This is a genomic window from Micromonospora sp. NPDC047187, from assembly GCF_040643355.1.
GTDB lineage: Bacteria > Actinomycetota > Actinomycetes > Mycobacteriales > Micromonosporaceae > Micromonospora > Micromonospora salmantinae.
This window is the reverse complement of record NZ_JBEYUF010000001.1, coordinates 604780-648065: the sequence shown is the minus strand read 5'-3', so window position 1 is coordinate 648065 and position 43286 is coordinate 604780. Positions and strand designations below refer to the sequence as shown.

Genomic DNA, 43286 nt, shown 5'->3' with positions numbered 1-43286 from the left:
CGCGGCTGCGCGTCGCCCTCACACCTCTTATCTTTAGCTGGTACCCCCTGCGCCGGGGGGGGCCCGGGGGCCGGGGGGGCCCCCCCCCCCCACCGCCACGATCAGCACACGGGCGTCGACACCTGGGCCGCGACCAGCGAGGAGTGGATGAAGCCGCCCGTCGGGGCACTCACCCTGAACCAGCGGTTGGACGCGTAGTTGGAACTCGGCGGGTAGACCCACTGGGTATCGGTCCAGCAGACCATCGTGACGGACGTGCCGTTGCCGTAGTACCCGTTGGACGAGCACCCGGTGTTGGCGCAGCTTCGGATGTTGGCACCTCCGGAGTTCGAACTGATGTATGGACCGGCGGCGGATGCCGGCACACTCGTCGCCGCCACGAGTGCCCCGGCCGCACCGACGATCGCGGTCATCCGCCCGAGACGGCGGCGGAAGGCAACCCTGGTTTCTGACATCGCGCACTCTCCTCTGCACTCTGGGCTGGTAGGAGGACCAGCCGACTGCCATGAGCGTCAACCGTCCGAACCTCTTTCCGGAACGTGTTTCCTGTTGCATCCGACAGGAGGAGACAGCGCACGTTCATCTCCGCTGAAGCCTGGCCGCCCGGATCGCGGATCCGAGCGTCGCGACCGTCGCTGACCAGGAGAAGCGGTGGAGCAGCCGCTCGCGCAGGCGGTGGATCTCGGCGAAGGCGGTGGGCAGGTCGTCCAATACTCGCTGCACCGCCTTTGACCACGTCCGAATATCGCGGTCACGGTCGTCGGTGATGTCAACGATCAAACTGTCAGCGGAGGCGCCCAGTTGTTCCCGCAGCAACTCCGCCAGCCCGCTCTGCGCGCTGACGAGGATCGGGGTGCCCACCGCGAGCGCCTCCCACGCCGCCAAACCGAAGCCTTCAGCCCGGGAAGGCATCAGGCACAGCGCTGCACGCCGAAGGTCCCGGCGCACCGCCACACCGTCCTCCGAAAACGGGCGTACGTCGACTCGGCCTCGGGCCAGGTTGGTAAGGCCGACGAGCGTGGCGCGCACCTGCTCGCACTGCTCGGCTGGGGCGCCGCGAACGTACAGCAGCGGAGCCAGGCGGTCGGGCCTGTGCGGCAGGCTGGCGACAGCGCCAGCCGCGATGTCGAGGCCCTTGAGTTCTATGTCTCCGGTACGACCGAGGACCATCACATTCGCGCGTACCGGAATCCGGCGTGCCCGGTCGAAGGGGTCCGAGTCGAGACCTGGGTCGAGGCGGTGCACAGGGCGACCCCCGTAGCCGTCGTCGAGGAGGTGTGTGGCGTACCGGGCCAGACGGGGCCCCACGCCGACGACGACGTCAGACTGTCCCGCAAGATCAACGGTGTATGCCTCGCGCGCCTCCACCCGGGCAGACGCCTCACCGCTACCCTTGTACGGTTCGATCTCAGCAGGGGCGGTGTGCACTATGTGGACCATCGCGGCGGCACCGAACTTACGGGCATAGAGCCAGCCGATATGCCCGGTCACGCGGTCATGCCCTACAACGACGTCGGGTTGCCGTGCGACGACCTCAGCAACTGGCAGGTGGAGATCCGGACCCGCAGGCGTGCGGTCGGCGACGAACAGCCGAACGCCATGTCGGGCGGCGTCCGCGCGCTCGGCATCCGTGGCCTGCGCGACAAGGCACAGCACAGCGTCGCCGCACCCGGCGAACGCGACGGCCAGGGCTCGGTTGAGCACGGAGATGCCACCTTTTGCAGGCGACCACTCGTCGCAAACGAACAAGATGGTCAGCGGTGTCTCGGTCATGGCGGCAGCCGACCAGCACAGAAGAATGAATTCAACACCGATCGAATGAAGATCGTTTGGAGTCACTGATGCCGGATGAGGCGGCGTGGCGGACCATGGCCACCGGGCTGGTGACCGTCCGAGACGTCATTCGCAAGGTCAACCGCGGTTGCACCCGATCGGTCGAGCGCGCGGCGCTGGCCAAGGTCGCCGACAGCGCCGCGTTCGTGGGGCTCGGCCCGTCCTCACCGAACCGCGCGAGTTGGATCGTCGGACGCATCCGAGGTTGCCTCCTCGACCTCGAACGCGCCGTCGCCGAGGCAGCCGCGGACCGGGCGATCCGCTGTTGGGCCCGATACATCGACGAGGGCCTGACCCCTGTTGAGCTGTACGGCGCGTATCCCCACCTCATCCTGAACGACGTACCCACAGAGAGGGCTACTGCCCAACGTCAACGCGTGCAGAGCCTCATGTGGGCTGGCGGCGCACGGGGGGACAAGGATTCCCTCCCGGGCGTCCTGAAACTCGCCGCCGAACTACGCACCGCGCTCTCTACGGATCTACCCGACGGACCCCGAATGGACGCCACGACCTTCGGATACGAGTGGAAGCGCCTCGCTACCGCGGCACCGGATGGCCGTGACCTACTCCAGGTGCTGGCCCGGCTGGCTCCGGGCAACCCGTTCCCGAACTCGCTGCTGCGCGAGGCGGGTGACTGTTTACCCGGCCGCGCCGAGGTCGCATGCGCTTCCCCAGCCGCGCTACGAGAGGCGTACACAGCGCTGCGGACCCGGGGCCTGCTGGACACAGATGGCGATCGCGTATCAGTGCCGGCGAATATCGCCGTCCACGTGAGAGAACAGGTGACGCCTCAGCAGGATGCCCACTGGACCGCTGCCGTGCTGCGTTTCCTCACCCATGCGCTGCGGCCCGACACCCACCACAGCGACTCATGGACGGAGTGGGAGTTCGGGTACCCCCATGTGCTGGCCGTATGCCGGGAGGCGGAGCGGCACCAGGTGCAGTTGAGTGACGTTGCCTACCTACTCGACCGTGCATCGGTGTATGTGCGCGAGGGTGTCGAGGACCCGGACGCGGCGACCGTGCTCGCGGAGCGCGCCGTCGCGATCGCCCTGGCCGTGCAGGATCGCGAGTTGACTGGCGACAGCTTGGGAAATCTGGCACTGGCACACCGGGCCGCCAACCGGATAGCAGATGCCGTCCGTACCTCGACGGAGTCGCTGGACCACGTCGCCGCGACGTACGGCACCGGCTGCGAGACGTACGCCGAGAGCCTTACAGTGCATGCCAACATCCTTGCCGTGGCAGGACGCGCTGCGGACGCCGGCCGGGCTCACGAGCAGGCGGTCGGAATCCTACGGACGTTGTACGGGACATGTTCGACGGACCACATTCGTGGGCTGCTGGTCGAGGCTCTCAACGACCACGCGGGACACCTGTTTACCAGCGGTGCGCCTACCGCTGCCGCTCGGGAGCTGCTAGATGAGGCGAACAAGCTGGTGCGACGCGGCGATTACGGCTGGACGCAGATCACGTTGAACCTCGCCCGGGCATGCCGCGCGGCCGGTGATCTGCGTGAGGCACGCGACTACCTCGAATCTCTGCGGGAATACTGCGTCAAGACCAGACTCAGTGGGTCGACCACCCACGTGTGCACAGTGGTGGACCTGGCCGAAATCTACAGCGATCTGGGCGACCCCCGCGCCGCCGCCACGTTGCGCGAGGCACACCGCCTTGACAACGCGCTGGCAAACGCCTTGGATCGGCCGCTGCGCCACGGCCGGAGCAGGTGAGACACGCCAGAGCGACCCGGCGTCCGACCACCAGGTGTCCCATGACCCACACGCCGAGCCCCTGACCAGCGCCGCCAGACCCGAGCAGCATCCCGGCGAAGTTCGTCGGGTGTCGACAGCGAGACGGCCCGGCGATCGTCGGCCCTCCGCGGAGGGTTGATCGCCGGGCCGTCCCGGTGGCGAGCCGTGCGCGGCGGCCCGCCGGTCAGCCGGTCAGAGGCCGGCGGCGTGCGCGGCGGCGGTGCCGCCGACCACAGGTAGGACGATGTTGCTGCTCTTCAGCGCGACCTGCAGGTTCGCGGCGGTGGTGTCGGCCTGGCTGGAGTACTGCGGGTAGCTGGCCACGATGATGACGCCGATCCGGTGGCCGGGCTTGAAGACGTAGTCCTCCGGCAGCAGCGGGAAGCTGAAGTTGTACGACTCCCCCTGCACGAGCGGCACGGCGACGCGGATCGACTGCCGGTTCTGAGCGTCCATGATGCCCTTGGTGACCAGCTCGTAGTCGGCGGTGGCCACCCGCTTCGTGGTCTGCTTGTAGCAGCCGTCGTCGGTGGGGCTGCTCTGGCCCCAGCAGTCCTCGGTGGTCAGGGTGATGATTCCCTCGCCGGAGGCCCGGTGCGCGACCCGCTCGTCGGTGCCGTAGTCGACCAGGATCGCCCCGAGGTTGGTGTCGGGCTGGTCGGCGGAGGCCCGCAGTTGCACTGTGGGTGTGCCGGAGATGTGCAGCGGCGCGGACAGTGGCGCGGAGAGGAAGGCCAGCCGGTTGGGCTGCACCGCGTCCGGGTTGAGGATCATCGTGTTCTGGCTCTGCGTGCGGCTGTCCTGGAACGCCCCGGTCACCGGTTTCGCGGTGGGCACCAGCCCGAGACCGCCCGCGCCCGTGGTGCCGGGCTGCAGGAACACCTCCGTGTCTGCCTTGCCGGGAATCGGCCAGTCGGCGTGGGTCTCCCACGCGTCGGCAGAACGCTCCAGGTCCACCCGCGGCTCGTCCATGATGCCGTTGGCGACGTTCTGCAGCCAGAAGTCGAACCACCGGTGCAGCGTCGACACCCACACCGCGCGGCGCGAGTCGAACGGGTCGACGTGGCCCTCCTGCGACAGCCACAGCTTGCGCGGCACGTTGTTCTCCGCCAGGGCGTACCAGAACTTGCTGAAGTGGTCCGGTCGCACGTTGTCGTCGTTGAGCCCGTGGTAGAGCAGGACGCTGGCGGTGACGTTGGGGACCTTCTTGACGTAGCTGCGCTCGTTCCAGAAGGACGTGTAGTCGCCGTGCTCGTCGCCGTCGGCGGCGCCTATCGCGTCGCGCACCGGCTTGCAGTACTCCCGGCGCTCCGGGTTGGTGACGGTGTTGGCCAGCGAGGACACGTAGCTGTTGCCCCGGGTGACCACGCCGTTGCTCCGCACGTAGTCGTAGTACTCGGTCGGTCCGCTGATGGGCACGACAGTGGTCAGGCCCTTCACGCCGGTCACCGCCGTGGCCATGGCCAGCGAGCCGTCGTACGACTTGCCGATCATCCCCGTCCTGCCGTTGTGCCAGTCCGCCTTGACGACCTCACCGGCGGCGTTGCGGGCGGTGGCCCGGCCGTTGAGCCAGTTGATGGCCTGCTTGGCGCTCAGGTTGTCCTGGTTGGCGTTTGTGGTCGGGCAGCCGGTGGAGTTGTTGGTGCCGACCATGTCCAGCAGGATGACCGCGTAGCCTCGCGGCACGAAGTAGTTGTCGTAGAACAGCGGCCACTTGTCGAGCAGCCCGTCGCCGTCGAGGTCCGCCTTGCACTCGGACTCGTTGCCCCGGCAGACCGTCGAGTAGTAGGGGCTGGCGTCCATCACCACGGGGGCCTTGAGCCCCTGCGCGGTGGCCGCCGGCCGCATCAGGTCGAACGCGATGATGTCGCGCAGACCGTCGTTGTCGCTGTCGAAGGTGGAGTCGATGAACAGGCGTTCCCGGATGGCGTCGGCGTAGCCGAACACCGGCTGGGTGACGCCGTCCTGGACGACGATCGACGGCGGGCCGTCCGCCGCCTGCGCCTGCGGCGCCGCGCCGAGGGCGGCGAGCACAGTCGCGGACAGTACGGCCACTCCTGTGCGCCAGCGCGTTCCCACTGTAGGCATGCAGTCTCCTTGATGTGTCCGAGGCTGCGTACGCTACGAGCCGGTGGCCGGTGCCACCACCTGCACGTGTAGGAACTTCGCCGGGTGTGCTTCGACGTGGGCCGCACCCGAGGTGCCCGCGCGACGGGACTACGGCTGGTCGGCCAGCACCAGCTCCCGCAGCCGCCGGTCGAGTGTCGGGGCGTCCAGCCCACCCGGCCAGCCGCGGAGCAGGGCGCCACCCTTGGCCACCAGCACGACGGTCGGCGGCTCCCGCACCGCGTACGAACGCCAGATCGTCTGCTGGTCGTCCAGGACGACCGGGTACTCCACCCGGTGGGCGCGGAGGTAGTCCTGGACCTCGTCGGCCTGGTCCGCGCCGGCCACGCCGACGAAGACCACCCGGTCCCGATAGCTGCGGGCCAGCTCGCTGAGGGCGGCCTGGCTGCTGGCGCAGGTGGTGCACCAGGAGCTGAAGAAGGTGAGCACCACGGGACGCTGCGCCCACAGTTCGGCGGCGACGAACGGTGTGCCGTCGGTCAGCGTGCCGGTGAACGCCGGGGCGGCCGGCGCGGTGCCGGGCGCCGGGCGCAACGCCAGGTCGGCGGGGACCGGCCCGGGCAGCGCCGCCGCCCCTCCGGCGGGCGCCGGCGCGGGCGCGGGCTCGGGCGTGCTGCATCCGCCCAGCAGCGCCGCCGCCAGCACCAGCGGCAGGAGTGCCCGCCTCATGACGGGACCACCGCCACCAGCGCCGGGCCCTCGCTGCTGTCCGGCGTCAGGTCGAGGGCAGGGCGGCCGTCCACCTCCAGCCGATAGGAGGTCCGCTGCGGCACGCGCACTCCAACGGCGAACTCGCAGTAGGTGGGCAGGCGCTCGACCCCCAGATCCTCGGCGAAGGCGGCCACCGCGGTTCCCGCCGGCAGCTGCCCGCTGGCCAGCGCCGCTCCGTCCGGGTCGAGCACGCGGAACGGCGCCCGGTTGTGGAAGTGCTGGTACGGACCGGTGCCGGCGCAGTCCACTCCCGCGGCCCGGATGTTGATGTCGCGAACCAGGACCCGGACGGTCGTCGGATCGACCGCCTCCTGGGCGGCGCCGACGGTGCCGCAGCCGGTGGCGCCGGCCAGCAGCAGGGGCAGCAGGGGCACGATGCTTCGCCGCACGTCATCCTCCTTCCGTCCGCCTGCCGGGTCCGTGGCGGCCTACCGCCGCGGACCCGGCAGGAACGGGGTCAACCTCGGACGCCGGTCAGGACTTCTCGACCCGGCACTGCTTGGTCACCGTCTTCGTCGGGTCGCTCTCCGAGGTCGCGGTGAGCTTCACGAAACCGGTGTTCGCTGCGGCGGCGGTGGCACCCACCGACACCTTGACCGTGGTGGCCTTGCCGAACTGCGCGGTGGCGAGCTGGTTGGGCAGCCAGGTCCGCCAGCCCTTGCCGGCCACCTCCGCCGACAGGCGGTAGACGTCCGACTTCAGGTACGCGCTGACGTCCTCCGGGTGCTGCTGCCCGCCGGCCGAGTAGGAACCGGTGTTGGTCAGCTCGAACGAGCAGGTCACCCCGCGGTTGGTCGGCTTGCCGCCGCCGCTCACCTCGCCCTTGCCCAGCAGCACGTCGTGGCTGCTCGGCCCGCCGGTGCCGTCGAGCGAACGCACCGCCACCGTGTAGGAGAGCGAGCCGGCCGAGTCCCGCTTGAGGTCGATGATGTAGAAGTGCAGCCGGTTGGCCTCGTCGACGTACTCGTACTGGCTGCCGGTGTCCGCGCCGGCGTGGAACAGCGCGTCGGAGAGCTGCCGGTAGTCACCCATGGTGATCTTCTGCGGGGTGCCGTCGGGCCGGTAGAAGTCGATCATGTCGATGTCCTGCGGGTTGGCGTCCACCACCCACTGAAACGGCGCGCTGTCGGCGTTCTTCGTCTTGCTGACCAGCACGCCACTGTCCGGCGTGAAGGAGTCCGCGCCCATCCGGTCGACGACCTCGACTGTGTAGTTGTTGAAGTTGCCACCGTCGCACAACGGGTCGGTGGTGACGCCGCACGCCGGCGACAGGTCCTTGTTCAGCGCGATGTTCACGCCGCTCAGACCCTTCGGGCCGGCGTCGACCGCCCGGGCCGTGACCTGCGCGACCACCAGGCCCGAGGAGGCCAGCGACTCCCGCGACAGCCGCAGCACGTGCTCCTCACCGAGCAGGCCGATCTTGAGCTTGTCCCGCACCGTGTGCAGCGAGCCCATCGAGCCGCCGTTGGTCGGCGGGATCTGCCAGCGGGTGTGCGGACCGCCCGGGCCGTTGAACGACCCGCGCGACATCATGCTCCAGATCCCGGTGTACGCCCTGCGCAGCGGCTCGCCGTACGGGTTGTTGTAGTTGTCGCCGATGCCCAGCAGATGGGTCAGCTCGTGGGCGTAGACGCCCATGCCGGAACTCTCACCCTGCGTCGAGGAACCGCCGCCGGCGTTCGGCCACAGTGTCGCCGCCGCCTTCCACGAGGTCCAGTCCACGTAGCGGGTCTTCGCCCAGTTCGGCAGGTTGGGGTCCGGCGGGCCCCAGGCGTCCGGCACGTCCTCCTTGTTCTGGAAGATCATCTGCCCGAACTCCTGCCAGGTCGACGACTCGTCCTGACCGGCGCTGAGGATGAACACCAACTCGTACTGGTTGGCGACCTCCTCGCCGACGGCCGCCCGCCAGGCACCCAGGCCGTCGGTACGGATGTTCTTGCCGCACACGTCCCCGCTCGGGCAGGCGCCCGGGTTGAAGCCGTTGTCCAGCCCGTACTGGTAGGACTTGGCTGGCATCTGGTACGGCCCGAACCCGGTGAGGTCGACGCCGTAGCGGCCGTTGGAATCCTGCATCCAGTACTCGTGCAGGGTGTGGCCCTTGTTGAGCGTGTTCGGGGTGTTCAGGAAGTCCTGGTAGAACTTCGGCACGTCCGCCCGGGGAATGTTTGTCGCGACGGACTGGGGGTTGCCGAAGACCGTCGAGCGGGCCCGCTGGGAGACCGCGAACGTCTCGTCGGGGTAGTCGAGCGCCACCAGGGCGATCTTGAAGTTGCGGACCGAGCCGGACACGCTCGGGTCGGCCCAGTTCTTGCCGGGCACGGCCTTGTAGTCGTTCCAGGTCATCGTGTCCGGGTTCTGCCAGGCCTGCGGATCGAGGACCTGGAACGGCGCGGTGCCGCCGGCCGGGTTGGCCGGGGCCGCGGCGGCCTGCGCCGCGCCGGTCGCCACGAGCGTGGTCACCACGGCCGCGGCCAGCACGGCCCGCCTCAGCCGGGTGCGATGGGGGGTAGCACGGTGCACGGAACCACCTCTCGTCGGAGGGAACGCGGCGCCGGCGTCCCAATGGGGGTGTGGCGGAACACCTGTCAGCAGGCCGCGCAGCGAATCTAGGAGTACGGGCCGGTGCCGGTCACTGTGCAGATGTCGGCAGGTGGGCCGGCGACTTCCGACACCTGAATGACCGGGGCCCACCCGCGGATCAGCCAGGACCAACCCCGGAAGCCGGATCGGCCGTTGCCGCGAGGGCCCGCAGGACGTCGCGGCGCACCCGGTCGGCGGCAGTCCCGGACAGCGGTCCGCGAGGTGGACGGCACCGCCCCCCGAACCGTCCGGCGCACTCCATGGCGAGCTTGACGGCCTGCACGGCTTCCGGCCGGGAGGCCCAGCCGAGGAGCGGATGCAGCTCGGCGTAGAGCGGCAGCGCCCGGCCCAGGTCGCGGGCGACGCACAGCTCGTACAGGCGCACGGCCTGGCGGGGCAGCGCGTTGGGCAGGGTGGCGACCCATCCGGTGGCGCCACACAGCACCAGTTCGAGCACCACGTCGTCGGCGCCGACCAGCACGTCGACGTGCGGGCAGAGGTCCCGCAGGCGGTGCAATCTGCGTACGTCGCCGGTGACCTCCTTGACCGCGACGATCCCGTCGATCTCGGCGACGGTCGCCAACAGGTCCGGGGTGAGGTCCAGCCGGGTGTCGTACGGGTCGTTGTGGGCGACCACCGGCAGGCCGACCGCCGCCACCTCCCGGTAGTGGGCGACCACGTCGGCGGTGCGGGCGGCGGGTCCGTCAGGTGGCAGCGCGAGCACGCCGTGGGCGCCAGCCCCGGCGGCCTGCTCGGCCCAACGGCGGGCCTGCCTGCTGCCGTAGCCACCGACGCCCGGCACCACCGCGCAGCCGGACGGCGCGGCCTGCACCGTCGCCCTCACCACGGCGGCCCGCTCGTCGTCGGAGAGGGCTCGGTTCTCCCCCATCGACACGCACGGCGCGACCCCGTCGCACCCCTCGGCGGCGAGCCAACGGACATGGTCCTGGAGCTTGTCGAAGTCGACCGACAGGTCGGCGCGAAACGGCGTGGTGATGGCGACCAGCACGCCCCGCCAGGGCCTACCAGCTCCCACTCGGCAATCCCCCGCCCGTCATCCCACCCGCACCGTGCACGCCGGCGCTGGTGCGGCCCGTACCGGAACCCTAAGAACGCCTGTCGCCCCCGGTCTTCGGACAGATGCCGGAACCGTCGCGACGCCGCCCGTCTTTTTGTCGTGACTTCGACAGTGGACCTTGCGCGATGACCCACCGGCACCGGAGGGTAAGGACTGGCGGTCGCGCGATCCCTGTCACGCAGCGCAACCATGGGAGTCATATGCACGGTGAGCTCCAGCGAATCGTCGACGCCGTCGCCGCCCGGGTGGGGCGACCCGCCCTCATCGAGGACCGCCGACAGCGGGTGGTCGCCTACAGCGAGCACGACGGCCCGATGGACGACGTCCGCCGGACGTCGATCCTGCGCCGGCAGACGACGCCGGAGGTGATCGCCTGGTTCCGGGACAAGGGCGTGCTCACGGCGCACGCGCCGGTCCGCACCCCAGCGTGCGCCGAGCTGGACCTGCTGGCCAGGGTCTGCGTGCCGATCCGGCACGACGACCTACTGCTCGGGTTCGTCTGGTTCATCGACGCGGACGGTTCGATGACCGACGCCGACATCGCCACCGCGACCGGCCCCTTCACCGACCTGTCACTGGCCCTCTACCGGGCGAACCTGCTCGGTGAGCTCGCCTCACAGCGGGAGACAGAGGCCACCCGCACCCTGCTGGTGGAGGGCCGACAGGCGCGCGAGCACGCGGCGCGGGCGCTGCTGGAGGAGGGCGTGGTGGTCGCCGACGGGTCGACGATCGCGCTCGTCGCCCAACTCGTGCCGGCCGCCGGGCGACAGCCCGACGAGGTGGCCCGGATCGCTCTGGAACAGGCCCTGGTCACCACCCGCCGGTGGATCGGGGTGCGGGAGACGCTGCACCTGGTCTGGCACGACCACGGCGTGCTGCTGGTCTGCGGCGACCGGGTCGCCGGCCGCCCCTCGCCGGAAGCCTCCGCCGGGCACCTCAACGAGGCGCTGGGCACCGCGACCCGGGGCCTGGCCTCGGTGGGCCGGACGGTGACCGGGATCGGCCAGCCTCGCGGCGGGCTGTCCAGCGCTGTGGAGTCCTACCAGGAGGCCGCGCAGGCAGCCCGGGTCGGCATGCAACTGCCCGCGCTCGGCGGGGTGGTCTCGTGGGCCGGCCTGGGCATCTACCGGGTGCTGTCTCAACTGGACAGCCAGCAGCTCGACGTCGCGGGTGTCCATCCCGGGCTGGAGCGGCTGCTCCGCGACGATGCCCACCAGGTGCTGCTGGAGACCCTGGAGGCCTACCTTGACCTGGCGGGCAACGCGCACGCCACCGCCGAGAAGCTCCGCCTGCACCGTACGACGCTCTACTACCGGCTGCAACGGGTGGAACAGCTCGCCGGGACCGATCTCAAGGACGGCAACGAACGGTTGTGCCTGCACCTGGCCATGAAGCTCGGTCGGCTCACCGGCCATTACCGCACACCGTGACGCTGCCGCCCGCCAGTGGTGCCACCGCGGACGGCAGCGGCTGGCCTGAGCGGGCAGTGGGGACGGTCCCGGGTGTTCCTCGTCAGACGAGGCGGGCCATCCAGCCGTACGGGTCGGCGGCCCGGCCGTACTGGATGTCGAGCAGGTGGCGGCGCAGCCGCATGGTCACCGAGTCCTCGGCGCCAGCCTTCGGGGCCGTCACCTCGCCGCCTTCCCAGACCAGGCGTCCGACGGGCGTGACCACCGCGCCGGTGCCACACGCGAAGACCTCGGTGATCGCGCCGGAGGCCACGCCCTCCTGCCATTCCCGGATCTCCACCGGGCGCTCCTCGACCTCCAGGCCCAGATCCTTGGCAAGGATGAGGATCGACCCCCGGGTGACGCCCTCGAGGATCGTGCCGAGTTCCGGGGTGATGATCCGGCCGTCGGCCGTGATGAAGTAGAGGTTCATGCCGCCGAGCTCCTCCACGTAGCGGCCCTCGGCGGCGTCCAGGAAACAGACCTGCTCACAGCCGTGCTCAGCGGCCTCGACCATCGGCGCCAGGCTGGAGGCGTAGTTGCCGCCGCACTTCGCCTCGCCCGTGCCGCCGCGCGCCGCCCGGGTGTATTCGGTGGAGAGCCAGATGGAGACCGGCTTGACGCCGCCGGAGAAGTACGCGCCGACTGGGCAGGCGATCACCATGTAGGTGATCTCCTTCGCCGGGCGAACCCCCAGGAACGGCTCGGAGGCGAACATGAACGGCCGCAGATAGACGCTGTATTCGTCCTCGTCCGGCACCCACACCTGATCGGCGCGGACCAGTCCCTCGACCGAGGCCATGAAATCCGGCACCGGCAGTTCGGGCAGTGCCAGCCGCCGGGCTGATCGGGCGAAGCGCTCGCCGTTTGCCTGCGGCCGGAACGACCAGATCGAGCCGTCACGGTGCCGGTACGCCTTCATCCCCTCAAAGATCTCTTGGGCGTAGTGCAGTACGGCTGCCGCCGGGTGCATGAGGATCGGACCGAAGGGGATGATCTCGGAGTCCTGCCAGCCGCCGTCCGGCCTCCACACCGCCCGTGCCATGTGGTCGGTGAAGTACGTGCCGAACCCCGGATTCGCCATGATCTCGGCTCGCCGCTGCGCGCTCGCCGGGCTCGGATTCTGGTGCAACGGGAACGACAGGCTCATCGCCGGGTCCTCTCAATGGCCGCATCCCTGGGCGCTCCGGTCACCGAGAACGAACACGCAGGGGACGATTGTCGGATGACGGGTGCAGAATACCGACCGTATTGTCGCCGACCGTAGACAGACTGCAGCGACTCGGAGGGACTGTGCGGCCGTGAGCCGACAGCCAGAGGGCCATTTACGTCATCGGGGAGACGCTCGGCGCCACCGGTGGGATGCCCACCCCCTGATCGCCGACGGTTCTGCCGACGGCCTCTGGCCTGGTTCGGGAGACGGCGTGACGGGTAGTCCGCCACGTGGCCGCTTCCCGATCCGAACACGGTGATCAGGCACCGCTCGTCGCGGTGGGTAGCCGCATCCGGAGCCTGGCCGCCGGCACCCGACGTCGGGGAAGTCGAGCGGGCCGGCTGCGGCGGCGTCAAATGGAGATCATCGGGCTGATCGCGGTGCAGGCCGGGCTCGCGGCGGCGCTCGCCTGGTGGCTGGCGCGCGACCTGTTGGGAAACCCGAACCCCGTCTTCGCACCGACAGCGGCGGTGGGCACCATCGCGGCGGCGATCGGCCAGCGGACAAGGCGCACCGTCGAACTGCTGGTCGGAGTGGGGCTCGGCATCGCCATCGGCGACGGACTGGTCCTGCTCATCGGCACCGGGGCATGGCAGACGGGCATCATCGTCACCCTCGCCATCGCCATCGCCCTCGGCCTCGTGGGCCGAGGCGGCACCGTGGTCAGTCAGGTGGGTGGTACGGCGGTGCTGATCGCGACGCTCTCCTCCAGCCAACGGAATCTGGAACTACCCCGGGTCGTCGACGCGGTCACCGGCAGCGTTGTGGGCCTGGTCGTGGTGGCGTTGCTGCTGCCCCTGAACCCCATGCGCGTCCTGCACCGCGCAGCCGCGCCGGTCTTCGACGCGCTCGCCGCGTACCTGCGCGACATCGAGACGGCGATGCGGACCAACGACCGGAACCGGGCGAGACACGCACTGAACGGACTCCGCGCCATGGGACCGGACGTGGAACGACTCCGCGAAGCCCTCAGCGGCGCCGACGAGGTGGTGACTGTCGCACCGGCCCGCTGGCACTGGCGGCGCCACGTCGAACACTACGACCGAGGTGTCAACTACCTGGTTCGGGTCATCGACGACAGCAGAGCCCTGGCCCGACGGTCAGCCACGATGATCCAGTATCAGGAAAAGCTGCCGGGCACCTTCCCGACGCTGTCGCTGCCCTGGCCGAGGCCATTCGCCAGTTGGACCGGGAGACGCGGGCCGACAAACCCCACGACCGGACTCGACGCCATGCCCTGCGGGCCGCGGACGAAGCCGGCCGGGCCATGGCCACCGGTTTGCAGAACTTCGGTGTCACCACCGCCACGCAGATCCGGGTGACCGCCAGCGACCTGCTCAGGGCAACCGGCTGCTCGGCGGACGAGGCGAACCGGCAGGTTCGACAGACAGCACGTCACGCGGAACAGGCGGCCTCCTCGGAAGGGTGACCATCGCCTTCCCATCGGTTGGGGTCGCAAACGGCCTCAGCCGGCACTTGCCAGGCGGTTTGTCGGGCGTTACGGACGCGGACAGGTCGAGCAGTGGGCTACCGTCCGGTGCCCCGGTCCACCGCGCCGGGGAGCGGGGTGCTGTCCGGGAACGCGTCGTCGAGCAGCGTCACCCTGTCCTGGGGTGTGCGCTCTCAACCAGCTTCGACCGGGAGGCGCGCTTCTGGGCGCTGTCGTCGCCATCAGCGCCCGCTCGGCGGGCTCCGACCGACGAAACCGTGCGAGCCCGACTCGCACCGACTTCCGAGGCGGTAGGGGGAAGCTTCGACCGTGTGATGGACGGCCGACCTGACGTCGAGGCGGTGTCGCGGGAGCCAGCATGGGCGGCATGGGGTTTCCGGGAAGTGGCGGACGGGATCTGCTGGAACGCCGCGAGGACGTGCGGCAGGCGAACTTCCTGGAGCTCTTCGTCGACCTGGTGCTGGTCTTCGCCCTCTCCGGAGTGGTGACCCGGGTGGCAAGGGACGCCACGGCAGTCGACCGCGTCGTGCAGTGGCGGTCGCTGGCGTACCTGCTGGTGCTCGCCCTGCCGTTGATCTGGTTGTGGATCACCACTGCGCACATCACCAGCTGGTTCGACCCCCGCCGACGCAAAATCCAATGGGTGGTGCTGGCCAGCGCCTTTGGCCTACTGGTCATGGCCTCGTCCCTGCCCTACGCGTTCACCGGCAAGGGCTGGTCGTTCGTCCTCCCGTACGTGGTCCTGCACTGCGTACGCCCGCTGATCCTGCTGCCCAGCCTGCACGGGCACGCCCTCCGCGATCTCTACGCGAGATCGGTGCCGTGGTGCGCGGCCGGCGCGGGCATCTGGGTGGCCGGCGCGCTGGTCAGTGGCAACGCCAGAGCCGCCCTCTGGGCAATCGCCGTCACCGTGGACATCGTGGCCGCTCAACTGCGGTGGCCGGTCTACGGCCGGGCCCGACCACCGGTCAGCGCCTGGGCCATGGACAGCGGTCACCACCTGCCCGAGCGCTACCAGCAACTGCTGATGATCGCCCTCGGGGAGACCGTCCTGGCCGTGGGTATCACCTTCACCGACCTACCTGCCACCACGTCCACCTGGGCGACGCTGGTGGTGGCGTACCTGTCGACAGTGTTGCTGTGGAGGATCTACTTCTACCGTTCCGGGCAGGTCCTCGCCGAAGCGGTCGCCGCCGCCCGGGACCGGCTGGCTGCCGGCCGCGCCACCGGCATCGCCCATGTCGTCATGGTCGTTGGCATCGTCACCACCGCCGTGGGCTACGAGATTGTCCTCGAACACCCCGCGGGCCGTCCGGAACCAGTCTGGCTCGCGATGATCCTCGGCGGTCCGGCCCTGTTCCTCTACGGCCGCATCCGCCTGGAACGGATCGTGTTCAACCGGCTGTCGATCCGCCGGGTCGTCGCCATTGCCGCACTGGCGACGGCTGCCGTACCGCTGCATCACGCCCCGCCGCTGACCGCCTCCATCGTGGCCGCGTTCGTGCTGCTCGGTGTCGCTGTCGCCGACGCCCACCGCGCGGCCCACCAGCCGCCCGAGAAGCCTTCCCCGGCGGACTGAGACATCCCTGAATTCGTCGCCGCTGTCCGACCATCACCCCTGCCGGTTCCAAGGCGTCGGTGTTACCCCTGTCGGCTGTCTCCGGCCGCCGGTGTCAGGAGTGTGGGCCGCGTGGCGCAGTCGTTCGGCGTTCCCGGAATGAACTGTGTGGTGGTGGACACGAAGCCGATGCTCCGCCGTCATCATCGACCGGAGCGACGTAGCGTTGAGGGCTGCCCGGGGCGGGTCCGTTGCCGCACGCCTGGTTGACGCTGATCCGCGAGCTGAAGATGGTGAACGCCCGGTGCCCGTAACAAGTGATCCCCAGGTGGTCGCGCTACCGCCGATAGCTGCCGCACCGGTGACCCCGGCGGTGTTCCGATCCTCCACGGCCCCGGCCCGCCGGACGCTGGTCGACATTCTCGACGACTCCGTTCGCGCGCATCCCGAGGCCCTTGCGCTCGACGACGGTGCTACGGCGCTGACGTACCGCGACCTGGCCGATGAGGTCGAGGCCGTACGGAGGTCGCTCTCCGGGCACGGAATCGGTGTCGGCGATCGGGTCGGCGTCCGGGTCTCCTCCGGTACGGCAGAGCTGTACCTGGCGATCCTCGGCGTTCTCGCGGCGGGCGCGGCCTACGTGCCGGTCGACGCGGACGATCCCGAGGAACGCGCCGAGCTCGTCTTCGCCGAGGCGGGAGTCGTGGCGGTCCTCGGTGACGGGCTGGCGGTGTCGCTGCGCCGTACCCCCGCGGGTCGGACCGGCCGGCCCGGCCCGGACCACGACGCCTGGATCATCTTCACCTCCGGTTCGACGGGCACCCCGAAGGGTGTGGCGGTCAGCCACGGCGCGGCGGCGGCTTTCGTGGACGCCGAGGCGCAGTTGTTCCTCGCCGACGAGGCCAGTGAGCCGATCGGCCCGCAGGATCGGGTCCTGGCCGGGCTGTCGGTCGCGTTCGACGCGTCCTGCGAGGAGATGTGGCTGGCGTGGCGGTACGGCGCGTGTCTGGTGCCGGCCGCGCGGTCACTCGTCCGCAGTGGCGTCGACCTTGGTCAGTGGTTGGCCGAGCAGCGCATCTCGGTGGTGTCGACGGTGCCGACGCTCGCTGCCCTGTGGCCGGTCGAGGCGCTGGAGGAGGTCCGGCTGCTGATCTTCGGTGGGGAGGCCTGCCCACCGGAGCTGGCGCAGCGCCTGGCCGTCGAGGGTCGCGAGGTCTGGAACACCTACGGACCGACCGAGGCGACTGTGGTTGCCTGCGCCGCGCGGATGACCGGCGAGGGCCCGGTACGCATCGGGCTGCCGCTGGCCGGCTGGGAGCTCGCCGTGGTCGACGGCTTCGGTGTTCCGGTCGAGATGGGTGAGACCGGTGAGCTGGTGATCGGGGGGGTGGGACTCGCCCGCTACCTGGACGTGGGCAAGGACGCCGAGAAGTTCGCGACGCTGCCCGCGCTCGGCTGGCAGCGGGCGTACCGCAGCGGGGACATCGTCCGGGCGGAGCCCGAAGGGCTCCTGTTCATCGGTCGCGGTGACGAGCAGGTGAAGCTCGGCGGACGTCGGATCGAGCTGGGTGAGATCGACGCCGCACTGCAGGCGCTGCCCACCGTCGCCGGTGCGGCCGCGGCGGTGCAGCGCACCGCAGCGGGCAATCAACTGCTGGTGGGGTACGTGGTTCCGCACGACGGCGTCACCTTCGATGCCGCGGCGGCTGCGCTGCGGATCCGTGAGCAGCTGCCGGCCGCGCTCGTGCCGCTGCTGGCGGTGGTGGATGCGCTGCCGACCCGGACATCCGGCAAGGTGGACCGGGCCGCGCTGCCCTGGCCGCTGGCCACCCCCGCCGACACGGTGGCTGAGCTGACCGCGACGGAGGAATGGCTCGCTGGCGGTTGGGCGGAGATCCTGGGCGTACGCCCCACCGAGGCGGACGCGGACTTCTTCACCTACGGCGGCGGCAGCCTGAACGCGGCGCAACTGGTGGCGTGGATCCGGCACCGGCATCCGCGCGTCTCGGTGGCCGACATCTACCTCCACCCGAAACTGTCGCGGCTCGCGGCCGTGCTCGACGCGCTCGACACCACGGCGGTGACGCGCCGGGAGGTCCGGCCGGTGCCGAGGCGCGCCGGGCTGATCCAGGCAGCGATGATGGTGCCGATGCTCGCGCTGGTCGGGCTTCGCTGGCTGACCGTTCTGGCCGCCCTCGGCAACGTCCTCGCCCTGTTCGCTCCCGCACCGTGGGCGCCGGCCGTTTCCTGGTGGTGGGTGGCGCTGGGCTGGCTTGTGCTGTTCAGTCCGCCGGGTCGGATAGCCCTGGCCGCCGCGGGAGCGCGACTGCTGCTTCGTGGGGTACGCCCCGGCAGCTATCCACGCGGCGGCGGTGTGCACCTGCGGCTGTGGGCCGCCGAACGGCTCGCCGAGCTGAGCGGCGCCACCAGCGTCGCCGGAGCATCCTGGATGATCACTTACGCCAGGGCTCTCGGCGCGCAGATCGGGGCCGACGTCGACCTGCACTCCGCGCCGCCGGTGACCGGCCTGCTGAAGCTCGGCCGGGGCGCGGCGATCGAGCCGGAGGTCGACCTGTCCGGCCACTGGGTCGACGGCGATGTCGTCCGCATCGGCAGGGTTCGCGTCGGTGCCGACGCACGGGTCGGATCCCGCAGCACCCTGATGCCGGGCGCGCGGGTCGGCAAGGGTGCCCGGGTCGCCGCGGGCTCGACGGTGGCCGGCGCCGTCCCGGCGAACCACCATTGGGCCGGCTCACCGGCCGCGGCAGCTGGCAAGGATTCGAACGGGTGGCCCGGGCGGCGTCCCCCTCGATCGCGAACGGGGGCGCGCCTCTGGCCGCTCGCGTACGGGATGACCGCCCAGGTGTTGGGGCTGGTTCCGGTCGTGGCCGCCCTCCCGGCGCTCGCCCTGCTCGGCTGGACGCTCGCCGTCCGACCGGCGGTCGGCGCCGTGCTGGGCGCCGTCGCGGCGGCGACCGTCGCCTACATGGTGGGCTACGCACTGCTGGTGCTCGGGGCCGTCCGGATGCTCAGCATCGGCCTGCGCGCCGGGTATCACAGGGTGCAGGGGCGGGTGGCGTGGCAGGTCTGGACGACCGAGCGGCTGATGGGGATGGCCCGGGTCGGGCTGTTTCCGCTCTACGCCAGCCTTTTCACACCGGTGTGGTTGCGGCTGCTGGGCGCGAAGGTGGGGCGCGGGGTGGAGGCATCCACTGTGCTCGCGCTGCCGGCGATGACCACGGTGGCCGACGGGGCCTTCCTGGCCGACGACACAATGGTCGCTACCTACGAGCTGAGCCACGGGTGGCTGCGGGTGGCCCCGGCCCGCATCGGTAAGCAGGCGTTCCTCGGCAATTCAGGAATGGCGGCGCCTGGGCGTTCGGTGCCCAAGCGTGGGCTTGTCGGCGTGTTGTCGTCGGCGCCGTTCAAGGCGAAGAAGGGCTCGTCGTGGCTCGGCGCACCGCCGATGCCGCTGCGGCGGACCGTGGAAGCGGCCGACACCAGCCGCACCTTCGATCCGCCGGTCCGGTTGAAGCTGGCCCGGGCTGCTATCGAGCTGTGCCGGATCGTTCCGGTGATGTGCGCCGGCGCCCTGGCGATCGGCGTCCTGGCCGTACTCGCGCTCGTGTGGCGCGCTGCCGGGTGGTGGGCGGCCGCGCTCGCTGCCGGGCCGGTGCTGCTGGGTGCGGCGATCGTCGCCGCCGCCATCGCGACGGCCGCGAAGTGGCTGCTGGTCGGGCGTTTCCGGGTCGCCGAGCGCGCGCTGTGGACCTCCTTCGTGTGGCGCAACGAGCTCGCCGACACGTTCGTCGAGGTCCTCGCCGCGCCATGGTTGGTCCGCTTCGCGACCGGCACGCCACTGCTCGCGGCGTGGCTGCGCACGCTCGGTGCGAAGATCGGCCGGGGTGTCTGGCTGGAGACCTATTGGCTGCCCGAGTACGACCTGGTGCGGCTGGGCGACGGCGCGACGGTGAACCGCGGTTGTGTGGTGCAGACCCACCTGTTCCATGATCGTGTGATGAGCATGGACGAGGTGACACTGGGTGCGGGAGCCGCGCTGGGCCCACACGGCATCGTCCTGCCGGGCGCGAGCATCGGCGCGCGGACCACCGTGGGGCCCGGTTCGCTGGTGACCCGCGGCGACGCCGTGCCGTCCGACAGCCGGTGGTTGGGCAACCCGATCACCACCTGGCCGGCCCCAGCGGCACGGTCGGCGTGAGCCCGAAGGCGTCGCCGTCGAGCGGCGCAACGCCCGGCGCCGGCCGCTCCGGCGACTCCTACCTGCCCGAGCACGGCAACGGCGGCTACCGGGTGCTGCACTACGACCTCGACCTCGACTACCGGGTCTCGTCGAACCGCCTCGGCGGCCGGGCGGACATCACCGCGGTGGCCGTGCAGTCGTTGTCGCGGTTCACTCTCGACCTCGGGCGTCTCCGCGTCCAGGACGTCCGGGTGGACGGGCGCCCGGCGAAGTACCTGCACCGGCCGGACAAGCTGCAGATCAAACCCGAGCGGCCGATCGGCGCCGGGGACACTTTCCGGGTGGAGGTCCGGTACGCGGGGAAGCCGGTGCCCATCTCCGGCCGCTGGGGCGAGCTCGGATGGGAGGAGCTCACCGACGGGGCGCTCGTGGCCAGCCAGCCGAACGGATCGCCGTCCTGGTTTCCGTGTGACGACCAGCCGGGCGCCAAGGCCACCTTCCGGGTGGCGGTCACGACCTCCGCTGCGTACACCGTGTTGGTGACCGGCGATCCGGTGCTCCAACGCCGGGGCGCGGGCGGCACGACCTGGGTGTACGAACGACGCGAGCCCACCTCGCCGTACCTGATGAGCGTGCAGATCGGACGCTACGAGATCGTGGACCTGGCTGTCGGTGCGGTGGTGCAGCGCTTGGCGATCCCGCCGGCGCTGCGCAGGAACACCGCCCACGACTTCGGTCGGCACGGCGAGATCATGTCGGCGCTGCAGCGGCTCTTCGGGCCGTACCCGTTCCGCGAGTACGTCGTCGTGGTCGCCGACGACGACCTCGACGATCCCGTCGAGGCGCAGGGCATGGCCGTCTTCGGACGCAACCACGTCGACGGGCGGCGCACACACGAGCGGCTCGTGGTGCACGAACTGGCCCACCAGTGGTTCGGCAACAGCCTGACGGTGGCGGACTGGCGGCACATCTGGCTCAACGAGGGCTTCGCCACGTACGCCGAGTGGTTGTGGTCCGGCGTCTGCGGCGACCTGCCCACGGACGCCCTGGCCGCACAGTGGTACGCGTGGGTCGCGGACCGTCCGCGGGAGGTCGTCGTCGCGGATCCCGGTGTCGACCGGATGTTCGACCCGCTGGTCTACAAGCGTGGCGCGCTCGCGGTGCACGCCCTGCGGAAGAGGGTCGGTGACGACTCGTTCTTCGCGCTCCTACGAGCCTGGGTCGCCGAGCACCAGCACGCGACGGTGACGACAGCGCAGTTCCGGCTGCACGCCCAGCGCTTCGCCCGCGAGCCGCTGGGCGATCTGTTCGCCGCCTGGCTCGACAGCCCGACGCTGCCCCCGCTACCTCGCTGACCACGCCGAGACGCGACCACCTCGCGAAATCGAATGCCGGTCCCGGAACGACCGACGCAGCAGGCTGCGGCTGGCCGGCAGTGCCGGGACCGGCACCTCGACGGTCAGGGTCGGAGCCACCAGGGGCTGGTATAGGCCACGCCGAAGTCGTTACACGGGTGGCCGGCGGGGCCGGGGGTGCCGTTGGGCAGCGACGGGTCGGAGATCCGGAGCACCACCCAGTCGCCGTCGGTGACGTCGAGCGGCACTGTGAAGTCGGTGACCTGACCGTTGACGGTGTCGATGACGTCGACGACGGTCGGCGCCGAGGTGCCGGGACGGAGGACCTGGATCCGCAGGGGCTTGCCGTCCCAGGCCGAGCCGCGGTCCAGGTCCAGCAGGAACCGGACGTCGCCGGAGGCCACGTTCAGCACGCCACCCATGCGTACGCCGTTGGCGGTGGCGTCCACCCGTAGGCCCGAGACGCGCGTGGCGAAGGAACGGCGGGCGGCCATCGCCTCGAACACCGCCGCGCGGGTGTTCTCGGCGACCCACAGGCCGCTTCGGCCCTTGCCCTCGTGGAAGCCCCACGTGGTGCCGTGCTCGTCGGTGACACCGGTCAGAGCCGGGCGCCAACCGGCGTTCAGGCAGGCCACCAGCGGTGATGTCGCACCCGACGACCAGCCCTCGAAGAGGAAGTCGTCGGTCCGGTTGAACATCTCCAGCCCCACGAGCTGATCGCGGGCCGAGGCGTTGAAGGAGAAGTTGTTGAACCGGCCCGCCTCCCGACCGGGGTGGTTGAAGCTCGCCAGACCCCCGGGCCGGCCGGTGAGCCAGTTGTACAGGCTGCCGGGGCTGCCGGCCCGCAACAGGTCGGCGAAGTCGGAGGTGTTCCAGACGTTGATGTGCCCCTGCAACGGATGCGACCACTCGAACCCGCGGATCGCTGTGAACTGGCCCGGGTCGTTGGCCGCGTTGGCCAGGTCACCGGTGGTCCGCCACTCTGACGAGCTGAGCCCGTCGATGGCGAAGAGGGTGGCGTGATCGGTCAGCGCGGCGACGTCCAGACCGGCCTCGCGCATCGAGGCGAACGCGGCCTCGGCGCTGCCGTCACCGTCCGACATGACCGTGTGGTTGTGCATGTCGGTGTGGACCAGCATCGTGCCCTGGGTGATGAGGGACGACCGGCCGGCACCGACCGCCGCGGTCGGGGCGCCGGCCATCGTCGTGTTGGCCGCCCGGGCGGCGGTCGGTAGCGCGGCCAGCATTAGCGTTCCGCCGGCACCGGCCAGCAGCGCCCGGCGGCCGAGGCCGGCGGGGATGTCAACCTGGCCGTACGGCACGTCGTCGTCGGATCCGTGGTCGTGATGGCAGTGGTGTGGGTGATGTCCAGTCATAGTCATATACATGTTGGTGGATCTGGCCGCGACGTCACGACTGTTCGTCGGTCAGACGAACAGTGCGGTACGTGGAGTGAGCGGATCGGGTGCGGGCCGCTCCCCCACCGACTTCCCGGTATCTGTAAACAACCCTTGATATTAACTGTCACGAACGTCAATATGTGGAGGTCGCGGGTCGTCGAAGCCTGGGGAGTGAGCCATGAGAAGCCGTCGAATATTCGCAGTGGTAGCCGGGGCGGCGATGACCGTCACGGCCGCCGTCGCCTTCGTCCCCAGCAGCATGGCGGCCGTGCCCTCGGCCAACGCCGTCCCGATGGTCGCCTGCACCGCCCCCACCTGGGCCGAGGGCCCCACCTACCAGGCGGGCGCCCAGGTCACCTACGGCGGCCGGCTCTACCAGGCGCTGGTCACCCACACCGCGCACCCCGGCGCCGGGTGGAACCCCGCCGCCACTCCGTCGCTCTGGCGTGACCTCGGCGCGTGCTCGGGGACGACGCCACCGCCCACCACGCCACCACCCACGACCCCGCCGCCCACCACGCCACCACCGACCACACCTCCCCCCACCACACCGCCGCCAACCGGTGGGACCTGTGCGGTGAAGTCGCGGCCCGCCGGCAAGGTGCTGCAGGGCTACTGGGAGAACTGGGACGGAGCCTCCAACGGCGTACACCCCGGCCTCGGCTGGATCCCGATCACCGACAGCCGGCTCAACCAGCACGGCTACAACGTGATCAACGCGGCGTTCCCGGTGATCCGCTCGGACGGCACGGTCCTCTGGGAGAACGGCATGGACGTCGGCGTGAAGGTGGCCACCCCGGCCGAGATGTGCCAGGCCAAAGCGGCCGGCGCCACGATCCTGATGTCGATCGGTGGGGCCGCCGCGGGCATCGACCTGAGCTCCACGGCGGTCGCCGACCGGTTCATCGCGACGATAGTGCCGATCCTGACTGCCTACCACTTCGACGGCATCGACATCGACATCGAGACCGGCCTGACCGGCAGCGGCAACATCAACACTCTGTCCACGTCGCAGGCCAACCTGATCCGGATCATCGACGGCGTGCTGGCCCGGATGCCGTCGAACTTCGGCCTGACCATGGCACCGGAGACCGCTTACGTCACCGGCGGCAGCGTGGTTTACGGCTCGATCTGGGGCTCGTACCTGCCGATCATCAAGAAGTACGTGGACAACGGCCGGCTCTGGTGGCTGAACATGCAGTACTACAACGGCAGCATGTACGGCTGCGCCGGCGACTCGTACCCGGCGGGCACCGTGCAGGGCTTCACGGTGCAGACGCAGTGCCTGAACAACGGGCTCACCATTCAGGGCACCACCATCCGGGTGCCGTACGACAAGCAGGTCCCGGGCCTGCCGGCGCAGACCGGGGCGGGCGGCGGCTACATGTCGACGTCGTTGGTCACCCAGGCCTGGAACTCCGTGCCCGGCCTGAAGGGCCTGATGACCTGGTCGGCGAACTGGGACGGGTCGAAGGGCTGGACCTTCGGCGACAACGTGAAGCGCCTGCAGGGCCGCTGACAGGGTGACGAACAGGGACGAGAAGTGACAGCACGGTTTGAGCGTGCATTCCCCTGTGGTCAGTTTGAATTCACCGCGTCGCTCTACGGTGCCAGCGGACCGAGAACGCCCTGCTCGTACCTGGAGAGATGAGGATTGATGGCAGTAAGCAAGCGGGTGGGCCTGACTGCTGCGGTGGTCGCCCTGACCCTGACGCTGCCGGGTGGCGCGACCGCAGCCGCGGCCGAGCGGAACACGTGGGACGAGGCCGAGTTGTTGAAGTTCGCCGCGCTGCCAGCAGCAACCTTCGTTCCCGGTAGCGAACCGTCCGGCTCGTCACTCGGCAGCGCCCCCATCAACGGGATCACCCCGCCGTTCGCCGACCAACCGATCCAGGGGTTCAGCGGCGTCCTGCGCAACACCGACGGCACCTTCGACGTGTTGTCCGACAACGGCTTCGGCAACAAGGCCAACAGTGCCGACTTCGTGCTGCGTGTGCAGCGGGTCGCGCCTAACTTCGGCAGCGGCGCCGTGGACGTGCTCGGTGGCATCAACCTGACCGACCCGTATGGCAAGGTGCCATTCCCGCTCACTCGTGCCGACCGCGTGCTCACCGGAGCCGACTTCGATGTCGAGTCGATTACCCGGACGCCGGACGGCACGTACTGGCTCGGTGACGAGTTCGGTCCGTACCTGCTGCACTTCGACCGGGCGGGCCGCTTGCTACAGGCGCCGGTGCCGCTGCCCGGGGTGTTCGCCCCCGAGAACCCGGGCCGCGGTGCGACCCCGGCCAACCTCGCCAGCAGTAAGGGCTTCGAGGGCATGGCCCAGTCGCCGGACGGTCGCACGCTCTACCCGCTGCTCGAGGGCACGACCACTGGCGATCCGGCCGGCACCCTCCGGCTCAACGAGTTCGACACCAGAACCAACACCTACACCGGTCGGCGCTGGACCTACGCGCTCGACTCTCCTGCTCACGCGATCGGTGACGCCATCATGGTCGATCGCGACCGCTTCCTGATCATCGAGCGGGACAACGGCCAGGGAGAGACGGCAAAGGTCAAGAAGATCTATCTCGCCGACAAGCGCGACCGGAACCGCGACGGACTGCTCGACAAGACGCTGGTCGCCGACCTGATGGCAGTCGCCAACCCTCGGCACGTCGGCGGGTTCGGTGACCCGTTCACGTTCCCGTTCCAGACGATCGAGGACGTGGTGATCCTCGACGACCGCACGCTCGCCGTCCTGAACGACAACAACTTCCCGTCGTCGGCGGGCCGGACGGCCGGCCAGGCGGACAACAACGAGTTCATCGTGATCAAACTCGACCGCCATCTGGACGCGGACAAGCGCGTCCTGCGTCGCTACTGACTCGACGCCAGGGGTGGGCAGACCGACCGTCTGTCCACCCCGTCCCGGGCGGCCGCTACCCCTGACGCGCCGGTCATCCCTCAGCAGTGGGTCGGCTGTGCACCACCAACTCGTCGATCTCCAACCGGCCGACGCGCAACTCCCGCACGACCGCCCGGCGGACCGCCAACCGCCCGATGACCAACGCCCCGACGGCCACGGCCCCGACGGCCAGCGCACCCACGGCGAGGGCACCGAGCGACACCGCCCCCGCAGCCCGCGCGCCGGTAGCCGCCGCGCCCGTCGCCACAGCGCCGTTGGCGCGCGTTCCGGTCAACCGCATCAGGCTTACGTCTCGCTTCATCACCCCATTGTCCGCCTACCGCTGGCCGCCGCGAAGGTGACCGGCCTCGAAGCCTTGGCCGCCGCGATGGCGGCGGTTGACAATCCACCCATGAACCCGAGCACGCTGACCATCACGTCGATCACCACCGGGGAGGAGGCCCAGGCCTTCCGGACGCTCAACGAGGAGTGGATTTCCCACTTGTTCGCCATCGAGGAATCGGACCGCAAGACCCTGAGCGACCCGTTCGCGGCCATCGTCGACCCGGGCGGGGACGTGCTGATCGTCCGTGACGAAGCGAAGATCGTCGGCTGTGTCGCCTTGGTCCGCAGCTCGGACGACGTCTTCGAACTGTCGAAGATGGCAGTGACCCCGGCGGTCCGTGGCAAGGGCATCGGCCGGCAGCTGATTCAGGCGGCGATCGATCGGGCCCGCACGCTCGGCGCGACCACCCTGTTCCTGGGTAGCAGCACCAAGCTCCCGAACGCGGTACGGCTCTACGAGTCCGCCGGCTTCAAGCACGTCAGCCCGGAACAGATTCCACTGGCGCCGTACGCCCGCGCCAACGTATTCATGCAGATGGCGCTCTGACCGAGGTCGTCCAGGACCACGTCAGGCCGCACCTGGCCGGTGCCCTCGGCCCGGCGCAGAAGGGTCAAGGGCACCTTCCACTGAATCCGCTGCACCGATCAGGGTGTTCTCTTAGGCTGCGTGGGCGGGGCGCCCGGTTCGACGAGTGCGTCGCGGTGGCGCTGTACGGGCTGGTCGGGGGTGCTCCTCTCGGCGGCCTGGCCGTACCGCTACCTCAGCCGGCACGGGTAGCTGCCGCGACGGCGCCTGAGGCCCGGTTTGTTCGCCGTCAGCGGCCGGGCCCGGCTACCGGTGAGGAGCACCGATGACGCAGAGTGAACAGGACCGCCCGGAGATCGTCGTCGGACTGGTGGCAACCCCGCCGGACCACCCGGCCCGGGTGGCCGCGCGGCTCACCACCGAACTGGCCAGCGGGCTGGCCGAGCGGGTGAACGCGGACGTGCGGTGGATCGTCCGGGAAGGCTGGGGCGAGGTGGCGCCCCGCCGCGACGGCGGCGTTGAGGCGCTACTCGATGATCTTGCCCGTCGGCGTGCCGAGGACCACTGGGACCTCGCCATCTGCCTGACCGATCTGCCGCTGCATGCCGAGCGGGTGCCGCTGGTGGCGCAGACCTCCGCTCGGCGTCGAGTCGCTGTGGTGTCCCTGCCCGCGCTGGGAATGCACCAACTGCGAGCGGCCCGCGCAGCCGTTCCGGATCTGGTGAGCCGGCTGCTGGCCGACGCAACCGACCAGCGGGTGCCGCCGGGCGGCTGGGCACCGGCCGAGATGGCAAGCCGGGTTCCCGCCGTACACCGGGTGGTCGGCGAGGCCGACGCCGGTGAGCGGCGCTACGTCGCCTCACGGCTCACCGGCCGGTTACGGCTGTTGATCGGCATGGTTCGAGCCAACCGTCCGGGGCGTGCCCTGCTGGGCCTGTCGAAGCTGCTGGTCGGCGCGTTCGGCACCGCCGCGTTCGCGCTCACCACGGACACCATCTGGCAGATCGGCGATGCGCTCGGCGGACTCCGGCTCGCCGTGATCATGCTGCTCGGGCTGACAGCGTTGGTGGCCTGGTTGATCGTCGCGCACGACCTGTGGGAGAAACCGAGCCGCGAGACGCCGACCGAGCTGGCACGGCTGTTCAACCTGGGTACGATCCTCACCCTCACTCTGGCCACGGTGCTGTCCTACGTGGTGTTGTTCGTGGGAACGGTGCTCGTCGCGGCGCTGCTGATCGACACCTCCGTGCTGGAACAGACCTTGCAGCGGCCAGTCGACTTCACCGACTATCTGACGCTCGCCTGGATCACCGGCTCGCTGGCCACCGTCGGCGGCGCGATCGGCTCCGGGCTGGAAAACGAGGAAACGGTACGGGCTGCCGCTTACGGCTATCATCCCCACCCCGATGGCTGGCGGGACGAGAAGAGCGGGCAGTCGCACAGCGGGAGGTAATCGGGCCGTCGGGCCCGCCCGACTCAAGGCTGATACTGGCCGCGGGTGCGGGGCAGCCACTGAGGATGGCGGTCGCGAAGATAGCGAACCAGTCCCTCGCGCAGGTCGCAGCGCAGGTCCCAGGCGCTGGCGCCGTCGGCGGCCGAGGCCTGCACCTGGATGACCGCTGTCTGGTGAGTGGAGTCGACCATCTGGAGCGCCCACTGGTCGCGATCCCACAGCGGTGAGGACTCGACCAACCGGCGCGCTTCCCGGCGTAGGTCGTCCAGGTCGGCGGTGTGGTCGACATGGATCTGGATCTTGCCGACTACCCGAGATTCGTTCCGGGTCCAGTTCTGAAACGGCCGCTCGGTGAAGTAGGTGGTCGGCAGGATGAGCATCCGCTCGTCCCAGAGCCGGATCACCACGTTGGTCAGCTTCACCTCCTCAACTCGGCCCCATTCGCCGTCCACCACCAGCACGTCGCCGACGTGCAGGCCGTCGGCAAAGGCGACCTGGACACCGGCGAACGCGTTGCCGAGCGCGGTACGGGCCGACAGGCCGATCAACGCGCCGACCACCCCCGCCGACGTCAACACGGAGACGCCGAAGAGGCGTACCGGCCGAAAGGTGATCAGGATCAGGCCGATCGCGACGATGGTGACCACGGCGACGGTGAGCCGCCGCACGGGGCGAATCTGCGTTCGGGCCCGCCGGACTCGCCGGCTGGCGACCGCGTCGCCCGGCAGTCGACTGAACGCGACCGCCTCGGCGACGTGCAACGCCTTGATCACTAACCATGCCCCGGACAGCACCAAGGCCACCAGGACGACGTGCCACAGATGACGCTGCCACCCGGCCGGACCCAACGGCAGCGCGTAGTACAGCGCCCCGACCAGCAGCAGCACCCCCGCCGGGCGGCGGCAGGCATGCCGCAGGGGCTCCAGCAGCCACTGGTAACGGCCGCGGGCTACCCGGCGGACGACCATGCCCGAGATCAGGTCCACGACCACCGCCGTCGCCAGCGCGGCCACTACGATCAACGCGGTACGCATCAGAGGCCGTTCACCGTAGTCCCGATGCCAGCTCTCCCCGGCTCACTGCCCAGTCCACGTGCTCAGGGTGCCACCCGGTCGAGTGGCAGGCGGCCAACATCGGCGAACAACCGCTGACCACACCCGCGTCAGTCGCCCGACGGTCGCCCACGGTGGTACTTGTGTCCGAGCAGCGAAAAGCGAGATCATCACGCATGCTCGACCCCTCGCCCGAGGACGACGGGACCTCACCGACCGTCTCCACTCCGCATTTCGTGGGTCGTGATCGGGAGATGGCGGCCCTTCGGGGCGCCTTGGCCCGGCCACCGGCGATCGTGCTGGTCGAGGGCGAGGCGGGGATCGGGAAGAGCCGACTGCTGCGAGAGTGGTTGGCCGCGCCGGATCAGCGCACTGCCTTGGTGTCGGTGTGCCCACCGCTTCGCGAGTCGCTGACGTTGGGGCCGATCGTCGACGCGTTCCGGGGGATCGACGGCCCGGTGTCGCGATTGCGGCTCACCGAGCTTGCGGGTGCGTTACGGCCCCTGTTCCCTGAGTGGTCCGCGGACCTGCCGCCCGCGTTGCAGCCGTTGGGCGATGCGAAGGCGGCACGGCATCGCCTGTTCCGCGCCCTGGAGGAGCTGCTGCGGGCTCTGGGTGTCGACGTCCTCGTGCTCGAGGACGCTCACTGGGCCGACGAGGTGACCCTGGAGTTCCTGCTGTTCGTCACCTCCCGGCAGCAGTCGAACGGGCCCAGTCTCGTGATCTCCTATCGGCCGGAGGAGGTGGACGACGGATCACTGTTGCTGCGGCTGACGTCCCGGTTGCCTGCTGGCGTGACCCAGCTGAGGATCGCCCTGGCGCCCATGCGCCCCGCGGACACGGCAGCGCTGGTGTCCTCGATGCTGGACGGCAACCCGATTTCCCAGGAGTTCACGACGTTCATGCACGAGCGGACCGGCGGCGTTCCGCTGGCCGTGGAGGAGTCGGTTCGCCTCATGTGCGACCGCGCCGACCTCGTGTTCCGCGACGGACAGTGGGTCCGGCTGAAGTTGCGCGAGCTTCAGGTGCCGCCAACGGTGCGCGACTCCACCCGGGAGCGGGTGGGCCGTCTGTCGCCGACGGCGCAGCAGGTGTTGCGGGCCGCGGCGACGTTGGCTGAGCGGTCGTCGGTGGAAACGATAGCGATGACCGCCGGTCTGTCACCAGGTGCGTGTCGAGGCGCTGTCGCGGAGGCGGCCGGCGCCGGTGTCCTGGACGGAGACGACCGCGGCCGGTGGCGATTCCGGCATGTGCTGGCCGCCACGGCTGTCTACGAAGCGATCCCGTTGACCGACCGCAGGCACTTCCACCTGCTGGCCGGCCGGGCCGTGGAGCACATCCATCCGCCGCCGGTGGCACGCCTCGCCCACCACTTCCGTGAGGCGGGCGAGACGCAGTCCTGGGCGCGGTACGCCGAGCAGAGTGCCGAGCTGGCCATGGCCTCGGGTGACCACACCAAGGCGGTCGAGCTGCTGGTCGATCTGTTGACGTGGGCCGTGCTGGCGCCGGTGGACCGGGCACGGGTCGCGCGCATCGCCGGAGTCGCCGCACTGGGCCGCCGTGAACCGGTCGACGAGGTCCACCACCGCGTGATCCGTACCTTGCGCTCGGTGCTGGAAACCCCCGGTCTCTCCGCCCGCCAGCAGGCCGAGATCCGCAACCCCCTGGGTCGGCTCCTGATCACCGGGGGTGAGGCGCAGGCCGCACTCAGCGAGCTGGAGCAGGCGGTGGCCAACCTCGACCACGACCCGGTCGAGGCGGCTCGGGCGATGACCTACCTTGGCTGGGCCTATGCGGGACCGTGGCCGGCGTCGACCCATCGGCGGTGGCTGGATCGCGCCGCTGAACTCACCGCCGGCTTCGATTCTCCCGCGGAGCGGCTGAACCTGGCCGGCAACCGCGCCGCGGCGTTGCTCATGCTCGGCGAGGAGGAGGCCTGGGACGTCGTCGCCGACCTGCCCGTCGACGGCGCGACGGCGGCGGAGCGTCTCGACGTGGCCCGGATCCACGCAAATGTCGGGACCGGCGCGCTGATCTGGGGTCGGTACGCCGACGCGGAGGAACACCTCGACGTGGCCATGCGCCTTGCCGAGGCCGAGCAGGCGTCCCGGTTGCACCATAACGTCGGACTCGAACAGGCCAACCTGGCGTGGCTGACCGGTCGGTGGGAGGGTCTCGCGGAGCGAAGCGCGGCACTCGCCGATGCCGACCGGGACCGGCCGGCGCACTACCTCGGCAGCATTCGCCTCGCTGCCCGGCTGGCCGCGGCAGCCGGGCGGCGGCGCGCGGCGGAGGAGCAGTTCCGGCTGGTCCTCGAGGAGTCTGCCCGTCTCGGCGCAGCCGACGACACGATGGAGGCCGCCGCCGCGTTGGCCAGACTGTGGCTGACGGACGGAAACAGCGGCCGGGCGCTGCAGATCACCAACGAGCCGATGGACACCGTCCGGAGGAAGGGCATCTGGGTCTGGGCGGCGGACCTCGTTCCCGCCCGGATCGAGGCGCACCTCGCCGCAGGGGATCTGCAGGCCGCGACCCGTCTGGGCGACCAGTTCGCCAGAGGGCTGCGTGGCCGTACGGCGCCTGCGCCTCGCGCCGCGCTCACCGTATGCCGTGCCCTGCTGCTCACCGCGGCCGGAGACCACGCCCGCGCGGCGACGGCACACGGTCGGGCGGCGCGCGCCTGGAGCGCGTTGCCGCGCCCGTACGACGCCATGCTCGCCCGCGAGCGTCAAGCCGAGGCGCTCATCGCGCAAGGCCAGATCGAGCAGGGCCGAGAGCTGCTGGCGGCACAGTACGAGCAGCTGTTCAGGCTCGGGGCCCGCGGCGATGCGGACCGGGTCGCACAGCGGCTTCGCGAACAGGGCGCCGACGTCCCTCGACTGTGGCGCGGCGGCCGGCGCGGGTACGGCGACCAGCTCTCACCCCGCGAGCTCGACGTGGTCCAACTGGTTGTCGCCGGCAAGACGAACCGGGAGATCAGCCGGATCCTGGCCAAGTCGCCAGCCACAGTGGATCAGCAGCTGCGTGCCGCGATGCGCAAGTTGAAAGTGAGCTCGCGGACCGCGCTCGCGGTCAAGGCAGTGGAGGCCGGAGTTTTCGCGGAAGAGGACTCCTTGCACGACGCGTCGTGAAAATTGACGTATCCGCTGGATAGCGACGGTCACTCGTCCCGCCGAGCATGACTCCATGATTCATAGCCGTTGGGCGATGCATGCCTGAGCGACCTGTCGTGGGTGACGACGCCGCCATCGAGCGCCCGCCACCACCCGAGCTGCCCCACGAGCCGCGCGTCAGCGCTCCCGACGCCCGTGACGTTGACGGTGGCGACGGTGCCGACGACCACAAGAACCACGACCCCTACCAACCCCTGTAGGTCGAAGGATTCTCATGAGACTCAAAGCCCTCGCGGCAACGCTTGCCGCAGCGGTCGGTCTGAGCATGGTCCAGGCTCCACCGGCGTCTGCCGCTGAACCGGATCCCACCGCCGCCGTCAACAAGATCGCCGCGAACCTGAAGGATCGCTTCCGCACGTCTCCGGCTTCCGACTTCTGGATCAGGTTCGAGACCACTGCCGACCTCGGTCCGGCGAAGAAGCTCAGCGACTGGACCGCTCGTGGTCAGTTCGTCTACGACGCGCTGACCGCAGCGACGAAGGACTCCCTGGCATCCGTCTCCACCGACCTCGACCGGGCGGGCGTCAAGTACACCTCCTACCCGATCGCCAACGCCGTGCTCGTCAAGGGAGGCACCGAGAAGCTCGCCCTCGACGTGGCCTCCAAGGTGCAGGTCGCCGAGATCCACGCGACGCCACAGGTCGCGCTGGTCGAGCCCGTGGACGAGAAGATCCCCACTGACCAGGCTGCCCGCCCGACCGCCCCGAAGGCCGGCGCCGAGGCGGGCACCGTGTCGTGGGGTCTGGACGCCATCCACGCCCCGCAGGCGTGGGCCATGGGCGCCACCGGTGCGGGTATCACAGTGTCCAACCTCGACTCGGGTGTCCAGTTCGACCACCCCGCCCTGGTGCACCAGTACCGCGGCACGAAGCCCGACGGCACCGTCGACCACAACTACAACTGGATGGGCGCCCGGGGCACGTGCACTGGCGCACCGTGCGACGACAACGGACACGGCACGCACACCATGGGCACCATGGTCGGCGACGACGGCACCAACCACGTCGGCGTCGCCCCGGACGCGCAGTGGATTGCGACGAACGGCTGCTGCGACAGCAGCGGCGTCGAGTCGCTGCTGCGGTCCGGCTGGTGGCTGCTCGCCCCGACCGACGTCCAGGGGAACAACCCCGACCCGTCCAAGCGCCCCCACGTCGTCAACAACTCGTGGGGCCAGACCGTCGAGCACAGCTTCGACGACTTCTTCCGGGCCATCGACGAGGCCTGGAGCGCCGCGGGCATCTTCAGCGTCTGGTCATCGGGCAACACCACGCCGTACGCGGCCTGCGACACCGTCTCCTCACCCGGCTCCGCCGAGAGCGCCTACTCCGTCGGCGCCTACCGGCCGGACGGCACGCTCTCGTTGTTCTCCCGCAAGGGTGAGGGTCAGGGTGGCCGGATCAAGCCCGAGATCTCCGCTCCGGGCGACGGCGTCCGTTCGTCCTACCCGGGCAACAGCTACGTCGAGATGTCCGGCACCTCGATGGCGGCACCCCACGTCGCCGGCGCGGTCGCGGCGCTGTGGAGTTACGACCCGACCCTCATCGGGCAGGTCGAGACAACCCGCCGGCTGCTCGGCGAGTCGGCCGTCGACGTCGACGACACCGAGTGCGGCGGCACCGCCGCGGTCAACAACAAGTACGGCGAGGGACGGCTCGACCTCGTCCGCCTGGTCGAGCTCGCGCCCCGACAGGGCGGCACCCTCACCGGTGTCGTCACCGCCAACGGCACCCCGGTCCCCGCTGCCGAGGTGACGATCAGCGGGCCGTTCAGCCGGTCGATCGGTACCGACAAGGACGGCCGGTTCACGACGAACCTCCCGGTCGGCGACTACCAGCTCAGCACCAAGGTTTTCGGCTACCTGACCGCGACCGCCAGCGTCACGATCACCCTCGGCCAGGACACCTCCGTCACGCTGCCACTCACGGCCGCCGGGCGGCACGACATCAGCGGCACTGTCGTCGATGACAAGAAGCGGCCCGTCCCGAACGCCGACGTCTCCGTCACGGGCACGCCGCTGAAGCCGGTACGCACGGACGCCAACGGCGCGTTCACGATCGGCGCTGTCCCCGAGGGCGGGTACACGCTGAACGTCAAGCCCAACGCCTGCTTCTCCCCCACCACAGTGCCGCTGACCGTCGGCGCGCAGAACGAGTCGCGGGAGATCCCCGTGGGGCTCGTCGTCGACGAGGGCGGCTACAGCTGCGCCCTCTCCGACGGCGAGTACCTGCGCGGCACCGATCCGATCGCGTTCGGCAGTGGCGTGTGGGCGACGGTGCAACTGCCGTTCCCGATCGCGCTCTACAACGGCAGCCACGACAGCCTCGGCGTCGGCCTGCGCGGTGTGATCGCCCCGGACGGCGCCACCGGACCCGGCTATGGCGGGGCGGGCATCTTCCCGTTCTACGTCGAGACCCCCGTCGAGTTCGCGCCCGGTGGAGGCGTCTTCACGGCAGCGACCAAGGTCAACGGTGAGGACGCGTTCGTCGTCGAGTACCGCAACGCCAAGCTCTGGGCCTATCCGGACCGGACGGAGTACACGGAGCCGGTCAACTTCTCGGCCACGCTCACCCGCTCCGGCACGGTGATCTTCGGGTACGGCGACGGCGTCGGGTCCGACGACCCGGTGACCGCCGGCGCGCACGCCGTCACCGGCATTCAGGGCTGGGCGGGCGTCGACGGCATCAGGTTCTCCGACCACGCCCCGGTGCTGCGCGACGGGATGGTCGTCACCTACGACCTGCCTGACTTCGGGTACCTCGACGCGACAGTCGTCGACCAGAACGACGGGCTGCCGGTGGCCGGGGCCAAGGTCTCGTTCACGAACAAGTTGGGGCTCGTCGAGACCGTCACGACCAACGGGACGGGCATCGTGCATCGCCAGCTTCCGGTCGGCGACTACACCATGACCGTCGACGCGCCGAACTACCTGACCGTGGCGTACCCCTTCTCGCTCGACAAGCTCTACGCGAAGGCGAAGATCGACGCGCGGCTGACCACTGGTGTCGCCGGCCTGAAGGCCGACGGCCTCGACGCGCTGTTGGGTGCCGACCAGAACGGCGCGGGCACGCTGACGCTGACCAACAACGGTTCCGCCCCGCTCACGTACGACCTGGGCGAGGTCGCGCGCCACCCCGACCTCGACGCCGCCGGCGTCACCGCGCGCACCGGGAAGGGCACAGCCAGCACGATCGACCTCGCCGCCTGGAAGGCCGGTGCGAGCGGCATGAAGCCGTCGAACGTCGACGGCAAGGCGGCGACGGCGCGTGCCGCGGAAGCGCAGGCGGCCGGCAAGGTCGGCGCGACCTCCGGCGGAGACGTGATCACCCGGATCGCCATCCCGGGCACGATCGCGGAGAAGGAGCCCACCGGCATCGGGTACGACGGCGACGTCTGGGTCCACGACTACAACAAGCGGACCAACACCGCCTGGACGGTGACGGGCAAGCCGACCGGGAAGGTCTTCGACGCGTCGTGGAACCCCGCGTACCGGGCGTTCGACATGGCCCTGGACACCAAGACCGGTGACATGTGCCAGATGGAGGACAGCCCGGCCAGCTACATCCACTGCTTCAACCGGGACACCGGCAAGGAGACGAGGCAGATCAAGGGTGACTGGTCCACGCTGCCACTGACCGGTCTCGCCTACAACCCGACCGCTGACGTGTTCTACGTCGGCGGCCGGGCGAACGGCATGATCGGCACCGTCGCCGGCACGTCGCACGACAACCCGGGTGCGCTGCTGTCCTTCTGCGCCCCGCCGCTGCCCGAGGTGATGGGCCTGGCCTACAACCAGGCGTCCGACACCATCTGGTACACCGACCTCACCTCGAACCGGCCCACCCGCCTGCTGCAGGTCGACCCCGACGACTGCTCCCTGGTGAACGCGTGGTGGTTCCCGGGCCAGAAGGCGGGCCAGGGCGGCGGCCTCGAAACCGACGCGACCGGTGCGCTGTGGGCGGCGGACCAGCTCGCCGACGACGTCGTGCTTGTCGACGTCGAGGACGATCTGCTCACCGACCTGCCGTGGCTGTCGCTCTCCTCGACCGGCGGCACCCTCGCCCCTGGTCAGTCGACGACAGTCAAGGTCTCGATCTCCTCGAAGGACGCCAAGCCCGGGGTCCTCGGCGCGAACATCGTGGTGAGGTCCGACTCCGGACGCCAGTCCAAGACCTACGTCCCGGTGACGCTCACGACCACGAAGTACCAGGTCGGCGTCAACGCCGGCGGCGCAAAGTTCACCGACGGTTCCGGCTACACCTGGCTCGCCGACCAGGCCGCCGGTAAGAAGGCGTGGGGCTACGAGGGGAAGACCAAGGTCACCGCCACGAAGGCCGGAATCGAAGGCACGACTGACGACGCCCTGTTCCAGTCGCAGCGCACCACGCCGGACAAGCAGTTGTTCTACCGCTTCCCCGACGCGCCCACTGGCACCTACGCGATCGACTTCGGGTTCGCCGAGATCGAGAACGTGGCCAAGGGCAAGCGGGTGTTCGACGTCCTCGTGGACGGAACACTGACGGAGTACGCGTACGACCCGGCCTCAGTCGTGGGGCCGAACGTCGCCGACTGGCGCACCGCCGTCGTGAAGCACGAGGGCGGTCCGCTGTCGGTGGAGCTACGGGGCTCGAAGGGCCTGAAGGCCCCGACCATCGCCGCGTTGCGGGTGACGCTCGACCCGCGCGCGGACGAGGCGGAGCCGGAGCCTCAGCCCGAGGAGCCGGAGCCGGGCCCCGTGCCGGTGGCCCCCGCCGGTCGCTCGTACTCCATGAAGGTGACCGACGGGCTCTACCGCCAGGGCACGCAGGAGTCCGGGTGGCACGGCGACGACCTCTGCGGCCCTCTGTGGTTCGACTCCAGCTTCCTGGCTCCGTTCTACGACACGGCCTGGGACGGGGTGTGCGTGACGACGAACGGCACGCTGACCTTCGACCGCGCCAGCACGCTGGGCAACAACACGGCACTGCCGTCGTCGTACCCGATCGACGCGATCTATCCGCTCTGGGACGACCTCATCGTCGACGACGAGGCGGGCATCTACTTCGGCACGAGCGAGGTGGACGGGCTGGCTGCGCAGGTCGTCGAGTGGCGCAACATCGCCTTCTACAGCGACCGGACCGCTCGCGTGAGCTTCTCGGTCACCCTGATCGCGGACGGACGGATCCAGATCGGGTACGGCGACGGCGTCGGCGGCGACAACCCTCTCACCAAGGGCTCGTCGGCAACGGTCGGCGTGGAGAGCCTGACGCGTAACCCCGCGAGCCAATACTCCTTCAACCAGCCCATCCTGAAGGCAGGCCTGGGGCTGGAGTACACCCTCCCGGCCGCCGGCACGATCGAGGGCACCGTCACCGACAAGAACGACGGCAAGCCGATCGAGGGCGCGATCATCACGCTCAAGGGGCCGGCCGGTGAACGGGTCATCACCGCCGACGCCAAGGGCCGCTGGAAGGCTCAGGCACTGGTCGGCGAGAACACCGTGCAGGTCGAGGCACCGAACTACGCCACCGCCAGCCACCCCGTGACCATCGCCAAGAAGGACCAGGCCGAGACGGTCGACACGGCGTTGACCACGGGCATCGCCACCGTCACCGCAGGTGACTTCGACTGGCTCCTCGACCGGGACCAGAAGGCGACGGCTGACCTGACAGTGACCAACACCGGCTCCGCCCCGCTCGAGGTGCGGATCAGCGAGCAGAAGCGCACCAGCGACGGTGGGCACGAGGCCGCCGATCTTCCGTGGCTGACCCTCACGGGCGCGGCAGCAACCGGCACCGTCACGCTCGCGGCCGGCACGTCCACCACTGTCACGGCGACCGCCGACAACGCCGGCGTCGAGCCCGGCGTACTCGTCGGGGACCTGCTCGTGGCATCGAACGCCGGCAAGGGCGAGGCTCAGCTCAAGCCGGTCCGTCTGGCGACCTCGGCCTACTGGAAGGGCGTCGACGTCGGCGGATCCGGGTACGTCGGTGCCGACGGCTTCTTCTGGTCGCCCGACCAGGGGCTCGGCTCGCGGCCGTGGGGTTACGTCGGCGGCAAGGCGCGTGCCACCACTGCCGACATCGCCGGCACCGAGGACGACGCGCTGTTCCGCACCCAGCGGACCGGGCGGACGTTCAGCTACGTGTTCAAGAACGCCCCCGCCGGGACGTACCGGATCGGCCTCGACTTCGCGGAGATCGAGAAGGTCAAGGCCGGCAAGCGTGCCTTCGATGTGCTGGCCGACGGCAAGGTCGTGCTCTACGACCACGACGTGCGGGCGAAGGTGGGTGCGCTGAGCGCGGACATGAACATTGTCACCGTCGAGCACGCCGGTGGCGATCTGAAGATCGAGCTTCGCCGGGAGAAGGGCGAGAGCGACCCGATCCTCAACGCCCTGAAGGTCCAGCAGGACCCGCGCCTCTGAGCTAGCCGACCTATCCGCAACAGTGGTCAGAGCCTCCACGGAAAGGATTGCCGTGGAGGCTCTGACCACGACTGCCCCAGGTTGCTGGGCGAGGCTTCTCACCGACGGCCGAGATTGTTTGGACCGTCAAGTCCGTATCACAGAGGCATCCGCCGAACGACCACGCACCGCCGCGACCGCCACGAATGCTGAGGCTTACGCCACCGAAAGCCAGCGAGGTTTGCCGACAGTCACCACATCAGCGTAACCTGGACGGTATGGTCCAGTTTACTGACGCCAGAGTGCGGCAATACGCCCACAACTCAGGGCGGGGCGCATGGCAGTGATCACCCGCGGTTTCGGGGGCCGCAGACGCGACGACGCCGATCTCCCACCCGGTCAGTACCGCACGGACGACTTCCCGGTACTGTCGGCGGGACCGACACCGCGCATCGACCTCGACGAGTGGGAGTTCGCCGTCGTCACCGAGACCGGTGAGCGGAGCACGTGGTCATGGGCGGAGTTCACCGCCCTTCCTGCCGACGAGCCGACCGTGGACATCCATTGCGTCACGCGCTGGTCGAAGTTCGGCACGAGCTGGCGAGGCGTCTCCGTGGACACGTTGCTGGCCGACGTCGAGACCACGGCCGAGTATGTGGTCGCCCACTCCTACGGCGGCTACACCACGAACATCCCGCTCGAGGGCCTTCTCGACGGTCAAGCCTGGGTGGCGTACGAGTTTGACGGGGAGCCGCTGGCTCCTGTGCACGGCGGGCCAGCTCGCCTCCTCGTTCCTCACCTGTACTTCTGGAAAAGCGCGAAATGGCTGCGCGCTCTGGAACTGCGTCTCGACGACGAGCCCGGGTTCTGGGAGACGGCCGGCTACCACAACGACGGTGACCCGTGGCGCGAGCAGCGGTACCTGGAGGACTGACCTGGCAGCCGGCGACCGTCGCCGCCACCCGCGCGGAGACTGCGACGGCGCGGACCCTGGTCCTCGACGTCGACGGCTGGACAGGTCACGTGCCGGGCCAGCACGTCGACGTCCGGTTGACGGCTCCCGACGGCTACATGGCGCACCGTAGCTACTCGATCTCGTCCGCCCCGGGGCCCGACCGGCTCGAGGTGACCGTCCAGGCGGTGATCGACGGCGAGGTCTCGCCGCACCTCGTCGAGGTTGCGGAGCCGGGTGACCACCTCGAGATCCGTGGGCCGCTCGGCGGCTGGTTCGTACGCCGACCCGCCGACCCGCGCCCGGCGTTGCTGATCGGCGGTGGATCCGGCGTGGCGCCCCTGATGTCGATGGTGCGTGCGGCGACGACTCCCACCAGGCTCCTCTACTCGACCCGATCCCCGTCGGATGCCCTGTTCACGGCGGATCTTGCGACTGCACAAGCCACCGGCGATACTCCTGTCGCCGTCACCCACGTCTATACCAGGGTCGCGCCCCCCGGCTGGCCGGCCCCACCTCGACGACTGGACGCGGACATCCTTGCCCGCGTCGCCTGGCCCCGCGATGCCGGCGTTGTCGCGTTCGTCTGCGGGCCCACCGGATTCGTCGAAACCGTGGCCGACCTTCTCGTCGACATCGGCTACGACCCCTCGAACATCCGCACCGAACGTTTCGGACCCACCGGAGGATGACAGTGCCGACCACAAACGTCGAAGCTGACGATCCCCCTGGGTGGACGGTCATGCGCCTGGTGCGCACGGCTGATCGGGCCCTGGCCGACCTGCGTGGGTCGCTCGTCGTCAGCATTCCGGTGCCGGTTACCTGAACGTCGAGGAATCCGCACAATCGGAGCGAAATGATATTCAGGAGGAACATTGGTGAACAACACCGGAAGCATGATCACCTTGGCCAGCGCCGGGCAGGACTCGGGTGGCTCGAGCCTGTCGGTAGCCACCCCGCCCGGCGCGGACGACTTCGTCATCACCAACAACAGCGCGAGCGGCATCTACGAGGCCGCGATAGGGGGCCGGACAGCGGCAGGGCTGGTCTACAGCACGGTCGGAGGCCGCGTCATCCTGTCGGCGACATCCGTGTTCCCCGAGTTCCGGGGGAAGGGAGTAGCGAGCAGGCTCATCGGCGGCGTTCTCGACGAGCTGCGCAGGCAAGGGAAGACCGCTACCGTGACGTGCCCGTTCGCGGCAGCATTCGTCAGTGCTCATCCGGAGTATGCCAACGTGCTGGACCCGGCATCCCCTCGGTCGCACCCAACCGAGCGGGGGCAGTGAACACGCGTCGTCGGGGCCGACTTCCCCCGAATCCTCACGAGCGAGCGCTGATGATCGTCTTTCCGGTGATCCGCTCGGTCGGGTTGAGAGCGGCGACGGCGTCGTCGAGGCCCGCGACGTTGCCGATGTTCGTCCGCAGTCGCCCGTCCCGTACCCGTTGGACGATTTCACCCAGTTGGCCGCGATCAGACGTCACGACGAAATCAATCGTCAGGGCGTCCGCGGGCCGCACCTCGGGCGGCCCGACAACGGAGACCAGTGTTCCTCCGGCTCGAATCAGGCCTGCCGACCGCTTCCCGATGTCACCGCCGATGACGTCGAAAACCAGATCGACTCCGCCGACGTCTTCCAGGGCCTCGTTGCCGAGGTCGACGAACTCGTGTGCGCCGAAGTCGAGCGCTCTTTGACGGTCGGCAGCGCGCCCGGTGCCGATGACGTAGGCGCCGAACTCCCGTGCGAGTTGCGTCACCATCGAACCGACTGCCCCGGCCGCGCCGTGCACGAGGACGCTCTGCCCCGCCCGAAGGCGGCCGTGCTCGAACAGCCCCTGCCAGGCGGTCAGACCAGAGATCGGCAGGCTCGCGCCCACCGTGAAGTCGACGTCGCCGGGCAGCGGTGCGAGGTTGCGCGCCTCGACGGCCACATACTCCGCCAGGGTGCCGTCGCGGGTCCAGTCCGTGAGGCCGAAGACCCGCTGTCCCACCGACAGTCCGGTCGTGCCATACCCGAGTGCACTTACCACTCCGGCCAGCTCGTGCCCGGGTATCGACGGCGTCCGGTCACGGCCGAGGCGATCGGTCCAGGTCGAGGGCCATTCCATCTCGGTCGGGACGAAACCCGACGCATGAACCTGGACAACGACGTCGTTAATGGCCGGTGCCGGCTCAGGCCGCTCCACCAGCGTCATCCCGGCCGTTCCCGCAGCCTCGTCCGTCACCACGATCGCCTTCATCAGATACCTCCTTGCATCCAGTCCTCGCCGCACTGCCACGAGGAGCACAACTCCGTTCCCAGCATTGGCGGCGCCAAGCCTCGACGCCGTGCCACACCACGCTGACCGGCAGGGGCTGCGGCGCGAGGATGTCGCCGAGTGGCGGGGACGTCTGCCGAACTCAAAGCCGGCGGGCAGGTCGGGCAGCGCATCGCTACCGGAGGCATCCCGTCGGACATCCCGAACCTAGTTGCGGCAAAACTGGTCTGTCAAGTCCACTATTGAGACAGGCGGTCACTGCTGAGGTTAGGACAAATACCAGTTCAGCGCCGGTAACGAGGCGATCGCACGCAGCGGTTACAGATCTCATACCGAACTTTTGAGTCCAGTCTTGGCAGCGGCTGCGGGAATATGGCCGACCCGGAGATTGTCTGTACTTGCGTGTCCAGGTGCGCTCCGCCTGGCTCCGCAGCTTTGCGTCGCAAGGCCATGAAGGGAGAGCTGTGCACCAGCACACCCAGTACCGCAAGAACCCGGAGGCCGTTTCGCGGCTCAACCCGGAGCAGTACCGCGTGACCCAGCAGGACGGCACCGAGCGACCGTTCGCCAACGCCTACTGGGACAACCATGATCCCGGCATCTACGTCGACGTCGTGTCCGGCGAGCCGCTGTTCGCATCTGTCGACAAGTACGACAGCAACTCCGGCTGGCCGAGCTTCACCAGGCCGATCGCCAAGACGAACGTCGTCGAGCGCGAAGACGCCAGCCACGGAATGATCCGGACTGAGGCCCGCTCGTTGCACGGGAACAGCCACCTCGGCCACGTCTTCAACGACGGTCCCCCCGAGAAGGGCGGACTGCGCTACTGCATCAACTCGGCGTCGCTGCGGTTCATCCACCTCGACGACCTGCAGGACGCAGGGTACGGCGAATACCGCACCCTGTTCACGAGTGGCACGAACACCAGCACGATGACAGGCAAGGAGACGATGTGAACACCGAAAAGGCGATTCTGGCCGGCGGCTGCTTCTGGGGCATGGAGGAGTTGTTCCGCCGCCAGCCCGGCGTGGTGTCCACGCGCGTCGGGTACAGCGGCGGCGACGTCCCGAACGCCACCTACCGCAACCACGGCACCCACGCGGAGTCCATCGAGGTCGTCTACGACACCGACAAGACCGACTTCCGCGCGCTGCTCGAGTTCTTCTTCCAGGTCCACGACCCGTCGACGAAGAACCGCCAGGGTAACGACATCGGCCTGAGCTACCGCTCGGCGATCTTCTACACCGGCGACGAGCAGAAGCGGGTCGCCGAGGACACCATCGCCGATGTCGACGCCTCGGGCCTGTGGCCTGGCAAGGTCGTCACCGAGGTCACCGCGGCGGGCGACTTCTGGGAAGCCGAGCCTGAGCACCAGAACTACCTGCAGACCTACCCCAACGGATACACCTGCCACTTCCCCCGCCCCGGGTGGAAGCTGCCGAAGCGGGCGACGGCCTGACACCTCCGGCGGGGGGGGCCCCGGGCGCGCGGCCGGGCCGGGCGCGGGGGGGGGGGCCGGGCGGGCTTGTCGGCCTTCGACCCGGGGTTG

General features: G+C 69.7%; 30 protein-coding genes. 18 read left to right on the top strand and 12 right to left on the bottom strand.

Annotated features, from left to right (window positions below; genetic code table 11):
- Positions 1-101 precede the first annotated feature (101 nt).
- Both ABZ794_RS02665 and ABZ794_RS02660 read right to left on the bottom strand, forming a co-directional pair.
- Entirely contained in the window at positions 102-455 is a 354-nt protein-coding gene (locus tag ABZ794_RS02665; protein ID WP_210780477.1) for a hypothetical protein, read from the bottom strand.
- A gap of 124 nt (positions 456-579) precedes the next feature.
- Complete coding sequence (locus ABZ794_RS02660) at positions 580-1773, bottom strand: glycosyltransferase family 4 protein (protein WP_238689785.1); 1194 nt, start codon at positions 1771-1773, stop codon at positions 580-582.
- Between the two features lie 68 nt (positions 1774-1841).
- On the opposite strand from ABZ794_RS02660, the gene ABZ794_RS02655 reads away from it, so the two are divergent.
- The gene (locus ABZ794_RS02655; RefSeq protein ID WP_238689786.1) at positions 1842-3566 is read left to right on the top strand and encodes a hypothetical protein; all 1725 of its coding nucleotides are present in this window, start codon (positions 1842-1844) and stop codon (positions 3564-3566) included.
- Between the two features lie 213 nt (positions 3567-3779).
- Here ABZ794_RS02655 and ABZ794_RS02650 read toward each other — a convergent pair whose 3' ends face one another.
- From ABZ794_RS02650 to ABZ794_RS02630, 5 genes are all read right to left on the bottom strand, one after another.
- Entirely contained in the window at positions 3780-5675 is a 1896-nt protein-coding gene (locus tag ABZ794_RS02650) for a CocE/NonD family hydrolase (RefSeq protein WP_210780480.1), read from the bottom strand.
- Between the two features lie 129 nt (positions 5676-5804).
- The gene (locus ABZ794_RS02645; protein WP_210780481.1) at positions 5805-6383 is read right to left on the bottom strand and encodes a TlpA disulfide reductase family protein; all 579 of its coding nucleotides are present in this window, start codon (positions 6381-6383) and stop codon (positions 5805-5807) included.
- Positions 6380-6814, bottom strand: a complete 435-nt coding sequence (locus ABZ794_RS02640) for a hypothetical protein (protein WP_210780482.1) — start codon at positions 6812-6814, stop codon at positions 6380-6382. Before ABZ794_RS02640 ends, ABZ794_RS02645 begins: the two co-directional genes overlap by 4 nt.
- An 85-nt stretch (positions 6815-6899) precedes the next feature.
- Positions 6900-8945 carry a M6 family metalloprotease domain-containing protein gene (locus ABZ794_RS02635; protein ID WP_238689788.1) on the bottom strand — a complete coding sequence of 682 codons (2046 nt, stop codon included), beginning with the start codon at positions 8943-8945 and terminating at the stop codon, positions 6900-6902.
- A gap of 178 nt (positions 8946-9123) precedes the next feature.
- On the bottom strand, positions 9124-10041 hold the full coding sequence (locus tag ABZ794_RS02630; RefSeq protein WP_357513868.1) for a dihydrodipicolinate synthase family protein: 918 nt from the start codon (positions 10039-10041) through the stop codon (positions 9124-9126).
- 242 nt (positions 10042-10283) lie between these two features.
- Here ABZ794_RS02630 and ABZ794_RS02625 point away from each other — a divergent pair, with 242 nt between their 5' ends.
- Positions 10284-11513, top strand: a complete 1230-nt coding sequence (locus ABZ794_RS02625) for a PucR family transcriptional regulator (protein ID WP_210780484.1) — start codon at positions 10284-10286, stop codon at positions 11511-11513.
- Positions 11514-11595: 82 nt separating this feature from the next.
- Here the strand turns inward: ABZ794_RS02625 and ABZ794_RS02620 are convergent, their stop codons facing one another.
- The gene (locus ABZ794_RS02620; protein ID WP_210780485.1) at positions 11596-12681 is read right to left on the bottom strand and encodes a branched-chain amino acid aminotransferase; all 1086 of its coding nucleotides are present in this window, start codon (positions 12679-12681) and stop codon (positions 11596-11598) included.
- Between the two features lie 419 nt (positions 12682-13100).
- On the opposite strand from ABZ794_RS02620, the gene ABZ794_RS02615 reads away from it, so the two are divergent.
- The 4 genes from ABZ794_RS02615 to ABZ794_RS02600 all read left to right on the top strand — a co-directional run bounded on the left by ABZ794_RS02615 (position 13101) and on the right by ABZ794_RS02600 (position 21308).
- Positions 13101-14066, top strand: coding sequence for an FUSC family protein (locus tag ABZ794_RS02615; RefSeq protein ID WP_357513865.1), 966 nt, complete (start codon positions 13101-13103; stop codon positions 14064-14066).
- Between the two features lie 495 nt (positions 14067-14561).
- Positions 14562-15773 carry a low temperature requirement protein A gene (locus tag ABZ794_RS02610; protein ID WP_210780487.1) on the top strand — a complete coding sequence of 404 codons (1212 nt, stop codon included), beginning with the start codon at positions 14562-14564 and terminating at the stop codon, positions 15771-15773.
- A gap of 283 nt (positions 15774-16056) precedes the next feature.
- The gene (locus ABZ794_RS02605) at positions 16057-19971 is read left to right on the top strand and encodes a Pls/PosA family non-ribosomal peptide synthetase (protein WP_357513863.1); all 3915 of its coding nucleotides are present in this window, start codon (positions 16057-16059) and stop codon (positions 19969-19971) included.
- Complete coding sequence (locus tag ABZ794_RS02600; RefSeq protein ID WP_357513861.1) at positions 19968-21308, top strand: M1 family metallopeptidase; 1341 nt, start codon at positions 19968-19970, stop codon at positions 21306-21308. The genes ABZ794_RS02605 and ABZ794_RS02600 overlap by 4 nt, the downstream gene beginning before the upstream one ends.
- Positions 21309-21412: 104 nt before the next feature.
- Here ABZ794_RS02600 and ABZ794_RS02595 read toward each other — a convergent pair whose 3' ends face one another.
- The gene (locus ABZ794_RS02595; RefSeq protein WP_357513859.1) at positions 21413-22690 is read right to left on the bottom strand and encodes a CehA/McbA family metallohydrolase; all 1278 of its coding nucleotides are present in this window, start codon (positions 22688-22690) and stop codon (positions 21413-21415) included.
- Positions 22691-22886: 196 nt separating this feature from the next.
- On the opposite strand from ABZ794_RS02595, the gene ABZ794_RS02590 reads away from it, so the two are divergent.
- Entirely contained in the window at positions 22887-24227 is a 1341-nt protein-coding gene (locus ABZ794_RS02590; protein ID WP_357513857.1) for a glycosyl hydrolase family 18 protein, read from the top strand.
- A 138-nt stretch (positions 24228-24365) separates the two neighbouring features.
- The gene (locus ABZ794_RS02585) at positions 24366-25577 is read left to right on the top strand and encodes an esterase-like activity of phytase family protein (RefSeq protein ID WP_357513855.1); all 1212 of its coding nucleotides are present in this window, start codon (positions 24366-24368) and stop codon (positions 25575-25577) included.
- Positions 25578-25650: 73 nt separating this feature from the next.
- Here ABZ794_RS02585 and ABZ794_RS02580 read toward each other — a convergent pair whose 3' ends face one another.
- On the bottom strand, positions 25651-25920 hold the full coding sequence (locus ABZ794_RS02580; protein WP_210780492.1) for a hypothetical protein: 270 nt from the start codon (positions 25918-25920) through the stop codon (positions 25651-25653).
- Positions 25921-25956: 36 nt separating this feature from the next.
- On the opposite strand from ABZ794_RS02580, the gene ABZ794_RS02575 reads away from it, so the two are divergent.
- On the top strand, positions 25957-26490 hold the full coding sequence (locus ABZ794_RS02575) for a GNAT family N-acetyltransferase (RefSeq protein WP_238689791.1): 534 nt from the start codon (positions 25957-25959) through the stop codon (positions 26488-26490).
- Between the two features lie 304 nt (positions 26491-26794).
- The gene (locus tag ABZ794_RS02570; protein WP_357513852.1) at positions 26795-27922 is read left to right on the top strand and encodes a hypothetical protein; all 1128 of its coding nucleotides are present in this window, start codon (positions 26795-26797) and stop codon (positions 27920-27922) included.
- Between the two features lie 23 nt (positions 27923-27945).
- Here the strand turns inward: ABZ794_RS02570 and ABZ794_RS02565 are convergent, their stop codons facing one another.
- Positions 27946-28956 (bottom strand): mechanosensitive ion channel domain-containing protein, encoded by a 1011-nt coding sequence (locus tag ABZ794_RS02565; protein ID WP_210780494.1) that lies wholly within the window; start codon positions 28954-28956, stop codon positions 27946-27948.
- Between the two features lie 194 nt (positions 28957-29150).
- On the opposite strand from ABZ794_RS02565, the gene ABZ794_RS02560 reads away from it, so the two are divergent.
- From ABZ794_RS02560 to ABZ794_RS02535, 6 genes are all read left to right on the top strand, one after another.
- Complete coding sequence (locus tag ABZ794_RS02560) at positions 29151-32105, top strand: AAA family ATPase (RefSeq protein ID WP_357513849.1); 2955 nt, start codon at positions 29151-29153, stop codon at positions 32103-32105.
- Between the two features lie 80 nt (positions 32106-32185).
- Positions 32186-32347, top strand: a complete 162-nt coding sequence (locus ABZ794_RS02555; protein WP_238689794.1) for a hypothetical protein — start codon at positions 32186-32188, stop codon at positions 32345-32347.
- 14 nt (positions 32348-32361) lie between these two features.
- A complete protein-coding gene (locus tag ABZ794_RS02550) occupies positions 32362-38550 on the top strand; it encodes a S8 family serine peptidase (protein ID WP_357513848.1) in 6189 nt (2062 codons plus the stop codon).
- 316 nt (positions 38551-38866) lie between these two features.
- Positions 38867-39463, top strand: a complete 597-nt coding sequence (locus ABZ794_RS02545; RefSeq protein ID WP_210780498.1) for a sulfite oxidase-like oxidoreductase — start codon at positions 38867-38869, stop codon at positions 39461-39463.
- Entirely contained in the window at positions 39433-40173 is a 741-nt protein-coding gene (locus ABZ794_RS02540; RefSeq protein WP_238689796.1) for an FAD-binding oxidoreductase, read from the top strand. The genes ABZ794_RS02545 and ABZ794_RS02540 overlap by 31 nt, the downstream gene beginning before the upstream one ends.
- 186 nt (positions 40174-40359) lie before the next feature.
- Positions 40360-40767, top strand: coding sequence for a GNAT family N-acetyltransferase (locus tag ABZ794_RS02535; RefSeq protein ID WP_357513845.1), 408 nt, complete (start codon positions 40360-40362; stop codon positions 40765-40767).
- Between the two features lie 34 nt (positions 40768-40801).
- On the opposite strand, the gene ABZ794_RS02530 is transcribed toward ABZ794_RS02535, so the two are convergent.
- Complete coding sequence (locus ABZ794_RS02530) at positions 40802-41719, bottom strand: NADP-dependent oxidoreductase (protein ID WP_357513843.1); 918 nt, start codon at positions 41717-41719, stop codon at positions 40802-40804.
- A gap of 482 nt (positions 41720-42201) precedes the next feature.
- Here ABZ794_RS02530 and msrB point away from each other — a divergent pair, with 482 nt between their 5' ends.
- Together msrB and msrA are read left to right on the top strand one after the other, a co-directional pair.
- Positions 42202-42693, top strand: a complete 492-nt coding sequence (msrB, locus tag ABZ794_RS02525; protein WP_210780501.1) for a peptide-methionine (R)-S-oxide reductase MsrB — start codon at positions 42202-42204, stop codon at positions 42691-42693.
- Complete coding sequence (msrA, locus tag ABZ794_RS02520; protein ID WP_210780502.1) at positions 42690-43196, top strand: peptide-methionine (S)-S-oxide reductase MsrA; 507 nt, start codon at positions 42690-42692, stop codon at positions 43194-43196. Before msrB ends, msrA begins: the two co-directional genes overlap by 4 nt.
- Positions 43197-43286 lie beyond the last annotated feature (90 nt).

Bases quoted from the DNA above. Each gene is read 5' to 3' on its own strand.
- ABZ794_RS02585 (WP_357513855.1), top strand. From the start codon at position 24,366: ATGGCAGTAAGCAAGCGGGTGGGCCTGACTGCTGCGGTGGTCGCCCTG.
- ABZ794_RS02595 (WP_357513859.1), bottom strand. From the start codon at position 22,690: ATGACTATGACTGGACATCACCCACACCACTGCCATCACGACCACGGA.
- ABZ794_RS02620 (WP_210780485.1), bottom strand. From the start codon at position 12,681: ATGAGCCTGTCGTTCCCGTTGCACCAGAATCCGAGCCCGGCGAGCGCG.
- ABZ794_RS02590 (WP_357513857.1), top strand. From the start codon at position 22,887: ATGAGAAGCCGTCGAATATTCGCAGTGGTAGCCGGGGCGGCGATGACC.
- ABZ794_RS02660 (WP_238689785.1), bottom strand. From the start codon at position 1,773: ATGACCGAGACACCGCTGACCATCTTGTTCGTTTGCGACGAGTGGTCG.
- ABZ794_RS02550 (WP_357513848.1), top strand. From the start codon at position 32,362: ATGAGACTCAAAGCCCTCGCGGCAACGCTTGCCGCAGCGGTCGGTCTG.
- ABZ794_RS02610 (WP_210780487.1), top strand. From the start codon at position 14,562: ATGGGGTTTCCGGGAAGTGGCGGACGGGATCTGCTGGAACGCCGCGAG.
- ABZ794_RS02625 (WP_210780484.1), top strand. From the start codon at position 10,284: ATGCACGGTGAGCTCCAGCGAATCGTCGACGCCGTCGCCGCCCGGGTG.
- ABZ794_RS02580 (WP_210780492.1), bottom strand. From the start codon at position 25,920: ATGAAGCGAGACGTAAGCCTGATGCGGTTGACCGGAACGCGCGCCAAC.
- ABZ794_RS02560 (WP_357513849.1), top strand. From the start codon at position 29,151: ATGCTCGACCCCTCGCCCGAGGACGACGGGACCTCACCGACCGTCTCC.
- ABZ794_RS02555 (WP_238689794.1), top strand. From the start codon at position 32,186: ATGCCTGAGCGACCTGTCGTGGGTGACGACGCCGCCATCGAGCGCCCG.
- ABZ794_RS02530 (WP_357513843.1), bottom strand. From the start codon at position 41,719: ATGAAGGCGATCGTGGTGACGGACGAGGCTGCGGGAACGGCCGGGATG.
- ABZ794_RS02565 (WP_210780494.1), bottom strand. From the start codon at position 28,956: ATGCGTACCGCGTTGATCGTAGTGGCCGCGCTGGCGACGGCGGTGGTC.
- ABZ794_RS02645 (WP_210780481.1), bottom strand. From the start codon at position 6,383: ATGAGGCGGGCACTCCTGCCGCTGGTGCTGGCGGCGGCGCTGCTGGGC.
- ABZ794_RS02545 (WP_210780498.1), top strand. From the start codon at position 38,867: ATGGCAGTGATCACCCGCGGTTTCGGGGGCCGCAGACGCGACGACGCC.
- ABZ794_RS02615 (WP_357513865.1), top strand. From the start codon at position 13,101: ATGGAGATCATCGGGCTGATCGCGGTGCAGGCCGGGCTCGCGGCGGCG.
- ABZ794_RS02650 (WP_210780480.1), bottom strand. From the start codon at position 5,675: ATGCCTACAGTGGGAACGCGCTGGCGCACAGGAGTGGCCGTACTGTCC.
- ABZ794_RS02665 (WP_210780477.1), bottom strand. From the start codon at position 455: ATGTCAGAAACCAGGGTTGCCTTCCGCCGCCGTCTCGGGCGGATGACC.
- ABZ794_RS02570 (WP_357513852.1), top strand. From the start codon at position 26,795: ATGACGCAGAGTGAACAGGACCGCCCGGAGATCGTCGTCGGACTGGTG.
- ABZ794_RS02655 (WP_238689786.1), top strand. From the start codon at position 1,842: ATGCCGGATGAGGCGGCGTGGCGGACCATGGCCACCGGGCTGGTGACC.